The sequence below is a fragment of the Sagittula sp. genome, from assembly GCF_052825245.1.
The window spans coordinates 1-56,115 of record NZ_JBRBWD010000061.1 but is presented as its reverse complement, the minus strand read 5'-3'; the positions used below and the strand labels follow the sequence as shown (position 1 = coordinate 56,115).

The 56,115-nt window shown below is 65.8% G+C and carries 53 protein-coding genes (1 of these 53 only partly in view); 8 read left to right on the top strand and 45 right to left on the bottom strand.

Annotated features, from left to right (window positions below):
• The 4 genes from ACU0DV_RS24625 to ACU0DV_RS24610 all read right to left on the bottom strand — a co-directional run.
• On the bottom strand, window positions 1-283 hold the beginning of the coding sequence (locus ACU0DV_RS24625) for an anti-phage deoxyguanosine triphosphatase (protein WP_446240602.1). Its footprint begins 1,019 nt before the window's first position; only the first 283 of its 1,302 coding nucleotides appear in the window; its start codon is at window positions 281-283; the stop codon falls past the left edge of the window.
• A gap of 318 nt (window positions 284-601) precedes the next feature.
• Window positions 602-988 carry a TIGR02391 family protein gene (locus tag ACU0DV_RS24620; protein WP_446240601.1) on the bottom strand — a complete coding sequence of 129 codons (387 nt, stop codon included), beginning with the start codon at window positions 986-988 and terminating at the stop codon, window positions 602-604.
• Complete coding sequence (locus tag ACU0DV_RS24615) at window positions 945-3,299, bottom strand: hypothetical protein (RefSeq protein ID WP_446240600.1); 2,355 nt, start codon at window positions 3,297-3,299, stop codon at window positions 945-947. Before ACU0DV_RS24615 ends, ACU0DV_RS24620 begins: the two co-directional genes overlap by 44 nt.
• Complete coding sequence (locus tag ACU0DV_RS24610; protein ID WP_446240599.1) at window positions 3,296-4,756, bottom strand: hypothetical protein; 1,461 nt, start codon at window positions 4,754-4,756, stop codon at window positions 3,296-3,298. The genes ACU0DV_RS24615 and ACU0DV_RS24610 overlap by 4 nt, the downstream gene beginning before the upstream one ends.
• Window positions 4,757-5,033: 277 nt before the next feature.
• Here ACU0DV_RS24610 and ACU0DV_RS24605 point away from each other — a divergent pair, with 277 nt between their 5' ends.
• Window positions 5,034-6,389 (top strand): IS5 family transposase, encoded by a 1,356-nt coding sequence (locus tag ACU0DV_RS24605; RefSeq protein WP_446240598.1) that lies wholly within the window; start codon window positions 5,034-5,036, stop codon window positions 6,387-6,389.
• A gap of 264 nt (window positions 6,390-6,653) precedes the next feature.
• On the opposite strand, the gene ACU0DV_RS24600 is transcribed toward ACU0DV_RS24605, so the two are convergent.
• The 10 genes from ACU0DV_RS24600 to ACU0DV_RS24555 form a co-directional block, all read right to left on the bottom strand.
• Window positions 6,654-6,797, bottom strand: a complete 144-nt coding sequence (locus ACU0DV_RS24600; RefSeq protein ID WP_446240597.1) for a hypothetical protein — start codon at window positions 6,795-6,797, stop codon at window positions 6,654-6,656.
• 243 nt (window positions 6,798-7,040) lie between these two features.
• Window positions 7,041-7,196 (bottom strand): hypothetical protein, encoded by a 156-nt coding sequence (locus tag ACU0DV_RS24595; protein WP_446273613.1) that lies wholly within the window; start codon window positions 7,194-7,196, stop codon window positions 7,041-7,043.
• Window positions 7,197-7,642: 446 nt separating this feature from the next.
• Window positions 7,643-8,767, bottom strand: a complete 1,125-nt coding sequence (locus tag ACU0DV_RS24590; protein ID WP_446240596.1) for an acetate/propionate family kinase — start codon at window positions 8,765-8,767, stop codon at window positions 7,643-7,645.
• A gap of 144 nt (window positions 8,768-8,911) precedes the next feature.
• Complete coding sequence (locus ACU0DV_RS24585) at window positions 8,912-10,381, bottom strand: mannitol dehydrogenase family protein (RefSeq protein ID WP_446240595.1); 1,470 nt, start codon at window positions 10,379-10,381, stop codon at window positions 8,912-8,914.
• Between the two features lie 67 nt (window positions 10,382-10,448).
• A complete protein-coding gene (locus ACU0DV_RS24580; protein ID WP_446240594.1) occupies window positions 10,449-11,222 on the bottom strand; it encodes an L-iditol 2-dehydrogenase in 774 nt (257 codons plus the stop codon).
• Window positions 11,219-12,223, bottom strand: a complete 1,005-nt coding sequence (locus tag ACU0DV_RS24575; RefSeq protein ID WP_100930062.1) for an ABC transporter ATP-binding protein — start codon at window positions 12,221-12,223, stop codon at window positions 11,219-11,221. The genes ACU0DV_RS24580 and ACU0DV_RS24575 overlap by 4 nt, the downstream gene beginning before the upstream one ends.
• Window positions 12,224-12,242: 19 nt before the next feature.
• Window positions 12,243-13,073, bottom strand: a complete 831-nt coding sequence (locus ACU0DV_RS24570; protein WP_100930061.1) for a carbohydrate ABC transporter permease — start codon at window positions 13,071-13,073, stop codon at window positions 12,243-12,245.
• Between the two features lie 13 nt (window positions 13,074-13,086).
• Entirely contained in the window at window positions 13,087-13,953 is an 867-nt protein-coding gene (locus ACU0DV_RS24565) for a carbohydrate ABC transporter permease (protein ID WP_100930060.1), read from the bottom strand.
• A 121-nt stretch (window positions 13,954-14,074) separates the two neighbouring features.
• Window positions 14,075-15,376, bottom strand: coding sequence for an ABC transporter substrate-binding protein (locus tag ACU0DV_RS24560; RefSeq protein WP_446240593.1), 1,302 nt, complete (start codon window positions 15,374-15,376; stop codon window positions 14,075-14,077).
• Between the two features lie 117 nt (window positions 15,377-15,493).
• The gene (locus ACU0DV_RS24555) at window positions 15,494-16,525 is read right to left on the bottom strand and encodes a LacI family DNA-binding transcriptional regulator (RefSeq protein ID WP_446240591.1); all 1,032 of its coding nucleotides are present in this window, start codon (window positions 16,523-16,525) and stop codon (window positions 15,494-15,496) included.
• Between the two features lie 217 nt (window positions 16,526-16,742).
• Here ACU0DV_RS24555 and ACU0DV_RS24550 point away from each other — a divergent pair, with 217 nt between their 5' ends.
• Window positions 16,743-17,675 (top strand): pirin family protein, encoded by a 933-nt coding sequence (locus ACU0DV_RS24550; protein ID WP_446240590.1) that lies wholly within the window; start codon window positions 16,743-16,745, stop codon window positions 17,673-17,675.
• Window positions 17,676-17,678: 3 nt separating this feature from the next.
• Here ACU0DV_RS24550 and ACU0DV_RS24545 read toward each other — a convergent pair whose 3' ends face one another.
• From ACU0DV_RS24545 to ACU0DV_RS24510, 8 genes are all read right to left on the bottom strand, one after another.
• Window positions 17,679-18,908 (bottom strand): pectinesterase family protein, encoded by a 1,230-nt coding sequence (locus tag ACU0DV_RS24545; RefSeq protein WP_446240589.1) that lies wholly within the window; start codon window positions 18,906-18,908, stop codon window positions 17,679-17,681.
• Window positions 18,905-19,999, bottom strand: coding sequence for a glycoside hydrolase family 88/105 protein (locus ACU0DV_RS24540; protein ID WP_446240588.1), 1,095 nt, complete (start codon window positions 19,997-19,999; stop codon window positions 18,905-18,907). The genes ACU0DV_RS24545 and ACU0DV_RS24540 overlap by 4 nt, the downstream gene beginning before the upstream one ends.
• Window positions 19,993-21,504, bottom strand: coding sequence for a polygalacturonase PglA (gene pglA / locus ACU0DV_RS24535; RefSeq protein ID WP_446240587.1), 1,512 nt, complete (start codon window positions 21,502-21,504; stop codon window positions 19,993-19,995). Before pglA ends, ACU0DV_RS24540 begins: the two co-directional genes overlap by 7 nt.
• A 71-nt stretch (window positions 21,505-21,575) precedes the next feature.
• Entirely contained in the window at window positions 21,576-22,838 is a 1,263-nt protein-coding gene (locus tag ACU0DV_RS24530) for an ABC transporter substrate-binding protein (RefSeq protein ID WP_446240586.1), read from the bottom strand.
• Window positions 22,835-23,989, bottom strand: coding sequence for an ABC transporter ATP-binding protein (locus ACU0DV_RS24525; RefSeq protein WP_283980543.1), 1,155 nt, complete (start codon window positions 23,987-23,989; stop codon window positions 22,835-22,837). The genes ACU0DV_RS24530 and ACU0DV_RS24525 overlap by 4 nt, the downstream gene beginning before the upstream one ends.
• Complete coding sequence (locus ACU0DV_RS24520) at window positions 23,989-24,897, bottom strand: carbohydrate ABC transporter permease (protein ID WP_446240585.1); 909 nt, start codon at window positions 24,895-24,897, stop codon at window positions 23,989-23,991. The genes ACU0DV_RS24525 and ACU0DV_RS24520 overlap by 1 nt, the downstream gene beginning before the upstream one ends.
• Before the next feature lie 4 nt (window positions 24,898-24,901).
• A complete protein-coding gene (locus ACU0DV_RS24515) occupies window positions 24,902-25,786 on the bottom strand; it encodes a carbohydrate ABC transporter permease (RefSeq protein WP_100930051.1) in 885 nt (294 codons plus the stop codon).
• Window positions 25,786-27,159, bottom strand: a complete 1,374-nt coding sequence (locus tag ACU0DV_RS24510; protein ID WP_446240584.1) for a family 4 glycosyl hydrolase — start codon at window positions 27,157-27,159, stop codon at window positions 25,786-25,788. Before ACU0DV_RS24510 ends, ACU0DV_RS24515 begins: the two co-directional genes overlap by 1 nt.
• A 191-nt stretch (window positions 27,160-27,350) precedes the next feature.
• Here ACU0DV_RS24510 and ACU0DV_RS24505 point away from each other — a divergent pair, with 191 nt between their 5' ends.
• The gene (locus ACU0DV_RS24505) at window positions 27,351-28,163 is read left to right on the top strand and encodes an AraC family transcriptional regulator (RefSeq protein ID WP_446240583.1); all 813 of its coding nucleotides are present in this window, start codon (window positions 27,351-27,353) and stop codon (window positions 28,161-28,163) included.
• 44 nt (window positions 28,164-28,207) lie between these two features.
• Here ACU0DV_RS24505 and ACU0DV_RS24500 read toward each other — a convergent pair whose 3' ends face one another.
• The 8 genes from ACU0DV_RS24500 to uxaC form a co-directional block, all read right to left on the bottom strand.
• Window positions 28,208-29,650 (bottom strand): mannitol dehydrogenase family protein, encoded by a 1,443-nt coding sequence (locus ACU0DV_RS24500; RefSeq protein WP_446240582.1) that lies wholly within the window; start codon window positions 29,648-29,650, stop codon window positions 28,208-28,210.
• Window positions 29,628-30,362 (bottom strand): 2-dehydro-3-deoxy-D-gluconate 5-dehydrogenase KduD, encoded by a 735-nt coding sequence (gene kduD / locus ACU0DV_RS24495; protein WP_446240581.1) that lies wholly within the window; start codon window positions 30,360-30,362, stop codon window positions 29,628-29,630. The genes ACU0DV_RS24500 and kduD overlap by 23 nt, the downstream gene beginning before the upstream one ends.
• A complete protein-coding gene (gene kduI, locus ACU0DV_RS24490) occupies window positions 30,359-31,186 on the bottom strand; it encodes a 5-dehydro-4-deoxy-D-glucuronate isomerase (RefSeq protein WP_446240580.1) in 828 nt (275 codons plus the stop codon). The genes kduD and kduI overlap by 4 nt, the downstream gene beginning before the upstream one ends.
• Window positions 31,187-31,195: 9 nt before the next feature.
• Entirely contained in the window at window positions 31,196-31,507 is a 312-nt protein-coding gene (locus tag ACU0DV_RS24485) for a cupin domain-containing protein (RefSeq protein WP_283980549.1), read from the bottom strand.
• Window positions 31,508-31,517: 10 nt separating this feature from the next.
• Window positions 31,518-32,798 (bottom strand): TRAP transporter large permease, encoded by a 1,281-nt coding sequence (locus ACU0DV_RS24480; protein WP_283980550.1) that lies wholly within the window; start codon window positions 32,796-32,798, stop codon window positions 31,518-31,520.
• A gap of 90 nt (window positions 32,799-32,888) precedes the next feature.
• Window positions 32,889-33,410: a TRAP transporter small permease gene (locus tag ACU0DV_RS24475; RefSeq protein ID WP_100930043.1), complete on the bottom strand. Its 522-nt coding sequence runs from the start codon at window positions 33,408-33,410 to the stop codon at window positions 32,889-32,891.
• Window positions 33,411-33,486: 76 nt separating this feature from the next.
• Entirely contained in the window at window positions 33,487-34,464 is a 978-nt protein-coding gene (locus tag ACU0DV_RS24470; RefSeq protein WP_100930042.1) for a TRAP transporter substrate-binding protein, read from the bottom strand.
• Between the two features lie 28 nt (window positions 34,465-34,492).
• Window positions 34,493-35,899, bottom strand: coding sequence for a glucuronate isomerase (gene uxaC / locus ACU0DV_RS24465; RefSeq protein ID WP_446240578.1), 1,407 nt, complete (start codon window positions 35,897-35,899; stop codon window positions 34,493-34,495).
• 104 nt (window positions 35,900-36,003) lie between these two features.
• On the opposite strand from uxaC, the gene ACU0DV_RS24460 reads away from it, so the two are divergent.
• On the top strand, window positions 36,004-36,702 hold the full coding sequence (locus tag ACU0DV_RS24460) for a GntR family transcriptional regulator (protein ID WP_100930040.1): 699 nt from the start codon (window positions 36,004-36,006) through the stop codon (window positions 36,700-36,702).
• A 54-nt stretch (window positions 36,703-36,756) separates the two neighbouring features.
• Window positions 36,757-37,479 carry an SDR family NAD(P)-dependent oxidoreductase gene (locus ACU0DV_RS24455; RefSeq protein WP_446240577.1) on the top strand — a complete coding sequence of 241 codons (723 nt, stop codon included), beginning with the start codon at window positions 36,757-36,759 and terminating at the stop codon, window positions 37,477-37,479.
• Window positions 37,480-37,545: 66 nt separating this feature from the next.
• Here the strand turns inward: ACU0DV_RS24455 and ACU0DV_RS24450 are convergent, their stop codons facing one another.
• The 9 genes from ACU0DV_RS24450 to hmgA form a co-directional block, all read right to left on the bottom strand.
• Window positions 37,546-39,195 (bottom strand): BCCT family transporter, encoded by a 1,650-nt coding sequence (locus ACU0DV_RS24450; protein WP_446240576.1) that lies wholly within the window; start codon window positions 39,193-39,195, stop codon window positions 37,546-37,548.
• Window positions 39,196-39,287: 92 nt separating this feature from the next.
• Window positions 39,288-39,707: a universal stress protein gene (locus ACU0DV_RS24445; protein ID WP_446240575.1), complete on the bottom strand. Its 420-nt coding sequence runs from the start codon at window positions 39,705-39,707 to the stop codon at window positions 39,288-39,290.
• A 379-nt stretch (window positions 39,708-40,086) separates the two neighbouring features.
• Window positions 40,087-40,275: a DUF2783 domain-containing protein gene (locus ACU0DV_RS24440; protein WP_446240574.1), complete on the bottom strand. Its 189-nt coding sequence runs from the start codon at window positions 40,273-40,275 to the stop codon at window positions 40,087-40,089.
• A gap of 5 nt (window positions 40,276-40,280) precedes the next feature.
• On the bottom strand, window positions 40,281-41,903 hold the full coding sequence (locus tag ACU0DV_RS24435; protein ID WP_446240573.1) for an FAD-dependent oxidoreductase: 1,623 nt from the start codon (window positions 41,901-41,903) through the stop codon (window positions 40,281-40,283).
• Window positions 41,900-42,493: a DinB family protein gene (locus ACU0DV_RS24430; protein ID WP_446240572.1), complete on the bottom strand. Its 594-nt coding sequence runs from the start codon at window positions 42,491-42,493 to the stop codon at window positions 41,900-41,902. Before ACU0DV_RS24430 ends, ACU0DV_RS24435 begins: the two co-directional genes overlap by 4 nt.
• Window positions 42,494-42,705: 212 nt before the next feature.
• Window positions 42,706-43,656, bottom strand: a complete 951-nt coding sequence (locus ACU0DV_RS24425; protein ID WP_446240571.1) for an MBL fold metallo-hydrolase — start codon at window positions 43,654-43,656, stop codon at window positions 42,706-42,708.
• Between the two features lie 3 nt (window positions 43,657-43,659).
• Complete coding sequence (locus tag ACU0DV_RS24420; RefSeq protein ID WP_446240570.1) at window positions 43,660-44,016, bottom strand: glyoxalase; 357 nt, start codon at window positions 44,014-44,016, stop codon at window positions 43,660-43,662.
• A gap of 6 nt (window positions 44,017-44,022) precedes the next feature.
• Window positions 44,023-45,282: a fumarylacetoacetase gene (fahA, locus tag ACU0DV_RS24415; protein WP_446240569.1), complete on the bottom strand. Its 1,260-nt coding sequence runs from the start codon at window positions 45,280-45,282 to the stop codon at window positions 44,023-44,025.
• Between the two features lie 94 nt (window positions 45,283-45,376).
• A complete protein-coding gene (gene hmgA / locus ACU0DV_RS24410; RefSeq protein WP_446240568.1) occupies window positions 45,377-46,732 on the bottom strand; it encodes a homogentisate 1,2-dioxygenase in 1,356 nt (451 codons plus the stop codon).
• 107 nt (window positions 46,733-46,839) lie between these two features.
• Here hmgA and ACU0DV_RS24405 point away from each other — a divergent pair, with 107 nt between their 5' ends.
• On the top strand, window positions 46,840-47,328 hold the full coding sequence (locus ACU0DV_RS24405; protein WP_100930029.1) for a MarR family winged helix-turn-helix transcriptional regulator: 489 nt from the start codon (window positions 46,840-46,842) through the stop codon (window positions 47,326-47,328).
• A gap of 206 nt (window positions 47,329-47,534) precedes the next feature.
• Here the strand turns inward: ACU0DV_RS24405 and arsJ are convergent, their stop codons facing one another.
• From arsJ to ACU0DV_RS24390, 3 genes are all read right to left on the bottom strand, one after another.
• Window positions 47,535-48,791: an organoarsenical effux MFS transporter ArsJ gene (gene arsJ, locus ACU0DV_RS24400; protein WP_446240567.1), complete on the bottom strand. Its 1,257-nt coding sequence runs from the start codon at window positions 48,789-48,791 to the stop codon at window positions 47,535-47,537.
• A 182-nt stretch (window positions 48,792-48,973) separates the two neighbouring features.
• The gene (locus ACU0DV_RS24395; protein ID WP_446240566.1) at window positions 48,974-49,972 is read right to left on the bottom strand and encodes an ArsJ-associated glyceraldehyde-3-phosphate dehydrogenase; all 999 of its coding nucleotides are present in this window, start codon (window positions 49,970-49,972) and stop codon (window positions 48,974-48,976) included.
• Entirely contained in the window at window positions 49,969-50,817 is an 849-nt protein-coding gene (locus ACU0DV_RS24390; protein WP_446240565.1) for a metalloregulator ArsR/SmtB family transcription factor, read from the bottom strand. Before ACU0DV_RS24390 ends, ACU0DV_RS24395 begins: the two co-directional genes overlap by 4 nt.
• 171 nt (window positions 50,818-50,988) lie before the next feature.
• Here ACU0DV_RS24390 and ACU0DV_RS24385 point away from each other — a divergent pair, with 171 nt between their 5' ends.
• Entirely contained in the window at window positions 50,989-51,945 is a 957-nt protein-coding gene (locus ACU0DV_RS24385) for a zinc-binding metallopeptidase family protein (protein ID WP_446240564.1), read from the top strand.
• Between the two features lie 150 nt (window positions 51,946-52,095).
• On the opposite strand, the gene ACU0DV_RS24380 is transcribed toward ACU0DV_RS24385, so the two are convergent.
• The 3 genes from ACU0DV_RS24380 to ACU0DV_RS24370 form a co-directional block, all read right to left on the bottom strand.
• Window positions 52,096-53,496: a TRAP transporter large permease gene (locus ACU0DV_RS24380; protein WP_100931022.1), complete on the bottom strand. Its 1,401-nt coding sequence runs from the start codon at window positions 53,494-53,496 to the stop codon at window positions 52,096-52,098.
• A 64-nt stretch (window positions 53,497-53,560) separates the two neighbouring features.
• Window positions 53,561-54,193, bottom strand: a complete 633-nt coding sequence (locus ACU0DV_RS24375; RefSeq protein WP_100930024.1) for a TRAP transporter small permease subunit — start codon at window positions 54,191-54,193, stop codon at window positions 53,561-53,563.
• A gap of 79 nt (window positions 54,194-54,272) precedes the next feature.
• Window positions 54,273-55,289: a C4-dicarboxylate TRAP transporter substrate-binding protein gene (locus ACU0DV_RS24370; RefSeq protein ID WP_370312365.1), complete on the bottom strand. Its 1,017-nt coding sequence runs from the start codon at window positions 55,287-55,289 to the stop codon at window positions 54,273-54,275.
• Window positions 55,290-55,731: 442 nt separating this feature from the next.
• Between ACU0DV_RS24370 and ACU0DV_RS24365 the strand changes: the two genes are divergently transcribed.
• A partial coding sequence (locus ACU0DV_RS24365; protein ID WP_446269812.1) for an acetyl-coenzyme A synthetase N-terminal domain-containing protein occupies window positions 55,732-56,115 on the top strand: 384 nt, incomplete at its 3' end.

The window sequence follows — 56,115 nt, the reverse complement described above, 5'->3', positions numbered from 1 at the left end:
ATGCCTCTATTTCGGCATCGACATCGCTGCTGCGTTCTTTTCCCGGCACGTGCTCGAGGAGGCCGTAGCCGATCTGGGCGCATTCGACCGAGTGGGTCAGCCGCGTGCGGTGGAAGTCGCCCTCGCCGACCCCCATGACTTGTGTCTTGCCTTGCAGGCGGCGAAAGCCAGCAGAGTGAATGACCCGCGCGCGGTCCCTTGAAAACTCCTGGCGCTTGTCGCCGGGTCGGCTTTCCTCCGGCTCCTGGCGTTTTGCAAAGATCGTCTGATCGCTACTGCTCATGTTCGTCTCGCTTCGATTGTGGGTCGGCAGCTTCCCGCGTCATTGATCGACCTCGACGCAGGTATGCTTGCGGATCTTCTCGGGCACCAGCCCCGGGCCAGCGCCCCCGAGCGCTTCGAGGCTGAATCTCCCGACGGCCATGGCACCCTCCTTGGTGCGGCGTCTATGGCCTGAATGAGTTCGCCCTCGTACAGTAGGACGACCTGGTATTTCATCTGGAGGTTCGGAGCATCGAGACAGGAAAGGTCGGCATAGCCTGGCTGGGGTTCTCCGTCGTAGGCCACGATGGCCAGCGGGATTTGCCGCTCAAGGTCTGGATCACGATTCATCTGTCTGTCTTTCCTGCGGAGCCGGCCGCCGCGCATCGACGATGCGCGGCAGGTGGCTGGCGAGCGTAACGATTTCGATCACTTCGCCGGCATCCTCCATGGCTACGTTCCGGTGTGAGTGCGGGTTCTTGTAGGAACCGACCTCGCCGGCGAAGAGGTGTATGAGGGCTTCGCGCTCGGCCTCTTCCTGCCCAGGGTCCCGTAGCGGCCCCGTGTCCTTGTGGAAGGCCCGACGGATCATTGGTACTCCGTGTTCTCCGACGGGGAACCCAGCCGCCTCGCGCACCGCGATCTCTACTGCGCGCATGGTGGTGAACACCGCTTCGGCAAAGTCACCGCGCACGAAGGCCAGCCAGACCTTCTCGGCGATCGCCACGGGAGTCTATCAATCCGGCATGCGCCGTCGACAGCGCGGGCATCGCTCGCCGCACGAAAGCGTCCGCTGCCGGGCGCGTGCGCACGAGACTCATGACGCTCCTCGCAAGGCCAGCATTCACCGCCTCGAGTTGAGCGATCACGGATCTCGGCATCTCGGCCTGGCGCGCGGCGTCGAGCACAAGCCCTGCCGTGAACAGGATCGTCGCGAGCGCGTCGATGCACTCCTCTTCGAGCGCGTTGTCCTCCATCGCGGCCACTTGGCGTTCCAACGGTGCCTCGAGCTCCTGGAGTAATCGACCGAGAAGCCGGATCCAGCTGCGTGCCGGTTCCGTGGCAGAGATCGGATGAGTCTCGTCGTGCCTTTTGCCCACGGGCGCGCTCGACTTGAGCACCACGTTGATCAGGATGTGCAGCCGGATGGCATTCAGGAAATTTAGAGGTTCGACGTCGGGACGCGCCAGGGCGTCGCAGGTCTCGCGAACGCGGAGGGCGAGCCGGTCTGCGCGCTCATTGGCCTGGGTCCATGAGGCTTTTTTCCTGGGTGCCCTGGGCATTTTTTGCGAAGCCTGACCGCCGTTATGGCCACCTCCGGCCCCATTGCCGGAGAGGGCTTTCGTCAGAGCATCGTCATCATCCTCATCGACCTCCTCGGCGCTCAGTCCAAGGCAGCTGTTAACGAAGCGGCGCATCTCGGCAACCGGACCGGACCTCATCGCTTGCTCTTCTTCCCGGGTCGGGGCCAGCTCGCGATACTCGTCGTCAGTCAGGCGCGCGCTCTGACTTTCGTCATCCTCATCATCTTGATGATCGTCGCCGCTGCTCGTGCGATCACGTTTCACGTCCCGCTTGACAGTGATCTCCTGCCGGCTCGCCATGATGATCTTCAGCGCGCGCTCATAGTCCTCCTCGTCGAGGTCACTGCGCCCTTCGAGATCGGCGAGCAGGCGCGCGGCGCGCCCAGAGTTCGCGGGCTCCGAGCTCCGCCCCAGCCGGCCAAGCGACGCGATCGGGATCGGCGCGCTTGCGGTCTCATTGCCGAATATCACGCGCCCGACGCGAGGAGCCGGCCCGTCCGTGTCGAACTCGCAAGACCACTGGCCATGCGCCAGGGACGGCGCGAATACCCCGATGACGCTGTTCGCGCTGTCGGTGAGTTCAAGGCGGCATCCATCGGGTTTGTCGACCCCGGAAGGCGGGTGCCAGAAAAGCATTCCGTGATCGATCCAGAGCGCGCCACCATCCGGCACCGCGGCTGGCTCGTTCTCGGCCATGACCGCACCCGACTTGCGCGGTCGCAGATGTGAAAGGGGCATCTCTTCAGAAAGACAGACAGAAAGCTCGAGCCGGTCAATCACTGCGCCCGCAGGCTCCGTGCGTATGATGCAAGCCTCTGCATTTCCGGCGCCATTGAAGCGACCGAAAAGACCAGCTTCAGAGATATTGGCTGACCCCGAGAGGATGTAATCGGCATCCTGCCCACAGGCGACGAGCAGCTTCGCATGGAGACGCCTCGTTCCGCCTGCGGCATGCGTGCCGGTCGAATGCAGCGTCAGCCCCGTCTTCGACTGAAAGGTGGTTGCGCTGAAATCGTGCTCCCCGGTTTCGACTACCAGGGCGCTTACGGGGGACCCGAGGCTTTCTCGCATCTGTTCAAGTCCGCGTAGGTCATCGTCCCAATACGGAGACACCGCGACAAGTCGATCGATCACATCATCCCCGATGAAAGAAACGAATGCCTCCCCTACCCCGGCCTCTTCAGTTTCCGTGATGAAGGATACCCGCTGGCCGTCGATCTCCACCTCGGTGGCCGCGGTTGCTGTCGATAGCCACGGTGTCTTTGCCCGAGCCCTGCCAAGGACGTCCTTCATCGCCCGGTCCCGGGGGTCTGCGTGACGCTCGAAGTATTCCAGCGCGGCAACCAGCAGCGGTGCCGCACGCATGTCTTCCGAGGTGACGAGGATCTCGCTCACCGCTTCCATGTTACCCACCAGGCCGGCCCCAGTGAGGTTGGCGGAGCCGATCATCAGCGAGCCGCCTTCGCGTCCCAGCCTCAGGGCAATCTTAGGGTGGAAGGCGCCGGACACGTTTCTTTTCGCCAAGTGATAGGCGGTGCCGGCGCGCGGTGCCGGTGCCGCCTCGGATAGTGTCCTGTTCAGCATATTCTGATCGGCGATGATGCCGATGTTCCGGCACCCGCGACTGCGCATCCCGATCAGGATTACGTTCTCGAAGACAGTCGGGTCGAAGCTGAACGTCGTCAGCAGAGCCGAGTGATATCCCTCGGCGCGGAATACCTGATCATACCTCATACAGCCTCAAGGTAATCACGGCCGCGGTCAGTCAATCGCCCCTTGGACAGCAGCCCGACGTCGTCGAGGAATTTGATGGCTGTGGAAAGCCTTGGCCCGCTGGGGTTCGCGTCTATGAGGGAGCGCGCCCTGAGACGCGCATGCTCGAGCTCCACCAGGTAGGTATAGCTCCCCTGGAGGCGAAACTTGCGGGCAGCGACCTCGAGGTGCCGGCGCAACACCCGTTCGTATATGAGCTGGCCCATGGCTTTCGAGGCAGGCTCGCGGCGCCTGTGCTCGATCCAGGTCAGTTCCGTGACACAGGTCTGATGGCCTGGCTTCGTAGGTAGGCTACCCTCGAGTTCATCAATACGGAATCGCCACTCCGCCCATAGGCGGGCGATCGGCGCCATGATCGCCCCCAGAGGTGCGCCCTCGGCGCGGCCTGCGTTCTGTAGGTCGTGCAGGCTTTGGTTTGAAGCAGAGAGCTGATCGAGCCATTCTCCGAGAGGCATATCTGGAACATCGCTGATGATATCCCCTATGAGTTCTGGCACGAGGAGCCCTTCAGACGCATCCTCGAGGCCAAGAATGGCATGGTTCATCAGGTTCTCATAGGAGACGCGCAGCATGTCGCCGACCTGGTAGTGCTGCCAGGCCGCATGGGCTTCTGCGTGGTGCCCGTCCGGAGAGTGATCCATCCACCACCACCGCAACATGTTTTCACTGACAGGCTGACTGTCTGTCTTTCTGGCGATCTCCAAGATGGCCAGGAGAGAAGCTCTCCGGGCAAGGCCGGCCTCCGATCCGCCTTCGCCCATAAGGATTTCCCTGAGCAAGCGCGCTTCCTCCCCGTCTTGGTCAAGCGCGCTGGGCGCCATCGGGAGCATCATGGCAAGTTCGACCCGGCTTACTTGCCCAGCCTTCGCGATCTCGAAGAATCGCTCCGGAGCGATGGGGAGTGCGGCCTCGTATGCCTTGGCGAGACGCTCTCCGTCCTTGGTTGGCACCGGCATGTCGTGCCGGGCAGCTCGGGCCAGGAGTCCTATCTCGCGCATCTGGCCGAAGTAGGTGCCCTGGAAATCACCGGCCGGCGGGCCGAGGTAGCGCAGATCGGCCGGCGTCTCGAGGCTCGTCTCGGATCGGAAGGCAAGGATGTCACCCTCCTCGGCCAGCTTGTCCAAGGCAAAGCGCGCGCCGGCGATGCCGGTTTCCCTGTTCCACTGTGCCGACGCCAAGGCGTAAAGGGCTTCCACTCGCCGGGTGTGCTCATGGAAGGCCTTCTTAGAGGTGATCTTCGTCGTTCGCGCGTTTCGTGTGATCCACCACGCATGAAAAGCATAGTTCCGCATTCTGGTGGTGACTGAACTGAAGCCCGGAAGCAGCGACTGGTAGAAGGCCTCGACCGGAGCAAGCATAGCCAAGTGATCCAGTCCCGACGAGGCGCCAATTTCGGTCCACTCTGCCTGCCCGTCCATGGTCCCTCCTTGCCCCATTCCTGGTTGCCAGACTATGGGCAGCAACGCCCTCGTGGAATAGCTGATGGGACAATCTGGCGAAATTTCAATTACGTGCCAATTCTTGGCGCAGGCGACAGGAAACTTTTCCATCCGGAGTAATCTGGATTTTCTAAGAAGTTCATCCTGAACAACCCTCAACCATCAGTTATTGCGAGGGAATGCGGCGTTTTCCTTAGGTCTTGGATGCAGGATTTTGTATTCTCGCGGTAGAAACCCTGCAATTTCGAGCTGCGATATGAAGCCCAGAAAGCCGTCCCCGGAACAGGATGATCTGCTGCGCGCACGCCTGGTCGAGATGATCGACATGCGCCACGAACTGGTGAAGCTCGCCGCCCTGATCGACTGGGAGGTGTTCGAGCGGGAATGGGAGGGGCTCTTCCCGTCCCTGGTCGGCCGTCCGGCCACGCCGACCCGCCTGGTCGCGGGGCTCTTCTATCTCCAGCATGCGTTCCGGTTGTCCGATGACGCTGTCGTGGCCCGGTGGGCGGAGAACCCGTACTGGCAGCATTTCTGCGGCGAGATGTTCTTTCAGCACCGTCTTCCGATCGACCCTTCGTCGATGACCCGCTGGCGCAACCGCATCGGCGAGGAAGGCGTGGAATGGCTGCTGACCGAGACGATCCGGGCCGGACAGCGCGCCGGGACGGTGCAGGACGACCATCTGGAGAAGGTCACCGTCGATACCACGGTGATGGAGAAGAACATCGCGCATCCCACCGATGCCCGGCTTTACGAGACCGCGCGGCGCAAGCTGGTCGGGCTCGCGCGCGAGGCCGGCATCGACCTGCGCCAGAACTACAATCGCTTGGGCCCTCGGCTATGCGGTCAGGTCGGCCGCTATGCCCATGCCCGGCAGTTCAAGCGGATGCGCAAGGCCCTGCGTCGGCTCAAGGGCTATACCGGGCGCGTCCTGCGCGACATCGAGCGGCAGATGGAAAAGGTGGCCGAGGGACCGCTGAAATCACGACTGCAAGATCTGCTGGCCCTGGTGAACCGGCTGCTGGCGCAGAAGCCGAAGGACCGCCGAAAGCTCTACAGCCTGCACGAACCGGTCGTGGACTGCATCTCGAAAGGCAAGGCGCACAAGCGCTACGAGTTCGGTACGAAGGTCACCGTCGCCACCACCACCGAAGGCGGCTTTGTCGTCGGCATGCGCGCACTTCCGGGCAATCCTTATGACGGACACACCCTGCACGAGGCGCTGGAACAGGTGGAGATCCTGACCGACCGGCGTCCGCACATGGCCTTCGTCGACCGCGGCTACCGCGGCCACGGCGTCGAGACCGTGAAGGTCTTCATCAGCGGTGCGCGGCGCGGCGTCACCAGGACGATCGCGAAGCTGCTGCGACGACGAAGCGCCATCGAACCGATGATCGGCCATATGAAGACCGACGGCCGCCTGACCCGATGCCCGCTCAAGGGAACGACAGGCGACGCGCTCTTCGCAGTCCTCTGCGGCTGCGGCCACAACATCCGCATGATCCTGCGCCATCTGAGGGTCGTCTTGTGCCAGCTCGTCTGGCTGATCACACTGCTCCGAAGCTGCATGCCCCGCCTCGGTCGCCATCAGGAACCGCAAATCGCCGCCTGACATCGTTGTTCAGGATGAACTAAGAAGTGCTCCAATCGAATAGTCCGGTTTGAAATATAGAGCATGGTCGGCTTGGAATTGCCTCCAACGTTGGAACTCTCGCGTCAACGCGTGGATGTCATCGATGACCGTTTTGCATCCGGCAGATTGATAGGCACCTTGCGCTGCATCAAGCGATGCTTAGGAATATGCAGTAGGCCCGGCGCTCAGATACGCGGAGTGTCTGCCGCACATGATCGAAATATACACGGCGGCTGGCGGTGCTCAGCAGTTTCCCCGGGCAACCTGGTTCAGGATCAACTTGTCCAGTGCCAGGTCTGAAACCGCACGCCTGAGCGCGGCAGTCTGCATCGAAATTTGCTTCAGACTTTGTAGCTTGTCCCGGCTGATGCCGCCAATGATGCGCATCGCTCGGCCACCTCATCACGGCGAACCTCCAACCCTTCAAGTACGATGTGGATTTTCTCCCCGCACGGAAGGTGCTTCCGTGTGCGCCGGCGAATGTCCTTTAGCTTCGCCTCAGCTGTAGGCTTCGATGACGGTGCGGCGCGGCGCCACGTCGTAGACGTCGCGCTTGAACTCGACCGTGTAGCCGAGGTGCTGCCGGAGATCGCTTGCCTCGGCGCGGACCCGGCGGCGACGGTCGCAGTCCTATCCGACCCCGTGAACCACCACAAAGGCGATACGGTTCGGCGGGCCGACATGCGCTTGCGGGTAAATGCGCAGGTGCGGCAGGTCGCCTTTGGCTGCCCGCAAGGCAGTCCGGGACCGGCCGAAGCGATCGGGCCGGGTGTCCTGTGTCTGCATGGATGTCGCTCCTCTTGCTCTATGCAATGGAGCTTGGCCAGATCGGGCATCGACGAAACCGAGAACCATGTCACTCGGTCACGTCCCGCGCCCGACGTGATGTCTCGGCACTTCTCGATCAACGAAAACTTCCAACGACGGCCACATGTTGCTGCTATTTTGTTGCTACTTGACTCTGCGAGGCGGATTATCCAATTAAGATCAATGACCTACGAAGCGTTGCTCCAATCCATCATCGGTGCGACAGAGAGGCGTGCGGCCTTTCGGACGTCGGTTCCGGCGGTATGATCGGCCTGTTTACGCATGATCGCCGAAGTGTTGCTGCCCGATACGGCGGTCTTTGCCCTCGATCCGCGCCGCGGTGCAACCGATTGTTGCCGCGCTCGTGAAGAGGGGCGCCTTTTGGCCTGTGAAAGACGGTGGAGGCAATGCCGGCGTCGTCGGCTTCACCGGCCTTTCGATACCTGCGCCGCGGCCCGGAGCAGAACGTCCTCCTCCCTTGCCGCGCGCACCATCGTCTCAACCCCGCTGCCGTCCCTGCCCGGCAGGAAGGCGAGGCCTTGCATGATCGCTGTGCGGATCGGGGCCGCGTTCTCGCCTATGCCGCCGCTGAAGACCAGAACGTCCAGGCCGCCCATGGCCCCCGCCGCCCGGCAGACCTCTCCGACCACACGGGCGACGAAATGCGGCATGGCCTCTGCTGCCTCCGGCCGGTCGGAGGCGGTCAGGTCGCGCATGTCGCTCGACAAGCCGGAGAGCCCCAGCAGGCCAGAGCGGTGGTAGAGCAGCGTCTCGATCTCTTCCGCCGAATGGCCGGTGCGCAGGAGGTGCAGGATCACGCCGGGATCCAGCGCGCCGCAACGGGTGCCCATCGTCAGCCCGTCGAGCACCGAAAAGCCCATGCTGGTGGCCTTCGAGCGCCCGTTCTCGACCGCCGTGACGGAACAGCCGTTGCCCAGGTGCGCGATGGCGAGGCGCGTGGTGTCCAGGGGGAAGCCTTCTGCCCGGAGCGCCGTGCAGATGGACTGGCACGCCAACCCGTGAAATCCGTAGCGTCGGATGCCCTCGTCATAGTACCGACGCGGCAGGGCGTAGGCGTCGTGTTCGAAGGGCTTTCCCGCATGGAAGGCCGTGTCGAAGCAGGCGACGTGGCGGGCGTCGGGGAAAAGGTCCTGCGCCGCCCGGATCGCGCCGATCCCATGCGGCTGGTGGAGTGGCGCGAGGGGGACGATGTCTTCCAGCGCGGTCAGCACCTCCGGCGTGACCGGCTCCGGCGCGGTGAACCTGTGCCCGCCGTGCACGATACGGTGACCGACGCCGGTCATCCGCAGGTCCCGGCGATCCGTCTGCAGGATGGCCAGAAGGCGCTGGAGGGCATCGGCATGGGTGGCGCCGGGGACGGACTGCTCCTGCCTGCCGTCGTCGTGGCTGTGGAGCGTAATCATCGCTTTATCGGTGCCGAGACGCTCCGCCGCGCCCCAGAGCAGCGGCGCCCCGGGCGCAGAGGCCCGGGCCACCGAGAACTTCACCGAAGAAGAGCCGGTGTTCAGGGCAAGGACGGCGTCGGTCATGGTCTCCCCCAGTCTGCGCCCGGCCTGACGGCGGCACCGATTGTCATCGGCGCCGCACAGGGGCGCGTCGCGTCAGGAGGGTATTGCGCAAAGCGCGCGCCATGCCAACCGCCGGAGGACATCGGCGGCGCGCCACGGACCGGCCTAGGCCAGGTAGGTCTTCAACGTGGCCACCACCCCGCCCGACCAGAGCATGCGCAGCCACTTGTCGAAGGCCGCAGTGAACCGTGGATCGTCCGCGAGCGCGCCGTAGAAATGGCGCTGCGCGAGCCAGGCGGAGGGGTCATCCTTCGCTGCGGTGGCCGCCGCCTTCAGGTCGTCCCAGACTGGATCGTTCGCGATGATCTCCGACCCGTCCTCCCGCTTGCCTGCGCACATCCGTACCCAAAGCGCCTGCGACAGGGCCAGCCCGTCCAGCGGCGTGTCCTTGGCCACGGCGTCGCGGATCTGCGGCAGCACCGCCCCGGTGTGGCGGGAGGAGCCGTCGAAGGCCACGCGCCGAACGGTGTCGGCGATCTTCGGGTTGGAGAAGCGTTCGTCGATCAGGTCGACATAGGCCTCGGGGGTCATGCCCGGGACGGCGTGGATATGCGGCGCCATCTCCTCCAGCGCGATCTTGCGGAAGAGCCCCTTGATCTGCGGATGCTCCATCGTTTCGTGGATGGTCTCGATCCCGAGGATCTCCGCAGGCGCGGCGATGACCTGATGGCCACCGTTCAGGATGCGCAGCTTCATCGCCTCGTAGTCGTGGACGAGGTCGGTGATCGTGGCGCCGACGTTCTCCCATGCCGGACGACCGGCACAGAACTTGTCCTCGATCACCCACTGGCGGAAGTTCTCGTGCGTGACCGGCACGGCGTCGTCGACGCCGAAATCCTGCACCAGCGCCAGCTCCTTCGGCCCGGTGGCGGGCACGATGCAGTCGACCATGGAGTTCGGGAAGGCGGAATTCGCCTCGATCCAGTCGGCCAGACCAGCATCCATCAGGCGGGCGAGCGAGACAATGACCATGTGCATGATCTCGCCATTGCCGGGAAGGTTGTCGCAGCTTTGGCAGGTGAAGGCCGGGATATCCGCATCGCGGCGCCGCCGCAGCGCCGCCACCATGGCGCCGAAGGCAGTCCGGGGCGCGTCGGGGTGGGCGACGTCGTGCTGGATGTCCGGATGGGACGGATCGAACTTCTTGGTCGCCGGATCGAGGTAATAGCCGCCTTCGGTGACGGTCAGCGCGACGATACGGATCGCCGGATCGGCCATCTGCGCGATCAGCGCGCCGTTGCCCTCTTCGATGGGCACATAGCCGATCATCGAGCCTACCACCTCGGCGGAGGTGCCCTTCGGGTCGAGCTCGATCAGCGTGGTCAGGTAGTCCTGTGCGGCCATCTTCCGGCGCTGCGCCTCGTCGTAGGGACGGACGCCGGCACCGATGATGCCCCAATCAAGCGCCTCGCCCTGCTGCATCAGACGATGGAGATACCAAGCCTGATGCGCGCGGTGGAAATTGCCCAGTCCGATATGCACGATGCCGGGCGTCACCGCGCTCCGGTCGTAGGTGGGGCGCGCGATGGCCACAGGCAAATCGGACAGGTTGGCGTCACAAAGTCTGGTCGCCATGGGAACCTCTCAGGGATGGGCGGGAGGCCGCGCCTCCCGACAGGTCAATAAAGGGGCCATTCTGCGGTCAGCTCATCCACTGGCCGCCGTCGACGTTGTAGGTCTGGGCGACCACGTAATCGGAGTCGCTCGACGCGAGGAAAACGGCCATGGGGGACAGGTCGCCGGGTACGGCATAGCGGCCCGCGGGCACGCTCGCCTCGACCTCGCGGCGCTTCTGGCCGAGCGGCTTGCCCTCCAGCCTGGCGAACATGGAATCGACGTGGACCCAGTGTTCGCCGTCCACCACGCCCGGCGCGATGGCGTTCACGTTGATGCCGTGCTTGATCAGGTTCAGTCCGGCGGATTGGGTCATCGAGATCACCGCCGCCTTGGTGGAGCAGTAGACCAGCACGAGGCTTTCGCCCCGCCGCCCGGCCTGCGATGCCATGTTGATGATCTTGCCGCCCTGCCCCTGCGCAATCATCTGCTTGGCCGCCGCCTGCATGGTGAAGAGCGTGCCCGCCACGTTGATCGCATAAAGCCGGTCATAGCTGTCGCGGGTGATGTCCACCGTCTCGGCCGCGTCGAAGACCGCGGCGTTGTTGACGAGGATGTCGAGCTTGCCCGCGCGCTCGACCACACCGGCGATGGCGGCGTCGATGCTGTCCTGCCGGGTCACGTCGAGGTGGATGGCATAGGCCCCCTCCCCCAGTTCCGCCGCCGTGGCCTCGGCCGCCGCCATGTCGATGTCACCGATGGCGACGGTCGCGCCCTCACGCAGGTAGGCTTCGGCAAACCCCTTGCCGATGCCACGCGCCGCGCCGGTGATCAGCGCGGATTTTCCGTCCAGTCTTTTCATGCGATGCGCAGGCCCTTGGCGTCGAAGCGGTGGATCTTGTCGGGTTCAGGGGTCATCCAGACGGTATCGCCGTGCCGCAGGCCGAACTCGCCACCCACGCGCAGGGTGATCGTCTCGGCCAAGCCGCTGTCGTGGATATGCAGGAAGGTGTCGGAGCCCAGGTGCTCGGACACGCCGACAACGCCTTTCCACGTTCCGGATTCGGTCGAGGCCTGAAGGTGCTCGGGTCGGACGCCGATGGTATGGGCGTCGTACTTGGCGGCCTCCGGACCGTCGATGAGGTTCATCTTCGGCGAGCCGATGAACCCGGCGACGAAGAGGTTGCGCGGCTCGCGGTAGAGCTCGAGCGGAGAGCCGACCTGCTCGATATGGCCTGCACGCAGCACCACGATCTTGTCGGCCATGGTCATGGCTTCGACCTGGTCGTGGGTCACGTAGATCATCGTGGTGGCCAGCTTCTTGTGAAGCTCGCTGATCTCCATCCGCATCCCCACGCGCAGCGCCGCGTCGAGGTTCGACAGCGGTTCGTCGAAGAGGAAGGCGGCGGGCTCGCGCACGATCGCACGGCCGATGGCCACGCGCTGACGCTGCCCGCCCGACAGTTGCCCCGGACGCCGTTCCAGATAGTCCGTCAGGTTCAGGGCCTTTGCGGCGGCGTCGATGCGCCGCTTCTGTTCATCTTCCGGCACGCCCGCCATCTTCATCGGGAAGGCGATGTTCTTGCGCACCGTCATGTGCGGGTAGAGCGCGTAGGACTGGAACACCATCGCCAGCCGCCGCTTGGCGGGCGGCAGCGATGTGGCGTCCTGCCCGTCGATCTGAATGTGGCCGCCGGTGACGTCCTCCAGCCCGGCGATCAGCCGCAGAAGGGTGGATTTGCCGCAGCCCGAGGGGCCGACGAAGACGACGAACTCACCATCTTCGATGTCCAGGTCGAGCGGCGGGATGACGGTCACATCCCCGAAGGATTTCTTGACCGATTTCAGTTGGATACGTCCCATGTTTCTTCTCCCCCCTCGCTTATTTCACCGCGCCGAACGTCAGGCCGCGGACAAGTTGTTTCTGGCTGAACCAGCCCATGATCAGGATCGGGGCGATGGCCATGACGGACGCCGCCGAGAGTTTCGCGTAGAACAGCCCTTCGGGGCTGGAGTAGCTGGCGATGAAGGCCGTCAGCGGGGCCGCCTTCGCCGCAGTCAGGTTCAGGGTCCAGAACGCCTCGTTCCAGGCGAGGATGAAGTTCAGGAGCAGCGTCGACGCGATCCCCGGCACCGCCATCGGCGTCAGAACGTAAAGGATCTCTTCCCTCAGGCTGGCACCGTCCATCCGCGCGGCTTCCAGGATCTCGCCCGGGATTTCGCGGAAGTAGGTGTAGAGCATCCAGACGATGATCGGCAGGTTGATGAGCATCATCACGATGACCAGACCGATGCGGGTGTCCAGAAGACCCATTTTGATGAACAGCAGGTAGATCGGGTAGAGCACGCCGACCGCCGGCAACATCTTGGTGGAGAGCATCCAGAGCAGGATGTCCTTGGTCCGCCGCGAAGGCACGAAGGCCATCGACCATGCGGCGGGCACCGCGATGATGATCCCGAGGATGGTCGACCCGCCCGCGATGATCACCGAGTTCCACAGGAACCGCATGTAGTTGGAGCGTTCCTGCACCACCCCGTAGTTCTCCAGCGTCCAGTCGAAGAACAGGAAGACCGGCGGATCGGAGATGGCCTGCGCCTCTGTCTTGAAGCTGGTCAGGATGGTCCAGAGGATCGGGAAGAAGATCAGCAGGCCGATCCCCCAGGCGATTGCGGTGTTCAGCGCCTTGCGCTGGCTTGTGACTGCGCGAGCCATGATACGTCCTCCCTCACGCGTCCAGGTTCTTGCCGACGATGCGCATCAGGAAGATGGCGACGATGTTGGCAAGGATGATGGCATAGACACCCCCGGCAGAGCCGAGACCGACGTTCTGGCTTTCCAGCACGCGCTGGAAGATCAGGTAGGTCAGCGTCCGGGTGCCGAACGACCCTTGGGTGGTGACGAAGATTTCCGCGAAGATCGACAGCAGGAAGATCGTCTGGATCAGGATCACGATGGTGATCGCCCGGCCAAGGTGCGGCAGGATGATGTAGGTGAAACGGGAGTGCGCGGGCGCGCCGTCCATCTCCGCCGCCTCGAGCTGCTCACTGTCGAGCGACTGGATCGCGGTCAGTAGGATGAGCGTCGCGAAGGGCAGCCACTGCCAGGACACGATCATGATGATCGATGTCATCGAGGCGTTGGAGAGCCATTCGACCGGCGTCGCTCCGAAGAATTTCCAGAGGTGGGCAAACAGGCCGTTCACCGGGTCCATGAACATGTTCTTCCAGACCAGCGCCGACACGGTCGGCATGACGAAGAACGGCGCGATGACAAGCAGTCGGACAATCCCCTGCCCCCACATCGGCTGGTCGAGAAGCAGCGCCAGGAAGACCCCCAGCACCACGGTGATGACCAGAACGCCGCCGACGATGATCAGCGTGGTGAGGACCGAGGGCCAGAAGGCGCTGGACGTCACGAAACGCACGTAGTTCTCGAAACCGGCCCAGCCAAGATCGCCGCCGCGCAGCGGCAGGTACGTCTTGAACGAGAAATACAGCGTCATCAGCAGGGGTACGAGCATCCAGCCCAGAAGCAGCACGACGGCGGGTGCCATCATCAGCCGCGCGGCGGATCGCGAATGTTGCGTTGCCATGTGACGTCCTCCCTCACCGGCGGCACGGCAGCCGCGCGGAACGTTCATGAATGGAATATGTGTTGTACCAATTGGCCCGGGGACAACCTGCAGCGGTCGCCCCCGGACCGGGGAGGAGGCCTTAGTAGCCTGCGGCTTCCATTTCCTCGGCAGTGATCGACTGCGCCTTTTCCAGCGCTTCTTCTGCCGATTGCTGGCCTGCCAGCGCTGCCGAGAATTCCTGTCCGACCTGGGTTGCGATACCGGCGAACTCGGGGATCGCGACGAACTGCACGCCCTGGTACGGGACCGGGTCCACGGTCGGCTCAAGCGGGTCGGCGGAGTTGATGCTCTCCAGGGTCATCTTGGCGAACGGCACCTTCTGGTACTCCGGGTTCTCGTAGAGCGAGGTACGGGCGCCCGGGGGAACGTTGGCCCAGCCTTCGTTCTCGGCCACGAGCTCGATGTAATCCTTCGAGGTCGCCCACTCGATGAACTCCTTGGCTGCGGCTTCCTTGGCGGTGCCCGCCGGGATGCCCAGTGCCCATGCCCAGAGCCAGTTGCCCCGCTTGCCGTTGCCGGCGTCCGGTGCCAGCGCGAAGCCGACCTTGTCCGCCACGGTGGAGTCGTTGGGGTTGGTCACGAAGGAGGCCGCCACGGTGGCGTCGATCCACATGCCGCACTTGCCCTGCTGGAACAGCGCGAGGTTCTCGTTGAAGCCGTTGGTGGACGCGCCCGGAGGACCGTAGTTGTTCATCAAGTCGAGGTAGAAGTTCAGGGTCTGGGACCATGCCTCGCTGTCGAACTGCGGGGTCCAGTCCTCGTCGAACCAGCGCGCGCCGAAGGAGTTGGACATGGCGGTCAGGAAGGCCATGTTTTCGCCCCAGCCGGCCTTGCCGCGCAGGCAGACGCCGTAGATCTCGGCGTCCTTGTCGGTCATCGCCTCAGCCGCTTCCTTCACGAAGTCCCAGGTCGGGGCGTCGGGCATTTCCAGACCGGCCTCTTCCATCAGGTCGGTGCGGTACATGATCATCGACGATTCACCGTAGAACGGTGCCGCGTAGAGCGTGCCGTCGTAGGACAGGCCGTCGCGCATGGCGGGAAGGATGTCGTCGGCGTCGTAGCTGTCGCTGAGGTCGTCCAGCGCCACGAGCCAGCCGTTCTTGGCCCAGATCGGCGTCTCGTACATGCCGATGGTCATGATGTCGAACTGGCCGCCCTTGGTGGCGATGTCCTGGGTCACGCGCTGACGCAGCACGTTTTCCTCGAGGGTGACCCACTCCACTTCATTACCGGTCTTTTCGGTGAAATCGCTCGTCAGACCCTGCATCCGGATCATGTCGCCGTTGTTGACGGTCGCGATGGTCAGCGTCTCGGCCGTGGCCGCGGTGGCGGCAACAGAAACGAGCGCGCTCACTGCGAACAGTGCGCTCTTCAGTTTCATCCAATTTCCTCCCTTGGTCTCTTGGATCGAACTGGCAACAGCTAAGACCAAGTGTCGCACTCCGTCAATCCATTTCTTTACTCCCGTAAATTTCTTTCTTGCCGCAGCGCAGAAACTTTACGCAGAGTTTCGCATGACAAGTTTGCCCTCGAACAGGATTTCCCGGCGGATTTCAGTGCGTTCGCCGCCGTCTATCAGCTTGAACAGCAAGTCGACGCTGCGTTCTGCGATTGCGGTGTAGTCTTGGCTGACGGTGGTAAGCGACGGGCAGGTGTAGCGCGAAAACGGGTGATCGTCGTGTCCGGCAATGCGCAACGAGGTGCCGAATCCGCGCCCCACGCGCAGGCCCTTCTCGTAGGCGGCCGCGAGCAACCCTATGGCGAGACGGTCATTCGAACACAAGATGGTATCCGAGGGCAAAGCGCGCTCTTCGATCAGCTTCAGCCCGCCCTCGTAACCGATCCGCTCGAACTCCCAGTCCTCGCCCTCGACCTGCAGCAGGTGCACGGGATGCCCCTCCCGCTCCATCGCCTCGGAGTAGGCCTTGCGCCTGCGGTAGGCGTTCGGGTTGGTCGGGGTGCGCATCTCGAAGAATGCCGGCGAACTGCCGGTGCGGCACAAGTAGTCGCAGATCAAGGTGGTGGCCTGCAGGTTGTCGTGGCCCACAAATGCGTCTCCCAAACCGCTGATATTGCTGTCGAACAGGACGGACGGCACATCCTTGCAGAAGGCCTCGACCGCGTCGCGGTCCGATGCCCGGCCAAGCGGCGCCATCAGCACCCCGGCGGGCTTGATCGACCGGAGGCTGTCGAGGTTCTCGATCTCCTGGCTGGTGCTGCCGTGCGACGACAGCAGGATCGGACGGAAGCCCGCCTCGATCACCATGGTCTCGATATTGCGTGCGATCTCGGCAAAGAACGGGTCGGCGAGATAGGGCACCACAATGCCCACGTTCTTCGTCAGCTTCCGGTTCTGGTTGATCGCGAAGATGTTGGGCCGGTAGTCGAATTCCTCGAGCGCATCCTCGATCCTCTGGCGGGTCGATTTGCGCACGCTCGACGGGTCGTGGAAGTACTTCGACAACGTGGGACGGGAGATGCCGCAGACCGTGGCGAATTGCTCCATGTTCCGAATTCTCTGGTCCGACATTGCTGATCCCCTCGTCCCGTCGCAACCGCACCCCGTCACCCGGACCCGCCGCGAATTCGCACATATTTCTTTACGCGCGACATGTTTTCAAAAGATTGTATTGTTGGCGTCGAGCGGGGGTCAAGTGTTTGTTCCCGCGCAGCATCCGTGAGTCGCCACGCGCCCTCGGCGCGCCTATCATCTTCCCACGGTCGACAGTCCCACAGGAGCCACTGACATGAGCTGGAATCCGAATCTGACCCCGGGCCATCCCGACGACGCGGGCCCCGACGCCATCGAAACGGTCATCGTACCCCGGGCACGCGACCTCGGCGACTTCGAGGTGCGGCGCGCCCTGCCCGCCCCACAGCGCCAGATGGTCGGCCCGTTCATCTTCTTCGATCAGGCCGGCCCGGCGGAGTTTCTGACCGGGCAAGGCGTTGACGTCCGCCCCCACCCCCACATCGGGCTCGGCACCGTCACCTACCTTTACCGCGGCGACTTCCATCACCGCGACTCCACCGGCGCCGACCAGGTGATCCGCCCGGGCGAGCTGAACTGGATGATCGCAGGCAAGGGCGTCACGCATTCCGAACGGACCTCTGCCGAGGGCCGATCCGGTCCCAACAGCCTGTTCGGCATCCAGACGTGGATCGCCCTGCCCGAGGATCGCGAAGACAGCGACCCGGTGTTCGAGCACCACGGCAAGGCCAGCCTGCCAGAGTTCAACGACGGCGGTGTCTCGGCCCGGCTGATCCTTGGCCGTGCCTTCGGAGCCACGGCGCCCGCCACGCTCTATTCCGACACCTTCTATCTGGACGTGACGCTGGAGGCCGGCGCCCGCTTTCCCCTGCCCGACGATCACGAGGACCGGGGCATCTATGTCTCGACCGGATCGGTCCGCGTGGCAGGCCAGGTTTTCGAGGCTGGCCGCATGATGGTCTTCCGCCCGGGCGACGCGATCACTGTCGAGGCCGGTCCCGAAGGGGCGCGCCTGATGGCCCTGGGCGGAGAAACCCTAAACGGCCCGCGCTACATCTGGTGGAACTTCGTGGCCTCCTCCCGCGACAGGATCGAGGCCGCCAAGGAAGAGTGGCGCGCGGCGCATTGGGGCAAGGGCATGTTCGACCTGCCACCCGCCGACCGGGAAGAACACATCCCCCTGCCCTGACGCCTAGGGCCAGCGGCAGTCGATGATCTCCAGCCAGGGTTCGGACGGTTCCGGCCTCTCGACCCCCGGCGCCCGGTCGCGCAGCCAGTCCTGCAGGTACTCAAGAAACGCATCGCTGCCGGGCTGCACCGGCCGGTGGCGCGCTGTGCCGGGCGCGCCCCAGTCGTCCCACGGAGCCTCCCGGTTTATGTGCGGCCCGATCTCGCACGCGACCAGCGCGCATTTGCCCACCGCCTCCAGCGTGCGGCGACTGACGCCCTTCTCGCCCCCTTCGGCAAAGGACCTGTCAGTCAGCCGGACCTCCGGATCGGTGTAGGGAGAGGCGCGCACCCCTTCGAACCATTGCCGGCCAAGGCGGCATCCCCCATTTGCGCCCGCCTCCGTCCCGTCATGGCGGAACGCGCAGCGGTGAAAGACGAACCCGTAAGGCGAAGAGAGCGCCGTGGACGGGGCCGTGGCCCAGTTCGATGCGCCGCGTGCGCCCCTTGACCGGACCTCGCACCCCTCGAAAAAGGCCATCGCGCCGCCGAAGATGAAATCGACATCTCCCTCGATCACGCTGTCCGAGACATGGATACGCGGCACCGGGCGACCTTGCGGCGCCTGAAGGTAGAGCGTGTCCTGAAATGACGACAGGTGCACGTTGTGAAGGGCGACCCTGTCCGCCGCCAAGTGCAGCGCGACGGCTTGGTGCTGCCCCTCGGCAAAACGCCCGTCCATATCCTTTGAGCCGCCCTCCGGCGCGGCCGCCGCGCGGTCGCAGGCATAATCGTTGCGCAGGGTCATGCCTTCGATGCGGCAGCCCTCGGCCAATACGGTCAGCACGCCGCTGTTGCCGGTGGAGATGACGTCCCGCGCGGCGATCCGTTCGAAGTGCGCACGGCTGTCGCGGTGCATCGTCCTGATCCGCGGACCGAAACGGCGCGCGTATTCCTCGCCCGGCATCTGGGCATCTATCCGTGCCGCGACGATCACTTCCCCCGCGCCATCTCCCCGCAGGGTCAGCGGCGGCGCGCCCTCGGGGATCACAATCGGCCCGGGGTAGAAGCCCGCCGCGATGCGGATCTCGCGCCGGGCCGTGCCGAACTCTGTCCGTCCGGTCAGGCAGAGGTCGATGGCTGCCTGTATGTCGCTGACCGGCCCGTCCGGGGAAACCTCGATCACCGGACCGTCGCCGACCTCCTCCGGCCAGTCGCCCAATACCAGCGCCTTTGCCAGGCGGTCGGGGATCATGCGCGCACGCGCTCCCGGGCACCCGCCTCTTCCGCCAGAAGGTTCTCCGCCACCGCCATCATGAGCGGCCCGACCCCTTTGGCGTCATCGGGCACGCGCGCTTCGGTCAGGTAGTATTCGGCGGACCCGTCGCGGAAGCGCCCCTCGAACATACCCAGCCCCGCGACCTGGCAGATATCCTCCATGCGGGGACCGTCCGACCCGTCGCGCAGGACACGCCGGACCAGCAGATCGGCAAGGCCCTCCGTATCGCCCGTCCAGAGCCCAAGCGCCCGCGCCCGCAAGAGCGCGTAGGTGAACATGGAGGAGGCCGAGGCCTCCTCGTAATTGCCTGGCAGGTCCGGGCGATCCACGACCTGCAGCCAAAGCCCGCCCTCCTGCCGGAGCGCATCTATCCGCGAAAGAAGGTCCGTGGCCCGCGCTTCGAGCGGGGCAAAGCGTGCCGGTCCGGCAAGGTCGCGCAGATCGACCAGCGCCATGGCCAGCCACCCCAGCGCCCGCGCCCAATGCGCCGGGTTGTGGCCGGTCACCGCGTCGGCCCAGGGCTGCTTGCGCACCTCGTCGACGGCATGGGCGTAAAGCCCGGTCTCCGGCACCCATGTCATTTCCAGCGCGGTATCCACCTGTTTCAGGGCGTCCTCCACCATGGCGGCGTCGCCGGTGCGCAGCCCGTATCCCACGGCGAAGGGCGCGCCCATGTAGAGACCGTCGAGCCAGACCTGCCAAGGGTAGCGCAACTTGTGCCACCACACGCCCGAACGCGTCCTCGGGTGCGTTTCAAGTTGCCCCGCCAGCAGCCCCGCCGCGTCGAGCCAGCGCGGATCGCCCGTCACCTCGTCGAGATACAGAAGCGCGCGGCCCGCCATGACGTGGTCGATGTTGTACTCGCTCTGGCTGTACCCGGCGAGCGACGGCCCCGGCTCGACCTGGGGCGATATCAGCCGCAGCAGGTGGTCCAGCCAGACGCGATCGCCCGTGGCACGGTGCAGAAGCTCCAGCCCGCGATAGACGCAGCCGTCCTCGTAACACCACGCGCCGCCCTTGTAGGCGCGGTAGTCGCGGGCGAACGCGTCGAAATACTCCATCAGCATGGCGCCTCTTCCCTCTCGTTCATGATCTCCGGCGCGCCCGCGACCTCGGCGAAATCCGACCAGAGGGCCGCGTTGCGCAGCTCCGGCACGTGCAGCGCCATCAGCGGCACATCCGGCGCGGCGTTGGCGTCAAAGGACACCCGGTAGCGTATCAGTGTTAGGCCCTGCACCGGCGCCTCCGGCAGGCCCAGCACCGCCGCCGCGGCAACCGTCACCCCCGTCGCCGTCACATCGGTGAAGGTTATGTCCGATATCTCGGGCGTGCCCGCGTCGCGCGGGGCCGGTGCGCGGGACTGGACCCGGTCGTCCTTGCCGTCCGCGTCGCAGAAATAGAAGGCGTTGACCGCGAGCGGTGTCGGCACGTCCGTCATCGCCACGTCCGAGAAGCGGACCCGCCGGACAAACCCGCCCCGGCCCCGTCGCGTCTTGATGCGCAGCCCACGGTCGGTGGCGTCGAAGGCGCAGGCGTGCACGGTCACGTCCTCGATCCCGCCGGACATCTCCGACCCCAGCACCACCGCCCCATGGCCGCGCGCCATGCGGCAATGATGAATGTTCAGGTCCCTGCACGGCGCGAGGTGGGCATTGTTGCCACCGGGCACGCGCTTGCCCGCCTTGACCGCGATGCAGTCGTCACCGACGGAGAAGTCGACGCAGGCGATCTCCCCCCCCTCGCAGCTTTCAGGGTTGAGGCCGTCGGTGTTGGGGCTGTCGGGCGGGTTCTCGATCCGCAGGTTCGAGACATGCAGGCTCCGGCAGAACACCGGGTGCACGGTCCAAGACGGCGCATTGCGCACCGTGAGACCGGTCAGCCGCGCCTCATGGCAGCGGATCAGTTGCAGCGCCCTCGGGCGCCGCGCGCCATCCCGCGTCTCCTTCGGCCAGGACCACCAGTCGCCCCGGTCGCCGCCGCCGTCGATGGTGCCCCGGCCGGTGATCGTCAGCCCGTCACACTCCACCGCCGTCACAAGTGCGGCGAAGCATCGCTCCGGCACGCCTTCCCACGTGCCGAGGACGCGGCCCTCTGGGTCAAGGGCGTCGAGTTTCGGCCAGCCGCTGCGGTCCGCGATGCCGTAGAGCTCCGCGCCGTCTTCCAGAAGCAGCGTCATGCGCGGCTTGAGGAACACCGGCCCGGTCGGGTAGCGCCCCGGCCCTACCCTGAGCGTGCCCCCCTCCGGCACGGCGGCGACGGCGCGGGCAAAAGCCTGCGCGTTGTCCGCGGCATCTGTCGAAACACCATGGTCACTGGCTTCCACCAGCCCCGCGCAGGCTTCGGTTACGAAGTCCAGCGTGCCGATGGAGGTCTCCAGCCGGTAGCCGCTGTCCGGCGACAGGCGGTCTAGGAACAGTGCGCAGACCGTCTGCGTCCCGGACCCGAGCGGTACGCCCCGTTCGTCCAGCAGCGTCCAGCGGACGGGATCCGGCAAGGCGAACCGCGTCCCCGGCGGGCACAATAGAAGAGAGACCGTCCGCGCGCTGAGGGCGAGGACCTGTATGTCGGTCATGTCGATGTCCATCCTGTTGGCGGCTGGCCGGGACACGCGCCCCGGCCAGCCCTGTCGTCGAAAGCCAGGGGTCAGGAGCCCATGTCCTCCAGCGCTTCCTTGATGGCGTAGATCATCTCGTCTGCCGCCGTGGCCGCGTCGATCTCGCCGTAGGCGTAGAGTTCGAGGTTGTCCTCCATGGCCGAGCGGACGTCCGGGAACTCCATCATCGGATGGATCGCCGGGCCTTCGGCGGCCATGACACGGTCCTGCGCCTCGACCTGCATCGGCGCGATGGCGCCCGCGTCGGAAAGCTGCTTGATCGCCGCCTTCGACGCCGGGACACCGCGGGTGGAGCCAAGTGCCTCGACGCCTTCGGGTTCGTTCAGCAGGCAGTTGACGATTTCCGCCGCCGCCTGCTGGTTGTCCGAATTGGCCGAGATCGAGAAGACCATCGACGACTTGCGGTAGACGCCTGCCGTCTTCTGGCCGTCCATGGTCAGCAGGTCGGTGTAGACGATCTCCTGCCCGTCTTCGAGCGGATCGGAGATCTTGAAGAAGGTGGAATCCCACTGGTAGGTGCCGCCGATCTTGCCCGCGGTCCAGTTCGGGTTCTCGTGGAGCGGCACGTTGCCCGCCGCCGCCACGTCCTGCCACTTGGGCACGACGTGGTTCTCCACCAGCGTGCCATAGAACTCGATGGCCTTCGTCAGCTCTTCCTCTGTCCACATGACCTCGTTCGTGGCCGGGTCGATCAGCGGCTTGCCGGTCATCTGCGTGCCGTAGAGCGTGACGATCAGCGCCGCGTCGAGCGCCGTGGCCTCGAACGGGTAGTAGTCCTCGCCCAGCTTCTCGGCAAAGACCGGGCCCGCGGCGACAAGGTCGTCCCAGGTCTTCGGCAGCTCCAGCCCCGCCTTCTCCCACGTGGTGGTGTTGAACACGAAAAGCCGCGCGGTGGTAGACACGGACAGGCCGTTCAGCTTGCCGTTGCGGGTGCCGTCCTCAAGCTGCGAGGCGTCCCAGTTCGACAGGTCGATGGTGTCGGAAAATGCGTTGAGATCGGCGAAACCGTCACCGTTCTTCGAGTAGATCGGCAGCCACGGCCAGTTGACCTGCATGATGTCGGCCTCTGTCTTGCCGGCGATCTGCGTGGTCAGCTTCTCGAAATGGCCATCCCAGCCGGTGTACTCCGGGTTGATGGTATGGCCGTGCTTTTCGCCGCAGGCCTTCAGGGCCTCCTGCGTGGCGGCGTGACGGCTGTCGCCGCCCCACCAGCTCATGCGCAGCTCTGCGGCATTGGCAGTCGTGCAAAGTGCCGCCGTCGCAAGCGCGATCGTCAGGATATGTCGTTTCATGCGGTTCTCCTCCCTTGAAACTCCGGTGTTGGTCTTGCCAGCGAGACGTTCCCGCCGGTGGTCTTGTCGAAGACGTGGATGCGGTGCCCCTTCGGGCGCAGGCCGACGCGGTCGCCGCGTTTCAGCCCCTTGTCGAAGAGGTGCGAGGGCACCACACAGGTGAAGATCGCTCCGCCGATGTCGGCAAAAAGGTTCACCTCGTGCCCCATGAATTCGAGGTTCCTGACCTCGCCGGTGAAGGCGCCCGCCGCGCCCTCGGGCACGACCTCAAGGTGCTGCGGGCGGATGCCCAGCGTCACCGGACCGTTCGCCACCTCCAGCCGGTCGTCCAGCCCCTGCGGGACGGCCACGCTCTGCCCGCCTGCCGTGAGCACCGGCAGCCCGTTCTCGCGGGTCAGCACGGCGTCCACCAGGTTCATCTCCGGCATCCCTATGAACCCGCCGACGAAGGCGTTCGCGGGCCTCTCGTACAGTTCCTCGGGGGTGGCCACCTGCATGATATGGCCGTCCTTCATGACGCAGATGCGGTCGCCCATGGTCATCGCCTCCACCTGGTCGTGGGTGACGTAGATGACGGTGGCAGGGCTGCCCTCGTCCTTCAGGCGCTTGTGCAGGTCGGTGATCCGCACCCGCATGGAGGCGCGCAGCTTGGCGTCGAGGTTGGACAACGGTTCGTCGAACAGGAAGACTTCGGGCTGCTTGATGAGCGCGCGCCCCAGCGCCACCCGCTGCGCCTGCCCGCCGGAAAGCTGCTTGGGCAGCCGGTCCAGAAGCTCCCCGATCTCGAGGATGGTGGAAACGCCCGCCGTCTTCGCCTCGATCTGCGCCTTCGGTTCGCGTTTCAGCCGCAGTCCGAAGGACAGGTTCCGGTGCACCTTCATGTGCGGATAAAGCGCGTAGTTCTGGAAGACCATCGCGATGCCGCGCTTGCCGGGCACCAGATCGTTGACCACCCGGTCGCCGATCACGATCTCGCCGCCGGTCACCGTCTCCAGCCCCGCGATCATCCGCAGTGTCGTGGACTTGGCGCAACCGGACGGGCCGACCAGCACCATGAACTCGCCTTCCTTGACGTGCAGGTCGATGCCGTGCACCGCCTTGAAGCCATTGCCGTAGGTCTTTTCGACCCCCTTCAGATGCAACTCGGCCATCAGCCTTTCACACCTCCCGTGGATATGCCTTCGATGAAGGACTTCTGAGCGAGGAAGAACACGACCAGCGAGGGCGTCAGCGCCAGCACCGTCATGGCGAGGATCTGGTTCCAGTCGAAGGCCTCGGTCGCGTCGATGGACAGCTTGAGCGCCAGCGAAATCGGGTACTTCTCGACGGTCGAGACGTAGATCAGCGGGCCGAGGAAATCGTTCATCGTCCACATGAACTGGAACAGGCAGACAGAGATGATCGCGGGCATCAGCATCGGCACCACGATGAAGACCAGCGTCTGCACCACGTTCGCCCCGTCGCAGCGCGCCGCCTCCTCCATCTCGCGCGGGATGGCGCGGAGGAACTGGATCACCATGAAGACGAAGAACGCATCGCCGGCCAGCCACGAGGGCGCGAACAGCGGCAGGTAGGTGTCGAGCCAGCCCAGTTCGCGGAACAGCAGGTACTGCGGGATGCGCGTCACCACGTCGGGCAGCAGCAGCGTGGCGATCAGGATGGTGAAGAGCACCTTCTTGCCCGGGAACTCGAAACGGGCAAATCCGTAAGCCACCAGCGTGCAGGAGATCGCGGTGCCGATCACCTTCGGGATCACGATCTGCATCGAGTTGATGAAGAACGTGGCGAAGGTGTAGGGCGTCGAGGTCTGCCAGCCTTTGACATAGCCGTCGAGCGTCGGCTCCTTCGGCCAGAACCACGCCGAGGAGAACATCTCGGAGTTGGTCTTGAACGAGGCGCCGATCAGCCAGATCAGCGGGTAGATCATCACCAGTCCCACGAGGATCAGCAGCCCGTAGCGTATGGCAGAGTTGATCCGGGCCTTGCGGCGCAGCCGGATCTCAAGCTGGGTCGGCGCGTCGTCGCGGGTGGTGTCGGGCAGGTCCGAGAGGGAAACCATATGCTCAGCTCCTCTTGTCGCCGGCGTAGTAGACCCACTTCTTCGAGGACCAGAAGGCCAGGAGGGTCAGCACCATGATAATCGCGAACAGCACCCAGGCGATGGCCGACGCATACCCCATGTCGAAGCTCTTGAACGCCTCGTCGTAGATGTAGAGGGGCAGCAGGTAGGTGGACTTCAGCGGTCCGCCCTGGGTGATGATGTAGGGTCCGTTGAACTCCTGGAACGCCTGCACGGTCTGCATGATGAGGTTGAAGAAGATCACCGGCGTGATGAGCGGCAGGGTGATGTAGCGGAAGATGTGCCAGGGGTTCGCCCCGTCGATGGCCGCCGCCTCGTAGAGCGACCTGTCCACCGATTGCAGCGCGGCGAGGAAGATCACCATGGCCGACCCGAACTGCCAGCAGCGCAGAAGAGTCAGCGTGATCAGCGCGTTGTCGGGATCGCCGAACCAGTTGACCGCTTCGAACCCAAGGCCCGTGAGGACCATGTTGACCAGCCCGGTGTTGGCGAACATATAGCGCCACAGCACGGCAATCGCGATGGAGCCGCCCAGGATCGACGGCACGTAATAGGCCGTGCGGAACAGGTTGATCCCGCGCAGCCGGTAGTTCAGCACCACCGCGATGAACAGCGCGAAGATCAGCTTCAGCGGCACGGTCATGGCGACATAGGTCAGCGTCACGCTCAGCGATTTGTCGAAGGTCCGGTCGCGGGTGAACAGCTTCTCGTAGTTCTTCGTGCCCACCCACTCCGGGCTGCTCAGCAGGTCATAGTCGGTGAAGCTGAGGTAGAAGGACGCGACGAAGGGGAAGGCGGTGAACAGCGCCAGCCCGATGATGTAGGGCGCGACGAACCACAGCCCGAGGAACTTGCTGTCTCCGCCCATCAGGCCGCCCCCCGCAGGTTGTCCGGCAGCCACTGTGCCGTCGCCGCCAGCATCTCGGCGAACATCGCGCGGGCCGTGGCGGTGTCGAGGTGGCGCACCAGCGGGTCGGAATGGAACAGCGGGAAAAGCGCCCCGCCGTCCACTTCCATGACCGCGCCGACAAGCGCCGTCTGCCGGTCCGCATGGTCCCGCAGGATGTCCGTGAGTGGTGCGGGCAAGGGATCGGCCACCATCGGCACGATGCCGAGGCCGGAGAACATGGCGTTGGTTTCCACCACCTCGCCAAGCGGCAGGCCGGGCATCTGCCCGGTGTTGGGCAGGTTGACGTTGCTGACGAAGGGCGCGCCGCTCTTCAGGGCGACGATCTGATCGACCATCGCCTCGTCCGAGCGACTGGCGGCGGGCGTCCCCTGCCCCTCCGCCAGGGCCTCCGCCCGCGCCTGTTTCGCGGCGCGGTCGCGGATGCGGTACTCCACCGGCGTGAGGGCAAAGCCCCAGCGTTGAGGATCGTCGAGATAGCCGGGCAGGAACTCCGCCAAATGCCGGTCGCCTGCCGCGGCGGGCACGCCAAAGCGCGCGCCAAGGTCGAATGCAACCCGGCAACGGCTGCCGAAGTAGCGCGCGTGCTCCTCGTCCTTCCCGGGTTCGGTCAGGAAGGAACCGTCTTCGCGGTGCGCCTCTGCCCAGGCGCGGTAGTCGGGAAGCATGTCGCGCCCGTGCAGGGCGATACGGGTGACGAAGGTGAAATGGTTGATCCCGGCCACCGAGACCTCGACATCGCGGTGCGAGGCACCCTCCCCGGCCAGCGCCGCCACCTGCCGCCGGATCTTCGTCACCTCGTGGCATTCGCCCCAAGCCCGGATAGCAGGGAAGGCCGCGTAGAGCGCGCCGGTCAGGCAACTCATCGGATTGGTCAGGTTGCAGACCCACGCCTCGGGCGCATGGTCGCGGACGGCCCGCCCGATCTCGGCCAGCATCGGCACCGACCGGATCGCCCGGACAAACCCGCCCGGCCCAACTGTGTCGCCCACGGCCTGCGCGATCCCGTAGCGCGCGGGGATGGCGATGTCGTGGCCCATGTCCTCGAACCGGCCGGGCAGGATGGATATCACCACCACGTCGGCCCCCTCCAGCGCCTCCGGAAGGGAGTTGCAGGCACGGTAGGTCGCGGGCGTGCCACTCGACACCTGCGCGTAGCGGGCGCCGATCCGGGCGTTGCGTTCTGCGGCCGTCGGGTCGATGTCAAAAAGCCTGACCTCTGCCGCCAGCCGCGTGTCCTCTGCCAGATCGGCCATGAGCGTCAGCGCCCAGTTCAGCGACCCTCCGCCCACGAAGGCGATCCTGACGGGAAGTGTGTCTCCGGATTTGTGCATGTCGTCTCTGCAAGGTCACACGCGTTACGTGCACACTCGCAACTCCTCCTCTGGAAAGGCACCGATTCACCCACTCCTCTGGGTTTTCGCCGCCGTTGAATCACAGTAATATGCTAGTCAGCCGTTCGGAATGCTGGTATTCCGAGAAAATGATGGACGAAATCGAACATTCGCCACTTCAGCACATTCCGATGCGGTCCCTGTCCCTGACCTTGGCCCGCTCGACGATCCGCATGCGCCATGGCCCGCGCTGGTCCATCGACAAGGTGAACCCGGTCCATGACCTCGTGATCTGCCTGTCGGGTGCGGGAAAGTACGTGCTGGGCGACTACGGGACGGAGGTCACGCTGACTCCCGGCCATGCCATGCTGATCCCGGCGTGGACAAGGTTCCGTGGGCGCCATGGAGGGGGAGAGGAGACCTTCACCGGCATCGCGCAGCACTTCTCGCTGGATCTCTTCGGGCGGGGCGACCTGATCGGGCAGCTCGACCTTGCAGCGTCCGTGCGGCTCAGCCGCTGGGACAGCCTCTGCCACACCGTGACCGACTACCATGCCACGGTGCCCCACGGCAGCACCACGCTCATTCAGCACCACCAGTTCATGGTGCTCCTGCTGGCGGTGCTGGAGGACGCGTTTCTCGGCTGGAAGGTAGAGGATGCCGCACCGGATTCGCAGGATCACCTGTCGATCCAGATCATGCGGGTGGCCACGCGCCTGTCCTCCGACCCGCTGGGGGCCGCTCTTGAGGAAGCCATGCAGAGCCTCGGCTACAACGAGGATTACTTCCGCCGTGCCTTTCGCGACCGTATGGGCCTGACGCCGCAGAAGTTCCGGGAACGCAAACGGATGGAGTTCGCCGCCAACCGCCTGGGCCAGGGCCTGTCGGTCAAGGCGGTGGCGGCGGAACTGGGATATACCGACCCGTATTTCTTCAGCCGGATGTTCAAGCGCCACCTCGGCGCCAGCCCCTCCGTCTACCGCGAAACCGGGCGCAGGCCCTAGACGCGGCACCGGCGGATGAAAGGGCGGACCGAAGCCCGCCCCGCTCACTTGCCGTCGAGGTAGTCCGCGACCGAGGCGCGCGCGCCCTTCCCGGCCAGCGACACGTAGGCCGCCGTCACCGCATCGCGGAAAGCCGCGTTCCCGGCCAGCCCCTCGTCAAAGACATCGCGCATCTCCAGAAGTGCCGCGACCTTTTCTTCCGGAGTTTCCGCGCCGTCGGACGCGGCCTTCAGCCGGCCTGCCAGCGGATCGCGCACGTCGATGGTCGCGCCCGTCTCGTCCACGCCGCCCACGTAACGCATCCACCCCGCCACGGCGAGGCACAGGCCCCTCGGGACACGGCCGTCTTGCAGATTATCGCGGATGGTGCCGAGCAGCCGCTGCGGCAGCTTCTGCGAGCCGTCCATCGCGATCTGCCACGTGCGGTGACGGATCGCGGGGTTGCGGTACCGCTCCAGCAGCGCGGCCGCATAGGCCGGCAGGTCCTCGCCCTCGGGCTGCGGCACGGTCGGCAGGATCTCCTCCGCCCACAGCCGTTCGCACAGCGCGGCAAAGACCGGGTCGGCCACCGCGTTCGAGATCGTCTCGTGTCCGGCGAGGTAACCGAGATAGGCCAACGTCGAATGCGTGCCGTTCAGGCAGCGCAGCTTCATCAGCTCGTGCGCCTCGACGCTTTCCACGAATTGCGCGCCGGCCTTGTCCCAGTCCGGGCGGCCAGAGGCAAAACGGTCCTCGATCACCCATTGCCGGAAGGGTTCGTGCACCACCATGGCGGGGTCTTCATAGCCCTCCGCCTCGGCCAGCCGGGCCACGTCGGCCTCCGTCGTGGCGGGCGTGATGCGGTCCACCATGGTCGCCGGGAACGGCACCTCGGCAGTGATCCAGTCCGCCAGCTCCGGCGAGACGCGGCGGGCGAAGTCCAGCACCACGCCCTTCGCCAGCACGCCGTTCGACGGCAGGTTGTCGCAGCTCAGCACGGTGAAGGGTGCCTCGCCTGCCGTGCGGCGGCGGTCCAGCGCGGCGCAGATGAAGCCCACGGCGGACCGCGGCGCGCCTGAGATTTCGAGGTCGTGCACGATGTCGGGATGTGCCGGGTCCAGCGCCCCGGTGGAGGGATTGTGGCAATAGCCCTTCTCGGTGATCGTCAGTGACACGATCCTGACCGCCGGATCGGCCATGGCGTCGACCACCGCCGCCGGGTCCTCCGGTGCCACCAGCACGCGGGCGATGGAGCCGATCACGCGCCGCACCTCGCCCTCGGGCCCCAGTTCGACCGCCGTGTAGGCGCCGCCCTGCGGCATGAGCTGGTCGCGCGCGGTCGGCGACTTCAGCGAGACGGCGCAGATCCCCCATGGCGCGTCGCCGCGCACCTCGTCGGTGTAGATCGCGTTGAACGCCCGAAAGAACGCACCGGGGCCAAGATGCACGATGCCGACCTCGGGCGCATCGCCCGTCCGCTTCAGCCTATCGGGCAAGCCAGCCTCCATCCACGTTCAGGACCGCCCCGGTCACGTACTTCGCCGCAGGCGTGCAGAGGAAGACCACCGCCCCGGCGATATCCTCCGGATCGCCCCACCGGCCCGCCGGGATGCGGTCGAGGATCGCCTTGCTGCGGTCGGGATCGTTGCGCAGCGCCTCGGTGTTGTTGGTCGCGATGTAGCCCGGGGCCACGGCGTTGACGTTGATGCCCTTCGCGGCCCATTCGTTGGCGAAGATCTTCGTCAGGCCCGCGACACCATGTTTCGAGGCGGTGTAGGACGGCACGCGGATGCCGCCCTGGAAGGACAGGAGCGAGGCGATGTTGACGATCCGCCCGCCCGCGTCGCGCGCAAGGGCGTTCTTAGCGAACCGCTGGCACAGCATGAAGACGGCCTTGAGGTTCACGTCCATCACGTCGTCCCAGTCCGCCTCCGAGAAGTCGACCGAGTCCTCGCGGCGGATGATGCCGGCGTTGTTCACGAGGATGTCGAGGTCGTCCGGCAAGGCCGCCACGCAGGCGTCGATGTCGGCGAGGTCCAGCATCAGCTCCTCGGCCGTGCCGCCCACAGCCTCACAGGCCGCGACTGTCTCCGCGCAGGAGCGGCGGCCGGCGGCGATCACGTGCGCGCCCGCCTCTGCCAGCCCCACCGCGATGGCCTCGCCGATGCCGGTGTTCGCGCCGGTGACCAGCGCCCGCTTGCCGTCGATCCGGAAACTCAACGCAGGTCCTCCATCGCCACCATGTCCATGTCGGTGAAGTCGACGTTGTCGCCCGCCATCGCCCAGCAGAAGGTGTAGGCCGAGGTGCCCGCACCGGCGTGGATCGACCACGGCGGAGAGATGATCGCCTCTTCGTTGGCGATGACCATGTGGCGGGTCTCTTCGGGCTTGCCCATGAAGTGGAAGACGCGCTGCCCTTCGGGAATGTCGAAGTAGAGATACGCCTCCATCCGGCGGTCGTGCAGGTGGCAGGGCATCGTGTTCCAGATCGAGCCGGGCTTGAACTGGGTGTACCCCATCACAAGCTGGCAGCTTTCGACCACCTCGGGGTGCACGAACTGGTGGATCGTCCGTTCGTTGCTGGTCTCCTGCGCGCCCAGTTCGACGTGGCGGGCCATCTCGAAGGTCACGAGCTTCGTCGCGCAGGCACGGTGCGCGGGCGCGGACAGCACGTAGTACCGTCCCGGCGCGTTGAACGTCACGGCGCCGGAGCCCATGCCGACGTAAAGGACCTCTCCCTTGCCGATGGTGTGGCTTTCGCCGCCGACCTCGACGGTCCCGGCCTCACCGATGTTTAGGATGCCCATCTCGCGGCGTTCGAGGATCGTGGCCGTCCCCGTCTCCGGCACGTGGTCGAGCACCAGCGGGCCAGACACCGGCACGGCAGAGCCGAGGATGAGGCGGTCGTAATGCGAATAGACCAGCTTGATCTCGCCTTCCGCGAACAGGCCGCCGACGTGGAAATGATCGCGCAGGCCTTGCGTGTCCAGCCCCTTGGTGGTGGCCGGGTCGATGGCATAGCGGGTTTCGGCGTTGGTCGTCATGTCTTCTCCTTACAGGAAATCGTCGCGTCGGGGTGTGAAGGTGTCGATCAGCTCGCCCTGCTCGAGGCAGATGCAGCCGTGGCGCGCGCCGGAGGGGATCACGAAGCTGTCCCCGGGCCGGACGTCGAACACCTCGTCCGCCACCTGGAACCGGAACTTGCCTGCCTTCACATAGGTGGACTGGATGTGGGGATGGTCGTGCAGCTTGCCCTCGGCGCCTTCCTCGAAGCAGAAGGACACGACCATCAGTTCGGGCCGCTCCGACAGGACCTGTCGGGTGACACCGGGATCGGGAAAGGCGCGGGGATAGGTCTTCAGCATTGGGGTTCTCCTATCGGAAGACGGCGGGCAGCCAGAGCGACAGCGCCGGGACATAGGTCACCAGCATCAGCACGGCGAGCGAGGCGAGGTAGAACGGCCAGATCGTGCGGATCACCTCGCCGATGCGGATGCGGCCCACGGCACAGCCGACGAACAGCACCGCCCCCACCGGCGGCGTGCAGAGGCCGATGCCCAGGTTGAGGATCAGGATGATGCCGAACTGCACCGGGTCGACGCCATAGGCCGTGGCGACCGGCAGGAAGATCGGCGTGGTGATGACGATCAGCGGCGACATGTCCATGAAGGTGCCGAGGAACAGCAGCACCACGTTCAGGAGCAGCATGATGAGGATCGGGTTGTCGCTGAGCCCCTTCATCCAGGACACGAGGTCGGCGGGCACGCGCAGGTAGGCAAGGAGCCAGCCGAAGGCCGCCGCCGATCCGATGACCAGCAGCACCATCGACGAGGTCCGGACCGCCGACATGGTCGCCGCCACGAACTCTCCCCAAGGAAGGGAGCGGTAGACGAACCACGTCACCGCCAGCGCGTAGATCACCGCGATGCACGACGATTCCGATGCGGTGAAGACGCCCGAGCGCACGCCGCCGAAGATGATCGCCACGAGGATCAGACCGGGGACCGCGCTCAGCAGCAGGCCCAGCATGGCGCGGGCGCCGGGGAAAGGTTCTGTCGGGTAGCCGCGCTTCCTTGCGACGGCCCATGCCGCCACCATCAGCGCAAAGGCCAGCAGCAGCCCGGGGATGATGCCGGCGGTGAAGAGGTCGGCGATGGACAGCCGCCCGCCCGCCGAGATCGAATAGATGATCAAGTTGTGCGAGGGCGGCAGCATCAGCGCGATGATCGAGGAGGTCACCGTCACGTTCACCGCGTAGTCCTTGCCGTAGCCGCGTTCCTCCATCTGCGGGATCATCAGGCCGCCGATGGCGGACGCGTCCGCTGCCGCCGAGCCCGAGATGCCCCCGAACAGGACCGATGCGGCGATGTTCACCTGCCCCAGCCCTCCGCGCATGTGCCCGACCGCGGCGCCCGCCAGCGCCACCAGCCTTCGCGCGATGTCGCCGCGCACCATCAGTTCGCCCGCGTAGATGAAGAACGGGATGGCCAGCAGCGCGAAGACCGAGATGCCGGAGTTCAGCCGCTGGAACACCACCACCGGCGGCAGGCCGATGTAGGCGATGGTCGCGAAGGACGACACACCGAGGCAGAACGCGACCGGCGTGCCGATCAGCAGGAGCACCGTGAAGGTGCCGAAAAGGACGATCAGTTCCATGCAGTTTCCCTCGCCGGGGCCGCGGCCCCCTGCCCGTTCAGGGCGAATTCCCATGCCCGCGCGGGGCCAGTTCGTCCGGCCGCTGCCGGCTCATTCCTCTATGGCGTCGTCACCGAACCGCGACGTGGCCAGCCCGACCGAGCGTCTCAGCAGCCGCTCCAGCGACAGCAGGATCATCAGGATGCCGCCGACGATCAGGCTTAGGAACGAGGTCGCGCCGGTGATCCCGAGGTTCGGGATCGTGGTGGCCCATGTCGTCTCGGCCAGTTGCCAGCCGTACCAGACCATGCCGCCGCCGAAGGCGATGACCACGAGGTCCGAGACGGTGTGAAAGAACCTCTGCACACGCTCCGGCAGGATGTAGAGCAGCACGTCGAACGACAGGTGGTTGCCCTCGCGCACGCCCACCGCGGCGCCGAGGAAGATGAACCAGCCCATCAGCAGGATGGAGGTCGTCTCGGTCCACGTGGGCGTGTCGTTCAGCACGAAACGGCCCCAGACCTGCCAGCCGATCAGCGCCGTCATGCCCACCAGCCCGGCGCCCGCCAGCCACAGGAAGACCTTCGTCGCCCGAGCGACGACCGCCGACAGTTTCAGCACAGTCTCTTGCATGATGGGTCCCCCTCGGGTCCGCCCCGCCCCCGAAAAAAGGCGGGCCTGCACAAAGGCAGGCCCGCCGGGATGTCAGTTATTCGACAGCGCGGATCTCATCGACCAGCGACTTCAGCTTCTCGGAGGTCACATGCTTGTCGTAGACCGCGTTCATGGCGTCCATGAACGGCTGCTTGTCGATGTCCTCGATGATCTCGACACCGGCGGCGCGGACCTTCTCTTCGGAGGCCTTCTCGCGCTCGGCCCAGAGCTCGCGCATGATCGGCACGCTGTCCTTGGCGGCCTGGCGCACCAGCTCCTGGTCTTCCGGCGACAGCTTGTTCCACGACGCCTGCGACATCACCAGAACTTCCGGCACGATCAGGTGCTGGTCGAGCGTGTAGTAACCAGCGACTTCGTAGTGGCCCGAGGATTCGAAGGACGGCCAGTTGTTCTCGGCCCCGTCGATGACGCCGGTCTGGATCGAGGAGTAGACCTCGCCATATGGCAGCGGCGTGGCGTTTGCCCCGAGCGCATCCACCATGTCCACGAAGACGTCGGACTGCATGACGCGGAACTTCAGCCCTTCCATGTCCTCGATCGAGGTGATCGGCTTCTGGCTGTTGTAGAACGACCGCGAGCCGCCGTCGTAGTAGGCAAGGCCCACGAGCTGGTGGTTCTGGAACTCGTTCAGGATCTTCTCGCCCACTTCTCCATCGACCACGGCGTGCATGTGGTCCGTGCCGCGGAAGATGTAGGGCAGCGAGAAGACCTTGGTTTCCTCGATGATGTTGTTGAACGGTCCGAGCGAGACGCGGTTCAGGTCGATCACGCCCAGCTGGGTCTGCTCGATGGTGTCCTTTTCCTCGCCAAGCTGGGCAGAATGGAACACCTCGACGCAGATGCGCCCGTCAGAGCGCTCTTCCAGCATCTCGCCCATCTTCTCGACGGCGACCACCGTCGGGTAGCCTTCGGGGTGCGTGTCCGACGAGCGCAGGGTGATCTCGCAGGCGCTGGCCGCGCTCACCATGGCCGCGGACGCCAAGAGCGCCGCTAGGGTTGTCTTCATTTTCATGTCAGTCTCCTCCCTGGATGAAACGGCATCAGAGCCCGTAGGCATCCTTCGCCAGATTGTACGTGAGGTCGGCCGCGACCTCGTACGCCTCGCTCTCCCGCAGGCGGCCCGTTCCGACCAGCCCCGCGAGATAGGCGCAGTCCGACCGGCGCGCGACGTCATGGCGCGCGGGGATCGAACAGAACGCCCGTGTGTCGTCGTTGAACCCGGCGGTGTTGTAGAAGCCGCAGGTCTCGGTCGTGGCTTCGCGGAACTTCCGGATGCCCTCGTAGCTGTCGAAGAACCACCACGGCGGGCCGAGGCGCAGGCAGGGATAGGCCCCGGCCAGCGGCGCCAGTTCGCGCCCGTAGGTGGTTTCGTCCAGCGTAAAGAGGATGACCTTCAGCTTCGGCTCCATCCCCACGGCATCCAGCAGCGGCTTCAGCGCGCCGACATAATCCGTGCGTCCGGGAATATCGAACCCCTTGTCGCGCCCGTGCGTCGCGTAGACGCCGGCCGAGTGGTTGCGGCGGCTGCCGGGGTGGATCTGCAGCGTCAGCTTGTCGTCCAGCGACATCCGCGCCATCTCGGTCAGCATCTGGCCGCGGAAGGCGTCGGCCTCTTCCGGGGTGCAATCGCCCTTCAACGCTTTCTGGAACAGGGCCGAGGCCTCTGCCTTCGGCAGGTTCTCAGTCCGGGCGGTGGCATGACCGTGGTCCGAAGCGGTGGCGCCGAAGGTCTTGAAGAACAGACGCCGGATGCGGTGCGCGTTCAGGTAGCCGTCCCAGGTCGCGGTGTTCTCGCCGGTCACGGCGCCGAAGGCCTCGACGTTGGCGGCGAACCCCTCGAACTCCGGATCGACAACGGCGTCGGGGCGATACGTGGTGACAACCCGTCCGCCCCAGCCACTCTCGCGGATCATCTGGTGCCACTTCAGGTCGTCCAGCGCGCCCTCGGTGGTGGCCAGTACCTCGATTCCGAAGCGTTCGAACAGCGCGCGCGGGCGGAAGTCGTCCTGCCCCAGCTTCGCATCGATGAAATCGTAGATCGCATCGGCATTGGCCGCCGCCAGCACCTCGTCAAGGCCGAAGACATGCTCGAAGGAGTGATCGAGCCACATCGACGACGGCGTGCCCCGGAACAGGTGATAGTTCTCTGCGAACCGCCGCCAGATGGCGCGCGGATCCGCCTCCGTCGCGCCGCCGTCGACGCGCGGCACGCCCAGATCGCTCAGCGCCACCCCCTGCGAGACCAGCATGCGGAACACGTAATGGTCGGGAATCACGAACAATTCTGCGGGGTTCGGGAATCGCTCGTTCTCGGCGAACCAGCGCGGATCGCAATGCCCGTGCGGGCTGACGATCGGCATGTCCCTGACGCTGCCATAGAGATCCCGTGCCAGCCCACGCAGACCCGGTTCTACCGGAAAAAGGCGATCGGGATCGGTCAGAGGCATCTTACACTCCAAATTTCCAACTTGATCTGCTAATATGCTAGTTGTCCAATTGTGTCAACGCGGCCCGCCCGCTAATCTGCGCAAACCAATCCGGCGGAGACCAGATGTCAGAGATCACCATTACGCCCCTTGCCCCCCTGACCCAGAAGTCCGCCACGGACATGGTCTTCGACACGCTTTACGAGGCGGTGATCTCCCTTCAGCTCCCGCCCGGCACGCGGGTGTCGGAGGCCGAGATCGCCCAGCAGCTCGACGTGTCCCGCCAGCCCGTGCGCGACGCCTTCTTCCGCCTGTCGAAGCTGGGCTTCCTGCTGATCCGCCCGCAGCGCGCCACGCTGATCTCGAAGATTTCGCCCAAGGCCGTGCTGAACGCGGCCTTCATCCGCACGGCCATCGAATGCGAATGCCTGCGCGAGGCGGCCCGGCAAATGACGCCCGAGGCCGCAGCCCGCCTGCGCGCCAGCCTCGACCGGCAGGAGGCGGCGCTGGAGGAATCGGACCGCGCCGTCTTCCACGCGCTCGACGACGCCTTCCACCTGCTGATCAGCGAGATCGCAGGGCATCCGCACGCATGGGAGCTGATACAGGAACAGAAGGCCCACATGGACCGCGTGCGCTTCCTGACCCTGTCCGGCAAACGCCAGCGCCAGGTCCACGCGGAACACCAGGGCATCGTCGACGCGTTGACGCGCGGCGATACCGCCAGTGCCGAGGCGCAGCTGCGCAACCACCTGGCCGACATCCGGCACGTTCTGGCCCGGGTGCGCGCGGAACATGGCGACTATTTCGAACCCGTGGACTGACCTCTTCCCCGCACCGCGCAAACGTGATCCCCTGAGCCAGAGGGGGAGCACGACATGCACATCGACCTGACCGGACAGACCGTCCTGATCACCGGCGCGGCGGGCGGCATCGGGCGCGCCATGACCGATACGTTTGCGCGCGCCGGGGCACGGCTGATCCTGTCGGACCTCGACATCGCAAATCTGCCCTCGGGCGAAGACATCCTTCCCCTGCCCTGCGACGTGACCGACGCCGCATCCGTCCGCGCGATGGTCGCCGAGGCGCAGGAACGGTTCGGTCCCCTCGACATCGCGATCAACAACGCAGGGATCTCCGGCCCCTTCGGACCGCTTGCGAAGCTCTCACAGGACGACTGGAGCCGTCTGATCGCCGTCAACCTGACCGGCACATTCAACGCGCTTCAGGCAGAGATCCCGGCGATGCGCGACGGCGGGCGCATCCTCAACGTAGCCTCGCTGGCCGGTGTGGCGGGCGCGCCCGGCCTTGCCGCCTATGCCGCCACGAAACACGGTGTGGTAGGCCTGACCCGATCCCTCGCCCACGAATTGCGCAAGCAGCGCATACGCGTCAACGCGCTCTGCCCCAGCTTCACCGATACACCGATGCTGGACGCCATGGGGACGGAGAAGACGCGGTTCGAAACGCCGCTCAACGCCCTAGGCCGGTTCGGCACGGCGCAGGAGATGGCCGATGCTGCGCTCTGGATCACCTCGCCGCAGAACAGCTTCATGAACGGGCAGGCGATCACGCTCGACGGCGGCATCTCCGCCCTTTGACATCCACCCTTCAAGAACGAAAAAAGGCGGACCCGAAGGCCCGCCTTTCCTGTCATGTCAGGCGCTTCAGGCCCGGCGTTCGGTCCTGAGACCCTGGTAGATCGCCCAGCACATCGCCAGCAGCACCAGCGTGAACGGCAGACCGGTCGAGATGACCATGGCCTGCAAGGCTGCAAGGCCACCGCCCAGCAGCAGCACGATGGCCACCGCGCCCTCGAACACGCACCAGAACACCCGCTGCGGGATCGGCGCATCGACCTTGCCGCCCGCGGTGATCGTGTCGATCACGAGCGACCCGGAGTCGGAGGAGGTCACGAAGAACACGATCACCAGCACGATGGCGATGACCGAGGTCAGGCCCGACAGCGGCAGCCCTTCGAGCATCGCGAACAGCGAGATCGGCGGGTTGTAGCTGTCGATCACCTGCGCCTTCACCGGCGAGTTCACCGGATCGGCCAGCACCTGCTCGATGGCTGCGCCGCCGAAGGTCGCCATCCACAGGATGCAGACCAGCGAGGGGATCAGCAGCACGCAGATGATGAACTCGCGCACGGTGCGGCCACGGCTGACGCGGGCGATGAACATGCCCACGAACGGCGACCAGGAGATCCACCAAGCCCAGTAGAACGCGGTCCAGCCCTGGCGGTAGGCATCGTCCTCACGGCCGAACGGGTTCGACAGCGGGATGAGGTCCTTGGCGTAGGCCACCATGCCCTGACCGAACTCTGTCAGGATCGCCATGGCGCCGGCGGCAAAGAACACGAAGACCAGCAGCACGGCGGCGATGCCCATGTTGATTTCGGACAGCAGCTTCACACCGCCGTCGAGACCGCGCAGCACCGACACCAGCGCGATGGCCGTGATGAAGGTGATGAGCAGGATCTGGACCGTGGTGTTGTTCGGGATACCGAAGACGTGCTCAAGACCGGCATTGGCCTGCTGCGCACCGAAGCCCAGCGAGGTGGCAAGGCCGAAGAGCGTCGCGAAGACCGCCAGCGTGTCGATGACGTGACCCCACCAGCCCCAGACCTTCTCGCCGAAAATCGGGTAGAAGGCGGAGCGGATCGTCAGCGGCAGGCCCTTGTTGTAGCTGAAGAGCGCAAGCGCCAGCGCCACGACCGCGTAGATCGCCCAGGGGTGCAGGCCCCAGTGGTAGATCGTGGCGGCAAGGCCCATCTCGCGCGCCGCGTCGACGTTGGCGGCGATGATGCTTCCGTCCTCGGCGATGGGCGACGGCGTGCCCAGCGGTTGCGAGATCGCCATGTGATAGACCGGCTCGAGCACCCCGAAGAACATCAGGCCGATGCCCATGCCGGCGGCAAAGAGCATCGCGAACCAGCCGAGGTACGTGTAATCCGGCGTCGCATCCGCACCGCCCAGCCGGACAGAGCCCACCGGCAGCACGATCAGCGCAAGGCAGAACAGCACGAAGATGTTCGCCGCGCTCAGGAAGAACCAGTCAAACGACGAGGTCAGCGCCGGGCGCAGCCAGCCAAAGAACTCGCCCGCCTGCTCGGGCAGCGCCAGCGCGTAGAACACGAAGGCCATGATGCTGAGACCCGAGATCAGGAAGACCGGGTTGTGGATGTCCATGCCGAACGGCCCGACCTGCGTCTGGATGTTGTCCTGGCCGATCGTGTATTCCGTGTCGATGAGATTTGCAGCGCCCTCCGGCACCGGTATGCCCGTCTCCGGGTCGACTGAATTTTCTGTCATCTCGCGTTCCCCTTTGTCCGTTTCTGTTGCTTTTGTAGTTCTGGCAGGTAGTCCGTCCGGGCAGGTTGCAAGTCATGCCCGGCGGCCAGAGGTCAGTTGTCGCGCACCAGCAACACGCTGACGGAGGCGTGGCTGGCAAGGCTGCCGCCGTGCGACGGCCAGAAATAGTCCGCCACGTTGGGCGGATGCGACGCCATGATCACGAGGTCGGCGCCGATCTCTTCGACCGCCGCCAGAAGCTTGTCGTCCACGTCGACGGACGGGTCGTGGGCGACGACGGTATGCGCATGGGCCGAAATCCCATGCGTCTCGGCCTGCACCGCGGCAAAGTCGGCGAGCTTGCTCTTGAACTCTTCCGGCGTGTGTCCCTGCGGCCCGGGGGTGTTGCCCGTCACCGAGACGTAGGTCACCGGGCAGCCGTGGTGCTTGGCCTCTGCCGCAGCGACGTCGAGCGCCTTTTGCAGCTTGTCCAGGTGCCCCAGGTCCACCGGAATCATGATGTGTCGGAACATGTCGTCACCCCTCTCGTCGATCCGATTGTTTCTTGGCGCCGAAGCGCGAACCCGACGCTGCGTAAAGTGCCGGGTGTCTGCCAGTCTGGCCGCCTGTTTCGCCAAGCAAGCGCACAGGCGCGCCGTTTCCGGTCGGTTTGCGACACGCGGCCGCATCTGTTTGCGGCACTATCATGTCGCAATCGGCACCCACGGACAACCGAACTCCGGGAAAACTATGTGCTTGACGGGGTTTGAACGGGAATTATCTGCCCCGGTGGCCGGGCCGGCCGGGGTTCGAAATCCCCTTTTCGGGGCCTGTGCCGGTTGTTTCCGGTCACGGCCCCGGCAGGATGTCCGGCGCGGTCAATCCACGCCGGACAGCAGCACGGTCTGCGGATCAGCCCGCCGCGCGGGCCGCCTGCAGGGCCTCGCGCAGGACCCCGCGGTCGCCCACGTGGTTCGCCAGCAGCAGGATCAGCCGCGCGTTCAGCGCCGCGCTCTCCTCGTCGGACAGGCCCTCGTGGATCTGGATCAGCTCGGCGTAGAACTCGTCCGGCGCCTCGATGTTCGGACTGGTGTTCAGCATCGCCCTCACTCCTTCCCGCAGGCGCGGCGCAGCGCCGCGCGCACCCGTGCCTCGTCATAGCTGTCCCAGCGCGCCACCACATGCTGGTCCGGGCGGATCAGGTAGACCGCGCTCCCTGCCGTGCCCATGTACCGCTCCGCCAGTGCGCCGCTGGAATCGTCCGCCGCCGAAAGCGCAACGCGCGCCACCTCCACGCCATCCTCGGTCAGGGTCTCCGGCGCCTCCGCATCCAGCGTCAGCAGCACGAACCGTCCGCCCAATGCGCCCAGCAGATAGCCGTTGCCCATCGGCGCATCGGGACAGGGGCTGCCGGGGCGCGTCCTCTGCGGTCCGCCCGCCAGCCCGTCCTCGCCGGTCAGCGACAGCCCGTCATAGGTGCAGGGCACCGACAGCCGCCCGGAGTTGACCAGCGGCCGGGCAAAGGCGTGATGCTCCGCCAGCGACAGCACGGCATTGCGGAACAGGTGCGAGGTCTTGGTCTTCGGCGTGATGAAATCCGTCGCGCGGGTCGAGTTCAGGATGTTCTCGTCCGCCCCGAAGCGGCGCTCCTCGTCGTAGCTGTCCAGCAGCCGGTCCGGTGCCTCGCCCCGGATCACCATGCCCAGCTTCCAGCCGAGGTTGTCGGCGTCCTGCATCCCGGAATTGGCGCCGCGCGCGCCGAAGGGCGACACCTGGTGCGCCGAGTCCCCGGCGAACAGCACCCGCCCGTGGCGGAACTGCTTCATCCGTCTGCACTGGAAGGTGTAGATCGAGGTCCAGACGATCTCGTACTCCACGCCGCCCAGGAAGGCATCCAGCCTGCGGCGGACGTTCTCTTCCTTCAGCTCCTCCTTGCGGTCCACGTCCCAGCCGATCTGGAAGTCCACCCGCCACACGTCGTCCGGCTGCTTGTGCAGAAGCGTCGAGGCCCCCGCCCCATGCGTCGGCTCGAACCAGAACCAGCGTTCGGTCGGGAAGGCCTCGCCCAGCATGCGGATATCGGCGATCAGGAAGCTGTCCTCGAAGACGCGCCCCTCGAAGTCCAGACCCATCATGCTCCGCAAGGGCGAGCCCGCACCGTCGCAACCGATCAGCCAGTCCGCCTCGATGGTGTAGGGACCGTCGGGCGTGGTGATCTGCAGCACCGCGTGATCGTCCTTCACCTCGACGCTGTCGACGCGGTTGCGGCCGCGCAGCTCGATGGGGGCACCCGCCGCCTGCGCCTCGCGCACGCGCTCGACAAGGAACTTCTCGAAATAGGGCTGCTGGAGGTTGATGAAGGCAGGGAAGCGGTGCCCTTCCTCCGGCAGGAGGTTGAACTCGAACACCTTGCGGTCCTCGTGGAACACCTTGCCGAGGTTCCAGACCACGCCCTTGTCGAGCATCGGCTGCGCGCAGCCGTAGCGGTCCGCGATCTCGAGGCAGCGTTTGGCAAAGCAGATGGCGCGCGACCCCTGCCCGATCCCCTCGTGGTCGTCCAGCACCACCACCGGGATGCCCTGCAGCCCGAGGTCGAGCGCCGTGGCCACCCCGATGGGACCGCCGCCCATGATGACCACCGGATGGCGCACCGGCGCGTCGGCGTCCTGATCGGCTGACCGTTCGTAGGGATACAGCCTGAACGCAAGCTGGTAGCGGTCATGTATCATCGTCTCTCCTCCCCTTGGCGGGCCTCAGCCGCGCCTGTCCCCCAAGCCCTGTCCCACCACGCCTGCGCCGAAGGCACACGGCCATAATCAAGGTGGAAATCGTCAAGCTGCGGCGGAGCGATCCCCGCCGCCAGTATCATCGTGTGCGCCTGCCCCCGGTGGTGAACCTGATGCTGGAACAGGTGCAGCAGCAGGGCGGCGATGGTCTCCTGCACCTGGCCGCCCGGGCGCTGCATGGTGATGGTGCGCCCGAGGTCGTCGCCGGTCAGCCCCTCGCAGAACCCGATCAGCCGCAGGTCCGCCGCCGCCTGTTCCTGTGCCAGACCGGCAACCGAGGAAACCTCGGGACGGTCGCGCAGGGTGTAGCCCAGCCCGCCCTCCTGCATCGCGTCGAGGTAGAACAGGTCGACCAGCAGGATGTGGTTCAGCGTGGCCTTGAGCAAGGGAAAGAAGCCGGGGCGCGGCGCAGCGAACGCCTCGTCCGAAAGGCCCGAGATGGCCTCCAGCAGCACCTCGTTGGCCCATGCGTTGTTCAGCGCCATCACGCGCCACGGGTTCTCTGCCGATAGGTTCACGCCCGCATCCGACATGCCACGCCCTCTCCCTGACCGCTCTGGCCCGGGCGCTGCCCTCCGATGGACCGCAACCCGCACCGAGCCATTTTACAAAGACCGCCCGTACCGTTACCGGCACCCCGCCAATGCTCTGCCCGGCTGCGCCGGACCGGCGCCTTGCCGGGGCTTTGCCCGTTCGCGCAATGGACCGTCCACCGGACGGTCCACCGGCTGCGCAGGATCGGCGCTCACCCCTGAAGGGCGTTCCACATTTCCTTGTCGCGAGCGGCAGTCCAGACGCGCGGCGTGTCGATGCCGCGGGCCTCGTCGTAGGCGCGCGCCACGTTGAACGGCAGGCAGTGCTCGTAGATCGCGTAGTCCGAGAACTTCGGATCGCAGGCTTCGCGCACCGCGTCCCATGCCTCTTTCAGGGAGCCACCCCGGCCCACCACCTTCTGCACCGGCTTGTAGGTCGAGCGGACGAAGTCGGCGGTGTTCTCGATGGCGGTCGCCACCATCTCCTCGCCGACCAGCGCGTCGCCACGGCCCGGAGCGATCGCCTTGGGCTCGTAGGCGGCGATGTTCATCAGCGTGTCTTCCCAGTCGCCGTAATGCCCGTCGCCGCAGTAGCAGGCGGAGCGGTATTCCACGATGTCGCCGGTGAACATGACCTCCTGATCCGGCACCCAGATCACCGCGTCCCCCGCGGTATGCGCGCGGCCCAGGTGCATGATGTCGACGCGGCGGTTACCGAGGTAGACGGTCATCGCCTCGGAAAACGTCGTGGTCGGCCAGGTGAGCCCCGGGATTTCCTCGTGCCCCTGGAACAGGCGCGGGAAGCGGTCGAATTCGCTGTCCCAGTCCTCCTGCCCGCGCTCCGCCACCATGGCGCGCGCGGTGTCGGACATGATGACCTCCCGCGCGCCATAGGCCGAGGCACCCAGCACGCGCACCGCGTGGTAATGCGTCAGCACGAGGTGGCTGATCGGCTTGTCGGTGACCTCGCGGACATGCTCGATCACCTTCCGTGCGAGGCGCGGCGTCGCCTGTGCCTCGACGATCATCACGCTGTCGTCGCCGATGATCACGCCGGTGTTGGGGTCGCCCTCGGCGGTGAAGGCATAAAGCCCCTCGCCCACCTGCGTGAAGCTCGTCTTCTTTTCCCCCATGTCGCCTGCGGAGGCGAATGCCTTGGCCATATCTCAGTCCTCTTCCAGAAATTCCAGGCGGTTGCCGAAGGGGTCCTCGGTAAAGAACCTCCGGCGTCCCGCGATGTCGTCGTCCCATTTCACCGGGCGCCCCGCCTCGGACAGCGCCGTTGCCAGCCTGTCGATGCCGGGCACCCGCAGGCCGGGATGGGCCTTGCGGGCCGGGGCGAAGCCGGGCTCCACGCCCAGGTGCAGCTCTGCCCCGTCGAGCGCGAACCAGACCCCGCCCCGCGCCTTCAGCGCCTCGGGCCTCTCCAGCTCGGCCAGCCCGATCAGCCCGCTCCAGAAGGCGCGCGCCTCTGCCTCCCCGCCCTCGGGCATGGCAAGCTGGATATGATCGAGCGCCGCCATGCCGTCTTACCGCGCGTAGGGATCGTCGAGCGCGGGCAGCACCTTGCCGGTGCAGGCGCCAAATCCGACGCGGTAGCCGTCGCCCTGCGCGTGACCGCGCAGGGTCAGCGTGTCGCCGTCCTCGATGAAGCTGCGCGTCTCGCCGGTGTCGAGCGTGACAGGCTCCTTGCCGCCCCAGCTCAGTTCCAGCAGCGCCCCGCGTGCGCCCTTCTCCGGCCCGGAGATCGTCCCCGATCCCAGAAGGTCGCCGGTGTTCATCGGGCAGCCGGAGGTGGTGTGATGCGCAAGCTGCTGCGCGGACGAATAGTACATCACGTTGTAGTTCGTGCGGGCGATCACCGTCTCGGCCTTGCCTTCGGGCGCGAGGCCCACCTCCAGCGCGATGTCGTAAAGCATCGGCCCCGGCTCCTCCAGGTAGTCGAGCAGCGGGCGCTCCCGCTCCGGCGTGGAACAGCGGAACGGCTCCAGCGCGGCCTTGGGGACGATCCACGGTGAGATCGACGTGGCCGTGGCCTTGGCCTGGAACGGCCCAAGCGGCTGGTATTCCCACGCCTGGATGTCGCGCGCCGACCAGTCGTTCAGCAGCACGTAGCCAAAGATCATCGAGTCCGCCTCCGCCACCGTTACCGGGCGGTCGGACGGGGTGCCGACGATGGCGCCCATCTCAAGCTCGATGTCGAAGCGCTTGCAGGGCGCAAAGACCGGCAGATCCGCATCCGGCGCCTTGAGCTGTCCCCAGGGACGGCGCACGTCGGTCCCCGACACCACGACCGAGGACGCCCGCCCGTTGTAGCCGATGGGGATCGACAGCCAGTTCGGCGGCAGCGCGTTCTCCGGCCCGCGGAACATCGTGCCGACATTGGTGGCGTGATGCTTGCCGGCGTAGAAATCGGTGTATTCGGCGACGGTGAAGGGCATCAGCATCTCGGTCCCGGCCATCGGAACCATGTAGTCGACAAGCGCCTCCGCATCCGGCGCATCCTCTGCCAGCAGGTCGGTGATGCGCGCCCGGAACGCCGCCCATGCGGCGGGGCCCAGCGTCATGAACTCCGTCCAGTCGCCGTAGAAGAAGATCTCTTCCTCGTCCTCCATCTGGACAAGGCCGTCCTGCTCCATCCGTGTGACGTCGAGGATCATATCTCCGATCCCGACCCCGCAGTGCGGCTCCCCCTCGTCCGAGCGGAAGCTGCCGTACGGCAGGTTGTTCAGGGGAAATTCGCAGTCGGGGGCGTTCGCCGCCTCGACCCAGCTTCGCTTCAACGGCATGCCGTCTCCATTCGCTTGGTGTTGCCTTGGACCGGACGTGATCCGGGGGTGCCGCGCCGCGAAGGCGCGGCGGGGGCAGCGCCCACACCCTCACCTATTTCTTCCCGGGCGTGCCGTCGAACTTCTTCTCGAGGCTTTCCCAGCAGTCGATGTAATCGTCCTGCAGCGGCGCCTCCTGCCCGGCGAAGGCGGTGAGGTGCTGCGGGAAACGGGTCTCGAACATGAAGGACATGGTGTTGTCCAGCTTCTCCGCCTTCAGCTCGGCGTTCGACGCGCCCTCGAAGGCGTTCCGGTCCGGGCCGTGCGGCAGCATCATGTTGTGCAGGCTCATGCCCCCGGGGACGAAGCCCTGCGGCTTGGCGTCGTACTGGCCGTAGATGTTGCCCATCAGCTCGGACATGATGTTCTTGTGATACCACGGCGGGCGGAAGGTGTTCTCGGCCACCATCCAGCGTTCGCGGAACAGGACGAAGTCGATGTTGGCCGTCCCCGGCACGCCGGAGGGCGCCGTCAGGACAGTGAAGATCGATGGGTCCGGATGGTCGAAGAGGATCGCGCCGACCGGGCAGTAGGTGCTGAGGTCGTACTTGTAGGGCGCGTAGTTGCCGTGCCACGCCACCACGTCCAGCGGCGACTGCGCGATCTGCGTCTCGTGGAACTGGCCGCACCACTTGATCGTCAGGGTCGAGGGCACCTCGCGGTCCTCGAAAGCCGCCACCGGCGCCTTGAAGTCGCGCGGGTTGGCAAGGCAGTTGGCGCCGATCGGGCCGCGCCCGGGCAGCTCGAACTTCTGGCCGTAGTTCTCGCACACGAACCCGCGGCACGGTCCTTCGAGCACCTCGACACGGTAGACGAGCCCGCGCGGAAGGATCGCGATCTCCTGCGGCGCGATGTCGATGATGCCGAGTTCCGTGCAGAAGCGCAGCCGCCCTTCCTGCGGGACGACCAGCAATTCACTGTCCGCGCTGTAGAAATACGCGTCCACCATCGACTCGGTCACGAGGTAGATATGGGCCGCCATGCCGACCTGGGTGTTCACGTCGCCCGCCGTCGTCATCGTCCGCATGCCGGTGAGCCAGGTGTAGCCCTCCTGGCTGTAGGGCACCGGGTCCCAGCGGTACTGGCCGAGGCTGGTGACATCCTCCACCACGTTCGGCGCGCTCTTCCAGTACGGCAGGTCGATCTTCGCGTAGCGGGTGGAATGCTTGACCGAGGGCCGGATGCGGTAAGTCCAGGTCCGCTCCGGCGGGTTCGCGGTGAAGGCGGTGCCGGAGAGCTGCTCGCCATAAAGGCCGTAGTTGCACTTCTGCGGGCTGTTCATGCCCTGCGGCAGCGCGTCGGGCAGCGCCTCCGTCTCGAAATCGTTGCCGAAGCCCGGCATGTAGCCTTCGTGCGTGCCGACGCCCTGCGGCGCGCGGACCATCCCCTTGGGCAGTTCGAAACGTGTCATGACTCTCCTCCCCGGTGACCATGTAGCGGTTGGCGACATAATCGTTGCATTTGCAATGAAGTCAACCCTATTGTTGTGGAGAAGACCCACCTTTGCGGGAGAGGCCGATGAAAGACAGACCCAACCCCGGTGCGCCGCAGGCCGCGGCGCTGCCCGATTTCGACCTCGCGCGGTTCACCCCCTACCGGCTGGCAGTGGCGGCGGAGCGCACGTCGGAGGAACTGGCCCGCCAGTACCGGACCCGCTTCGGCATCTCGATCCCGGAATGGCGGGTGCTGGTCCACCTCGCCCAGCCGCTCGACGGGGCGGAAACGGTCTCGGTCCGCGACATCGAGGCGCGTGTGGCGATGGAGAAGTCCAAGGTCAGCCGCGCGGCCACCCGGCTGGAAACCTCCGGCCTGATCGAGAAGGCGCAGGACGCCAGCGACCGGAGGCTGGTCCGGCTGGCCCTGACCGACAAGGGCCGCGCGATGATGGCCGAACTGCTGCCGCTGGCGCTGGCCTACCAGCAGGAGATCGAGGCCCGGCTGGCGGAGGCCTTCGCTGGTCTCGAGGCGGGGCTGGAGGCGCTTCTGAACGAGGTTTCGGATCGCTGACGCGATCCGACCGGCGCTCGCTTTGCTCGCGCAGGGGGCTGACTTGGGCGGGCGTAGCACCGGTTTGCGCGGCTTGCCTGCATGTGCGCTTCGCACGGGGGCTCTGCCCCCGAACCCCCGAGGTATTTGGGCCAAGATGAAGGGAGGGCCTTGCCCTGTGGCTTTCGGCTTTCGGGCAAAGCCGGCCGGCGGCGGCCGCTGTGCGTTCAGGGCGCCCTGAGTTTTGACGCGCCGAACGCGCTGAGCGCCACCATGACCGCCGCCGTGCCGAGGCAGGCAGGCAGGCCGCCCCACTGGTAGCTGAGCCCCGACAGCAGCGTGCCGAGGAGGCGTCCGGCGGCGTTTGCCATGTAGTAGAAGCCCACGTCCATGGTCACCCGCTCGCCCTTCGAGAAGGCGAGGATCAGGTAGCTGTGCAGCGCGGAATTGACGGCGAAGATGGCTCCGAATGCGAGAAGGCCCGCGATCAGGGTTGCCGTCAGCCAGGGTGCGGGCGCCCCGGCGAGCGCCACGAGGAGCGCCAGGGACAGCGGCACAGGCACCAGCGCCAGCGCCCAGCCCCGGGCTGCCATGACGATCTCGGCCTCAGGACGGGAGGCCGCGCGCAGGGCCTTCGGCGCCCAGGCCTGCACCGCACCGTAGAGGATGGTCCAGACCGCCATGAAGCTGCCGATGGTGAAGAAGGCGGCGCGGTTGCCCGCCTCCGTCCCGTCCGACAGGACCGCGTAGAAGTAGACCGGGATGCCCACCACGAACCACACGTCGCGCGCACCGAACAGGAAGACCCGCGCCGCCGAGAGCCGGTTCACGTTGCGGTCCTTCGAGAAGACCTCACGGAACTTCGCGCCCTTCCTGCCCGCGGGCAGGCCCGGCGGCATCCTCAGCGCCACGGCGGCGAGGATCAGGGCCAGCACCGCCGCCATGCCCCAGACCGATGCCTTGAAACCCGCCAGTGCCAGAAGCGCCGCCCCCAGCAGGAAGCCCAGCCCCTTCACCGCGTTCTTCGAGCCGGTCAGCACCGCGACCCAGCGGAAGAGGCCGCCCTGGCCCTTGGGCGCCAGCACCTTGACCGCCGATTTCGCCGACATCTTGGACAGGTCCTTTGCCACCCCCGAAAGGCCCTGCACCGCCATCACGTAGGCGACCGAGGCGCCGAGACCCCATGCGGGATCGAGCTGCGCCAGCGCCACAAGCGCCACGACCTGCAGGCCGAGCCCCGCGTAGAGCGTCGATGTCAGGCCGAAGCGCGCGGCGATCCAGCCGGCCGAGAGGTTCGTCACGATGCCCGCCACCTCGTAGAGCAGGAACAGGTAGGCCAGTTGCACCGCGCTGAAGCCCAGCGTGTGGAAATGCAGGAGCACCAGCATCCTGAGCGCGCCATCGGTCAGCATGAAGGCCCAGTATGCCGCCGTGACGGCGATATAGGCGGCAAGGCCCTGCGGCGCTGCGGTGGCTGTGCTCATGGCCTCGGGTCCGCCGCTGGGTCCGCGTATCTGATGTGGAGGGCAACGCCTGCGACGGCACGGCGAATGGCGTGGCGCCGCAGACTGGCGCCGCCGGTCATGCGGGCCATCTGTCCGGCGGCAGGCACGGCAAGGGGAAGGAGAGCGGGCATGAGGATCCTTTCAGACGGGCAAGCGCGCGATCACAGGCTTTTGCCCACCATCATCGCCACATCCGCCAGCCGGTGCGCGTAGCCCCATTCGTTATCGTACCACGCGTAGATCTTCACCTGCGTGCCGTTCACCACCATGGTCGACGGCGCATCCACGATGGAGGACCGCGCGTCGTTCACGTAGTCGCAGCTCACCAGCGGACGCTCCTCGTAGCCGAGGATGCCCTTCAGCGGCCCCTCCGCCGCGGCCTTGAAGAGGGCGTTGGCCTCCTCGACCGTAGTGGCGCGCTCCACCTCGAACACGCAGTCCGTCAGCGAAGCGTTGAGCAGCGGCACGCGCACCGCATGGCCGTTCAGGCGGCCCTTCAGCTCCGGGTAGATGAGCGTGATCGCTGTGGCCGAGCCGGTGGAGGTGGGGATCAGCGAGTTCAGGGCCGAACGCGCGCGGCGCAGGTCCTTGGCCGGGCGGTCCACGATGGTCTGGGTGTTGGTCACGTCGTGGATGGTGGTCATGGAACCATGGCGGATGCCCAGCCCCTCGTGGATCACCTTCACCACCGGGGCGAGGCAGTTGGTCGTGCAGGAGGCCGCCGTGACGATGCGGTGCACCTCCGGGTCGTAGGTCGCATCGTTCACGCCCATGACGATGTTGGCGGCGTTGCCGTCCTTCACCGGGGCGGAGACCACGACCTTCTTCACCCCGCGCTCGAAATAGGGGGCGATCCGGGCCTCGGTCTTGAAATACCCGGTGCAGTCGATGACCACGTCCACGCCCTCCAGCGGCAGGTCCTCCAGCGTCTTCGCCGCATGGACCGGCAGGCGCACCCCGTCGACGGTGATGCTGTCCGCGTCGGAAGAGATACGGGCATCCCAGCGCCCGTGCACGGTGTCGAACTCCAGCAGATGCGCGTGCATCGCCGGGTCGCCCACGGCATCGTTGATCCAGGCGATCTCCGCCCCGGCCTCCAGCAGCGGCTTCAGCACCAGTTTTCCCATCCGGCCTAGGCCGTTCAGCGCGTATACGGTCATGTCGTCTCTTCCATGGTGCGTCCGATGTCGTCGATCCGCGCCTGCAGCGCGACCCGGTCCAGCGTGCCCATCGGCAGGGCGGCGAAGGCGGCGATCCGGTTCTTCAGCGCGCCGTAGACCTGCTGGAAGGCCAGCCTGCGCTCCGCCTCCGTGCCCGTGGCCTTCACCGGGTCGGGCTGCCCCCAGTGACCGGACATCGGCTGACCGGGCCACGGCGGACATTCCTCGTTCGCGGCCGTGTCGCAGACCGTGAACACGAAATCCATCTTCGGCGCCCCCTCGCCCTGGAACTCCGAGATATGTTTGGAACGCAGCGGCGAGATGTCATGCCCCTTCGCCGCCAGCAGCGCCACGGCGTGGGGGTTCAGCTCCGACTGCGGGCGGGTCCCGGCCGAGAAGACCTCGAACCGGTCGCCTGCCATCTCGCGCAGCAGCGTCTCGGCAAAGATCGACCGGGCGGAGTTGCCGGTGCATATGAACAGCACGTTCCACTTGCGCGTCTTATGGTCCGTCATGAACGGGTCCTCCCCCGACAGGTTGAAACAGATGTCGCCGCGGCCACGGCAGCAGTCGGCGACGAGAAAACTCACCAGCCGCCCCGATCCGCCGGTGTCCGCGGCATAAAGGAGCGATGTGCCCTGCCGATCCTGCGTCACGAGCCCCGCCTGCCGAAGCTGCGCCAGGGCCGCCGACAAGGACGACGGCGGCATCCCGAGCGCCTCTGCCAGGTCGCCCGCCGGCACGCGGTCCGGGTAACGCCGCATCAGCAGCCGAAACAGCGACAGCCGCTTCGGATGGGCGAGCGCGGTGAGTTGCGCGAGGTGGATGTGATCGGCTGATTCCATATTTCCAGAATATTGGAATTAATAGCGTTCGGCAAGTGCTTTTGTGCCCGTTTCGCCGCTCCATCGGCAAAACGCCGGGACCGAAACCTCTGGCCCGAACGATGTGCACCGCCTATGGAACCGGGGTCGGAACCGCGCGTTGAGCGGCGCCAAGCAATCAGAGAGTCCGCGATGCGCGTTTTCCATTGCCCCAACTGCGGGGCCGACGTCTTCTTCCACAACACCGCCTGCGGCTGTGGCCAGACCGTCACCTTCGACCCGGACACGCAGACCATGCTGGCCGACGCGGCGTTCTGCGCGAACCGCGAAGAGATCGCCTGCAACTGGAAGGCAGAGGACGGCCCGCTTTGCCGCGCCTGCGCCATGACGGAGACGGTGCCCGACCTGCGCGAACCCGACAACCTGCCGCTCTGGGAGCGCAGCGAACATGCCAAGCGCTGGGTGATCGCCAACCTCGTGCGCTGGGGCTGGTTCACGCCGCAGGACACCGGCGCGCGGCCGGTCTTCAAGATGCTGTCCGAGCAGACCGCCACCGGCGAGGCGGATGTCATCATGGGCCATGCCGACGGCGAGATCACCATCAACGTGACCGAAGCCTCCGACGCCGTGCTGGCCGACCGGCAGGAACGCTTCGGCGAGCTTTACCGCACGATGATCGGCCACATGCGCCACGAGATCGCGCATTTCCTGTTCCTGCGGCTGTCCGAGGATCCGGCCTTCGCCGACAGTTTCCGCGCGCGGTTCGGCGACGAACGGGCGGACTACGGCGAAGCGCTGAAAGAGCATTACGCCAATCCCAAGTCGCCCGACGGCACGCATATCACCGCCTACGCCACCGCCCATCCGCATGAGGACTGGGCCGAGACGATCGCGCATCTCCTGCACCTCACCGACCTTCTGGACAGCGCGGCCTCGACCGGCCTGTCCCTGCCGAGCGGGCCGCCGCAGGGATACGACGCCTATCTCGAAACGGACACGGAGGTGCTGCTGACGCTCGCCGTGGACCTGACCATCGCCATGAACCACGTGAACCGGGCGCTGGACCTGCCGGACCTCTACCCCTTCGTGCTGACGCCCGAGGTGCGCGACAAGCTGGCCTTTGCCCACGGCGCGGTGCGGCTGACCTGAGGCGCCAGCGCGCGCGTGTCGCCCGCGCTGGAGTTACCGGATCCGGGCCTGTCGCCCCTGCCTTGCCGGCAGCACGGGCGACAGGCTTTGAAAAGGTATTTTTGCCAAGATGAAGGTGGGGGCCGGTGCCTTGCGGTGCGGTCCGGGCACTCAGGCCAGCGATGGCAGCCAGAGCACGATCCACGGGAAGGTGACCAAGAGCGCGATGGTGATGGCGTCGGCCACGAAGAAGGGCGTCACCCCGCGGAACACGTCCTGCACGGAAAGCTCCGGCCGCACGCCCGCCACCACGAAGCAGTTCAGCCCGATGGGCGGCGTGATCAGGCAGAACTCCGCCATCTTGACCACGAGGATGCCGAACCAGATCGCGCACATCGTGCCGTTCATGCCAAAGGCGCTGTCGGCGGCAGAGACGGTTTCCCCGCCGTTCAGCGCCATGACCGCCGGGTAGACCACCGGCAGGGTCAGGAGAAGCATGCCGATGGCGTCCATGAACATGCCCAGCACTGCATAGGCCAGAAGGATGCACACCAGGATCAGGAGCGGCGGGTACTGCAGCGACGAGATCCAGTCCGCGAAGGCGGAGGGCAGATCGGCGAAGCCCAGGAACCGCACGTAGATCAGCACGCCCCAGATGATGGTGAAGATCATGATCGAAAGCTTCGCCGTCTCGACCAGCGCGTCCATCAGCTCGGGCAGGCGCATGCCGCGCCAGACCGCCATGAGGAAGACGATGAAGGCCCCGATGGCGCCGCCCTCGGTGGGCGTGCCCCAGGCGTCGCCGCCGAAGGGGTTGTAGACGAAGAAGATGATGATCACGACCACCGCCACGATGGGCAGCGCCGGCGGCAGGCTGGCGAAGCGCTGGCGCCATGTGAAGCCGCCCACCGGCGGCCCGAAGCCCTTGATCACCAGCGCCATGCCGACGATCAGCAGACCGTAGATGATCGCCGAGAAGACACCGGGAATGAACCCCGCCAGCAGCAGCTTGCCCACGTCCTGCTCGACGATGATGGCGTAGATCACGAGGATCGCCGAGGGCGGGATCAGCGAGGCCAGCGTGCCGCCCGCCGCCACGACACCCGCCGCGAAGCGCTTGTCGTAGCCGATCTTCAGCATCTCGGGGATGGCGATGCGGGCAAAGACCGCCGCCGTCGCGACCGAGGCCCCCGACACCGCCGCAAAGCCCGCCGTCGCGAAGACGGTGGAGACGGCCAGCCCGCCCGGCACCCAGGCGATCCAGCGTTTCGCCGCCTCGAAGAGCGCGCGGGTCAGCCCCGCGTAGTAAGCGAGGTAGCCGATCAGGATGAAGGTCGGGATCAGGCTCAGCGCCTGGCTGGCCACCTTGCCGTGCGGCACCTGCCCCGCGGTCTTTACCGCCACCCCCAGCGCCCAGCCGAATTCCTCCGGGTCGTAGCCCTTCTTCGACCAGAAGATCCAGATCAGCCCGACAAGCCCGGCCATGGCCGCGGCAAAGGCTACGCGCATGCCCAGAACGACCAGAACCAGCATCCCGCCGGTCACCCACAACCCGATTTCGATTGAGGTCATTTCCATGCGTTCAAGGCCCCGCGGATCGTTGGAAGGCGCCCGTCAGGGCGGCGCGTGCGGCCCGTCATGCGTCGTGCCCCTGCATGTGGTCGGCCTCTGCCCGCGCCTGTTCCGCGGCGGTCTGGACCAGCGGCACAGCCACCGGCCGCTCGATCCCCAGGACGAAGGCCCGCCCGAAGCCCCAGAGCTGCAGCAGCAACCGCAGGCTGATGACCGAGAAGGCCACCGGCACCACCAGCTTGGCCGGCCAGATCGGCAACCCGATGTCGATGGAGGAATCCCGGCTCCAGTTCGGCTTCGTCATGTCGAAGGAGCGGTCGAAATGCGCCCAGGTCCCCCAGACCAGCAGCACCATCAGCACCAGCACGAGCAGCGTCGTCAGGAACTCCGCCAGCCACAGCGCCCGCCCGCCAAGCGCGCCGACGAGGATGTCCATCCGGATGTGCCCGCCCTGCCGCTGCACGTAGGAGATGCCGAAAATCGCGATCACCGGCATCGCCGCCTGGATCCAGTCGACGTAGCCGCGGAGCGGTTCGTTGAACAGGTTGCGCCCGCCGACCGACCAGACCGCCAGCAGCATCAGGGAAAAGGCGCCGAGGCCCGAGATAAAGGCCATGCCCCATTCGAGCTTCAGCAAGGCCCGGTCGAGCCGGGACAGGAGACTGCCGTCTTCAAGGACCGATGCACTGCCGGCCATGCGCCCTCCCTCGGGAAACGGGGTGCTGTTTCAGGAAACGGAAAAGGGTCCGGACACCCCTGCGCCCGGACCCGAAACGTCAATTGCTGGCGCGCGCCTCTTCGAGGGCCGTGCCGACGAGGTCATAGAGCTCCTGCGCCGGAAGGCCCTGCGCGGACATCTCCTCGATCCAGGCGTCGCGGATCGGTGCGCCGCCGACCTCGCGGAACTTTGCCAGCTCCTCGTCCGAGATCATCACCTTCTCGACGCCCTTCTCTTCCAGGACCGCGTCCCACTGCTTCAGCAGCTCGCCGTAGTTCTCGAGGTAATAGGCGATCGCCTCCTCGACGGAGCTGTCGAGCGCCTCGCGCTCCGCATCGCTCAGCGACTCGTAGGCGTCGATGTTGACCACCACGGGGCAGTTGACGGTGCCCGGGTTCAGGTTGGCCGTCCACCAGTCCGCCTGGTTGATCGTGCCGAAACTCAGGTGCGCGTGCTGCGCAAAGGCCACCGTGTCGACAACGCCGGATTCCATCGCCTGGTACGCCTCCGACGAGGTCACGGAGGTCGGAACGCCGCCCACAGCCGTGAACGCCTTGCCCAGGCCGCCGGTCGCGCGCACCCGCATGCCGTCGAATTCGGCCACCTCGTCGCGCGGTTCTCCGGTGCCGACGAGGTTGTACTGCGGCATCGGCGAGGTCATCAGCATCTTGGCGTTCCACTGCGCCATTTCCTCCGCGACCGCGGGGTGGTCGTAGACCGCGTGGCTGACCGCCACCTCCTCGTCGAGGTTCGACACACCGAGGAACGGCAGCTCCAGCACGGTGATCGCGCGGTTCTTGTCCGGGTGGTAGCCCGCGCAGAACTGCGCCATCTCGAAGGCGCCGATGCTGATCCCGTCGAGGTTCTCGGTGTTCTTCGACAGGCCGCCGTAGCTGATGTTCATGGTGAATTCGCCGCCGGTCTTCTCCTCAACCAGCTCGGCCAGCTTGTGGATGTGCTCGGTGAACGCGCGCCGTTTGCCCCAGACCGAGACGTTCCATTCGGTCGCCGCAGCCTCGCTGGCAATGCTCAGCGCCAGCGCCGAGACGCAGATCTTCGTCATCATTTTGGACATGTCATCCTCCCCTTATGTGATGGCGATTTGGTCCGCTCTGACCCCGAGCCTAGTGAAACAGGGACAGGGCGCAACCCTCTAGCTGCCGCGAAAGTCCCATCGGGAGAGAATCGCCCCTGACGCCCGTTAGCGGTATACATCCGCATACCGCATCGTTTTGTCACACCCGCCCCCTGGGCCCGCGCACGGCCATGCCGGGTATCGCCACCTGCAACACCCGCCTGCCGCGAATGAGGGCTCATCCAGATAAATCAGGGGTGTTAGCGCCCTGACGGCAAAATTATTTACAGATTGTCATGCCATTTTCTACAGGCTTTACACAAAAATCTTTATTTAAATGGATGTTATGGAAAAATTTTCGGTTCGCGGTATTGTGCCTTCATTCGCGGTGACCCAACGGAATGCCGTGTCTGAAATGCTTCTTTTGGAGGGGAGGACATCCATGAACGACCACGCTCAACCATCCGCCGCCACGTATCCGCCGTCGTCCGAGGTGGTGTCGCGCGCGCATGTGGATGCGTCGAAGTACGAGGCGATGTATGCGGCCTCCGTTTCCGATCCGGATGCGTTCTGGGCGGAGCAGGCAGAGCGCCTGGAGTGGATGAAGCGGCCGACCGAGATCCGCAACGTCGACTTCACCCTGGGCCAGGTCTCGATCGAGTGGTTCCGGGACGGCACGCTGAATGTCGCGGCCAACTGCGTCGACCGCCATCTCGAGACCCGCGGCAACCAGACCGCCATCATCTTCGAGCCCGACGACCCGAACGAACAGGCGCAGTCGATCTCCTACAACGACCTGCACCGCCGCGTCTGCCGGATGGCCAAC

Bases quoted from the DNA above. Each gene is read 5' to 3' on its own strand.
- ACU0DV_RS24615 (WP_446240600.1), bottom strand. From the start codon at position 3,299: ATGAGGTATGATCAGGTATTCCGCGCCGAGGGATATCACTCGGCTCTG.
- ACU0DV_RS24610 (WP_446240599.1), bottom strand. From the start codon at position 4,756: ATGGACGGGCAGGCAGAGTGGACCGAAATTGGCGCCTCGTCGGGACTG.
- ACU0DV_RS24605 (WP_446240598.1), top strand. From the start codon at position 5,034: ATGAAGCCCAGAAAGCCGTCCCCGGAACAGGATGATCTGCTGCGCGCA.
- ACU0DV_RS24600 (WP_446240597.1), bottom strand. From the start codon at position 6,797: ATGCGCATCATTGGCGGCATCAGCCGGGACAAGCTACAAAGTCTGAAG.
- ACU0DV_RS24595 (WP_446273613.1), bottom strand. From the start codon at position 7,196: ATGCAGACACAGGACACCCGGCCCGATCGCTTCGGCCGGTCCCGGACT.
- ACU0DV_RS24590 (WP_446240596.1), bottom strand. From the start codon at position 8,767: ATGACCGACGCCGTCCTTGCCCTGAACACCGGCTCTTCTTCGGTGAAG.
- ACU0DV_RS24585 (WP_446240595.1), bottom strand. From the start codon at position 10,381: ATGGCGACCAGACTTTGTGACGCCAACCTGTCCGATTTGCCTGTGGCC.
- ACU0DV_RS24580 (WP_446240594.1), bottom strand. From the start codon at position 11,222: ATGAAAAGACTGGACGGAAAATCCGCGCTGATCACCGGCGCGGCGCGT.
- ACU0DV_RS24575 (WP_100930062.1), bottom strand. From the start codon at position 12,223: ATGGGACGTATCCAACTGAAATCGGTCAAGAAATCCTTCGGGGATGTG.
- ACU0DV_RS24570 (WP_100930061.1), bottom strand. From the start codon at position 13,073: ATGGCTCGCGCAGTCACAAGCCAGCGCAAGGCGCTGAACACCGCAATC.
- ACU0DV_RS24565 (WP_100930060.1), bottom strand. From the start codon at position 13,953: ATGGCAACGCAACATTCGCGATCCGCCGCGCGGCTGATGATGGCACCC.
- ACU0DV_RS24560 (WP_446240593.1), bottom strand. From the start codon at position 15,376: ATGAAACTGAAGAGCGCACTGTTCGCAGTGAGCGCGCTCGTTTCTGTT.
- ACU0DV_RS24555 (WP_446240591.1), bottom strand. From the start codon at position 16,525: ATGTCGGACCAGAGAATTCGGAACATGGAGCAATTCGCCACGGTCTGC.
- ACU0DV_RS24550 (WP_446240590.1), top strand. From the start codon at position 16,743: ATGAGCTGGAATCCGAATCTGACCCCGGGCCATCCCGACGACGCGGGC.
- ACU0DV_RS24545 (WP_446240589.1), bottom strand. From the start codon at position 18,908: ATGATCCCCGACCGCCTGGCAAAGGCGCTGGTATTGGGCGACTGGCCG.
- ACU0DV_RS24540 (WP_446240588.1), bottom strand. From the start codon at position 19,999: ATGCTGATGGAGTATTTCGACGCGTTCGCCCGCGACTACCGCGCCTAC.
- pglA (WP_446240587.1), bottom strand. From the start codon at position 21,504: ATGACCGACATACAGGTCCTCGCCCTCAGCGCGCGGACGGTCTCTCTT.
- ACU0DV_RS24530 (WP_446240586.1), bottom strand. From the start codon at position 22,838: ATGAAACGACATATCCTGACGATCGCGCTTGCGACGGCGGCACTTTGC.
- ACU0DV_RS24525 (WP_283980543.1), bottom strand. From the start codon at position 23,989: ATGGCCGAGTTGCATCTGAAGGGGGTCGAAAAGACCTACGGCAATGGC.
- ACU0DV_RS24520 (WP_446240585.1), bottom strand. From the start codon at position 24,897: ATGGTTTCCCTCTCGGACCTGCCCGACACCACCCGCGACGACGCGCCG.
- ACU0DV_RS24515 (WP_100930051.1), bottom strand. From the start codon at position 25,786: ATGGGCGGAGACAGCAAGTTCCTCGGGCTGTGGTTCGTCGCGCCCTAC.
- ACU0DV_RS24510 (WP_446240584.1), bottom strand. From the start codon at position 27,159: ATGCACAAATCCGGAGACACACTTCCCGTCAGGATCGCCTTCGTGGGC.
- ACU0DV_RS24505 (WP_446240583.1), top strand. From the start codon at position 27,351: ATGCGGTCCCTGTCCCTGACCTTGGCCCGCTCGACGATCCGCATGCGC.
- ACU0DV_RS24500 (WP_446240582.1), bottom strand. From the start codon at position 29,650: ATGGAGGCTGGCTTGCCCGATAGGCTGAAGCGGACGGGCGATGCGCCC.
- kduI (WP_446240580.1), bottom strand. From the start codon at position 31,186: ATGACGACCAACGCCGAAACCCGCTATGCCATCGACCCGGCCACCACC.
- ACU0DV_RS24485 (WP_283980549.1), bottom strand. From the start codon at position 31,507: ATGCTGAAGACCTATCCCCGCGCCTTTCCCGATCCCGGTGTCACCCGA.
- ACU0DV_RS24480 (WP_283980550.1), bottom strand. From the start codon at position 32,798: ATGGAACTGATCGTCCTTTTCGGCACCTTCACGGTGCTCCTGCTGATC.
- ACU0DV_RS24475 (WP_100930043.1), bottom strand. From the start codon at position 33,410: ATGCAAGAGACTGTGCTGAAACTGTCGGCGGTCGTCGCTCGGGCGACG.
- ACU0DV_RS24470 (WP_100930042.1), bottom strand. From the start codon at position 34,464: ATGAAAATGAAGACAACCCTAGCGGCGCTCTTGGCGTCCGCGGCCATG.
- uxaC (WP_446240578.1), bottom strand. From the start codon at position 35,899: ATGCCTCTGACCGATCCCGATCGCCTTTTTCCGGTAGAACCGGGTCTG.
- ACU0DV_RS24460 (WP_100930040.1), top strand. From the start codon at position 36,004: ATGTCAGAGATCACCATTACGCCCCTTGCCCCCCTGACCCAGAAGTCC.
- ACU0DV_RS24455 (WP_446240577.1), top strand. From the start codon at position 36,757: ATGCACATCGACCTGACCGGACAGACCGTCCTGATCACCGGCGCGGCG.
- ACU0DV_RS24450 (WP_446240576.1), bottom strand. From the start codon at position 39,195: ATGACAGAAAATTCAGTCGACCCGGAGACGGGCATACCGGTGCCGGAG.
- ACU0DV_RS24445 (WP_446240575.1), bottom strand. From the start codon at position 39,707: ATGTTCCGACACATCATGATTCCGGTGGACCTGGGGCACCTGGACAAG.
- ACU0DV_RS24440 (WP_446240574.1), bottom strand. From the start codon at position 40,275: ATGCTGAACACCAGTCCGAACATCGAGGCGCCGGACGAGTTCTACGCC.
- ACU0DV_RS24435 (WP_446240573.1), bottom strand. From the start codon at position 41,903: ATGATACATGACCGCTACCAGCTTGCGTTCAGGCTGTATCCCTACGAA.
- ACU0DV_RS24430 (WP_446240572.1), bottom strand. From the start codon at position 42,493: ATGTCGGATGCGGGCGTGAACCTATCGGCAGAGAACCCGTGGCGCGTG.
- ACU0DV_RS24425 (WP_446240571.1), bottom strand. From the start codon at position 43,656: ATGGCCAAGGCATTCGCCTCCGCAGGCGACATGGGGGAAAAGAAGACG.
- ACU0DV_RS24420 (WP_446240570.1), bottom strand. From the start codon at position 44,016: ATGGCGGCGCTCGATCATATCCAGCTTGCCATGCCCGAGGGCGGGGAG.
- fahA (WP_446240569.1), bottom strand. From the start codon at position 45,282: ATGCCGTTGAAGCGAAGCTGGGTCGAGGCGGCGAACGCCCCCGACTGC.
- hmgA (WP_446240568.1), bottom strand. From the start codon at position 46,732: ATGACACGTTTCGAACTGCCCAAGGGGATGGTCCGCGCGCCGCAGGGC.
- ACU0DV_RS24405 (WP_100930029.1), top strand. From the start codon at position 46,840: ATGAAAGACAGACCCAACCCCGGTGCGCCGCAGGCCGCGGCGCTGCCC.
- arsJ (WP_446240567.1), bottom strand. From the start codon at position 48,791: ATGAGCACAGCCACCGCAGCGCCGCAGGGCCTTGCCGCCTATATCGCC.
- ACU0DV_RS24395 (WP_446240566.1), bottom strand. From the start codon at position 49,972: ATGACCGTATACGCGCTGAACGGCCTAGGCCGGATGGGAAAACTGGTG.
- ACU0DV_RS24390 (WP_446240565.1), bottom strand. From the start codon at position 50,817: ATGGAATCAGCCGATCACATCCACCTCGCGCAACTCACCGCGCTCGCC.
- ACU0DV_RS24385 (WP_446240564.1), top strand. From the start codon at position 50,989: ATGCGCGTTTTCCATTGCCCCAACTGCGGGGCCGACGTCTTCTTCCAC.
- ACU0DV_RS24380 (WP_100931022.1), bottom strand. From the start codon at position 53,496: ATGACCTCAATCGAAATCGGGTTGTGGGTGACCGGCGGGATGCTGGTT.
- ACU0DV_RS24375 (WP_100930024.1), bottom strand. From the start codon at position 54,193: ATGGCCGGCAGTGCATCGGTCCTTGAAGACGGCAGTCTCCTGTCCCGG.
- ACU0DV_RS24370 (WP_370312365.1), bottom strand. From the start codon at position 55,289: ATGTCCAAAATGATGACGAAGATCTGCGTCTCGGCGCTGGCGCTGAGC.